Source organism: Bacteroidota bacterium (assembly GCA_016195025.1).
Lineage (GTDB): Bacteria > Bacteroidota > Bacteroidia > Palsa-948 > Palsa-948 > Palsa-948.
Genome location: JACQAL010000037.1, coordinates 1 through 57,671, shown reverse-complemented (window position 1 = coordinate 57,671; position 57,671 = coordinate 1). Strand labels below are relative to the sequence as shown.

General features: G+C 40.6%; 53 protein-coding genes (1 of these 53 running past the window's edge). 27 read left to right on the top strand and 26 right to left on the bottom strand.

Features of this window, described 5'->3' with window-relative positions:
- The 3 genes in view from HY063_07675 to rfbC are tightly spaced (at most 10 nt apart) and all read left to right on the top strand, a layout consistent with a single transcriptional unit that may run on beyond the window.
- Positions 1-625, top strand: the 3' portion of a protein-coding gene (locus HY063_07675; GenBank protein MBI3501658.1) for a polysaccharide biosynthesis/export family protein. It extends 164 nt beyond the left edge of the window; only the last 625 of its 789 coding nucleotides appear in the window; the start codon falls outside the window, past its left edge; its stop codon occupies positions 623-625.
- 10 nt (positions 626-635) lie between these two features.
- Positions 636-3,092 carry a polysaccharide biosynthesis tyrosine autokinase gene (locus tag HY063_07670; protein ID MBI3501657.1) on the top strand — a complete coding sequence of 819 codons (2,457 nt, stop codon included), beginning with the start codon at positions 636-638 and terminating at the stop codon, positions 3,090-3,092.
- 1 nt (position 3,093) lies between these two features.
- A complete protein-coding gene (gene rfbC / locus HY063_07665; protein ID MBI3501656.1) occupies positions 3,094-3,648 on the top strand; it encodes a dTDP-4-dehydrorhamnose 3,5-epimerase in 555 nt (184 codons plus the stop codon).
- Here the strand turns inward: rfbC and HY063_07660 are convergent.
- Complete coding sequence (locus tag HY063_07660; GenBank protein MBI3501655.1) at positions 3,636-4,022, bottom strand: hypothetical protein; 387 nt, start codon at positions 4,020-4,022, stop codon at positions 3,636-3,638. The genes rfbC and HY063_07660 overlap by 13 nt on opposite strands.
- 24 nt (positions 4,023-4,046) lie before the next feature.
- A complete protein-coding gene (locus tag HY063_07655) occupies positions 4,047-4,391 on the bottom strand; it encodes a hypothetical protein (protein MBI3501654.1) in 345 nt (114 codons plus the stop codon).
- A gap of 152 nt (positions 4,392-4,543) precedes the next feature.
- Between HY063_07655 and HY063_07650 the strand changes: the two genes are divergently transcribed.
- The 5 genes from HY063_07650 to HY063_07630 are packed head-to-tail and all read left to right on the top strand — an operon-like array spanning position 4,544 to position 9,131.
- Entirely contained in the window at positions 4,544-5,785 is a 1,242-nt protein-coding gene (locus HY063_07650) for an aminopeptidase P family protein (GenBank protein ID MBI3501653.1), read from the top strand.
- 3 nt (positions 5,786-5,788) lie between these two features.
- A complete protein-coding gene (locus HY063_07645) occupies positions 5,789-6,457 on the top strand; it encodes a hypothetical protein (protein MBI3501652.1) in 669 nt (222 codons plus the stop codon).
- A gap of 29 nt (positions 6,458-6,486) precedes the next feature.
- Entirely contained in the window at positions 6,487-8,526 is a 2,040-nt protein-coding gene (locus HY063_07640; protein ID MBI3501651.1) for a M13 family metallopeptidase, read from the top strand.
- A 5-nt stretch (positions 8,527-8,531) separates the two neighbouring features.
- Positions 8,532-8,726 carry a hypothetical protein gene (locus HY063_07635; protein ID MBI3501650.1) on the top strand — a complete coding sequence of 65 codons (195 nt, stop codon included), beginning with the start codon at positions 8,532-8,534 and terminating at the stop codon, positions 8,724-8,726.
- 36 nt (positions 8,727-8,762) lie between these two features.
- Positions 8,763-9,131, top strand: coding sequence for an outer membrane beta-barrel protein (locus tag HY063_07630; GenBank protein ID MBI3501649.1), 369 nt, complete (start codon positions 8,763-8,765; stop codon positions 9,129-9,131).
- 251 nt (positions 9,132-9,382) lie between these two features.
- Here the strand turns inward: HY063_07630 and HY063_07625 are convergent, their stop codons facing one another.
- The 3 genes from HY063_07625 to HY063_07615 form a co-directional block, all read right to left on the bottom strand.
- Positions 9,383-9,739, bottom strand: coding sequence for a hypothetical protein (locus HY063_07625; GenBank protein ID MBI3501648.1), 357 nt, complete (start codon positions 9,737-9,739; stop codon positions 9,383-9,385).
- An 11-nt stretch (positions 9,740-9,750) separates the two neighbouring features.
- Positions 9,751-10,314 (bottom strand): sigma-70 family RNA polymerase sigma factor, encoded by a 564-nt coding sequence (locus tag HY063_07620; protein ID MBI3501647.1) that lies wholly within the window; start codon positions 10,312-10,314, stop codon positions 9,751-9,753.
- 94 nt (positions 10,315-10,408) lie between these two features.
- Positions 10,409-10,612, bottom strand: a complete 204-nt coding sequence (locus HY063_07615; GenBank protein MBI3501646.1) for a helix-turn-helix transcriptional regulator — start codon at positions 10,610-10,612, stop codon at positions 10,409-10,411.
- A 218-nt stretch (positions 10,613-10,830) separates the two neighbouring features.
- Here HY063_07615 and ffh point away from each other — a divergent pair, with 218 nt between their 5' ends.
- From ffh to folD, 3 genes are read left to right on the top strand one after another with little or no spacing between them, the layout of a single operon-like run.
- Positions 10,831-12,162 carry a signal recognition particle protein gene (gene ffh, locus HY063_07610; GenBank protein ID MBI3501645.1) on the top strand — a complete coding sequence of 444 codons (1,332 nt, stop codon included), beginning with the start codon at positions 10,831-10,833 and terminating at the stop codon, positions 12,160-12,162.
- 53 nt (positions 12,163-12,215) lie between these two features.
- On the top strand, positions 12,216-12,599 hold the full coding sequence (locus tag HY063_07605) for an endonuclease domain-containing protein (GenBank protein ID MBI3501644.1): 384 nt from the start codon (positions 12,216-12,218) through the stop codon (positions 12,597-12,599).
- Positions 12,600-12,624: 25 nt separating this feature from the next.
- Positions 12,625-13,503 (top strand): bifunctional methylenetetrahydrofolate dehydrogenase/methenyltetrahydrofolate cyclohydrolase FolD, encoded by an 879-nt coding sequence (folD, locus tag HY063_07600; GenBank protein MBI3501643.1) that lies wholly within the window; start codon positions 12,625-12,627, stop codon positions 13,501-13,503.
- A 36-nt stretch (positions 13,504-13,539) separates the two neighbouring features.
- On the opposite strand, the gene HY063_07595 is transcribed toward folD, so the two are convergent.
- The 3 genes from HY063_07595 to HY063_07585 are packed head-to-tail and all read right to left on the bottom strand — an operon-like array spanning position 13,540 to position 16,315.
- Positions 13,540-14,844: a DUF5103 domain-containing protein gene (locus HY063_07595; protein MBI3501642.1), complete on the bottom strand. Its 1,305-nt coding sequence runs from the start codon at positions 14,842-14,844 to the stop codon at positions 13,540-13,542.
- A gap of 10 nt (positions 14,845-14,854) precedes the next feature.
- Positions 14,855-15,562 carry a hypothetical protein gene (locus HY063_07590; protein MBI3501641.1) on the bottom strand — a complete coding sequence of 236 codons (708 nt, stop codon included), beginning with the start codon at positions 15,560-15,562 and terminating at the stop codon, positions 14,855-14,857.
- Positions 15,563-16,315 carry a DUF2807 domain-containing protein gene (locus tag HY063_07585; protein ID MBI3501640.1) on the bottom strand — a complete coding sequence of 251 codons (753 nt, stop codon included), beginning with the start codon at positions 16,313-16,315 and terminating at the stop codon, positions 15,563-15,565.
- A gap of 53 nt (positions 16,316-16,368) precedes the next feature.
- Here HY063_07585 and HY063_07580 point away from each other — a divergent pair, with 53 nt between their 5' ends.
- Positions 16,369-18,426 (top strand): tetratricopeptide repeat protein, encoded by a 2,058-nt coding sequence (locus HY063_07580; GenBank protein ID MBI3501639.1) that lies wholly within the window; start codon positions 16,369-16,371, stop codon positions 18,424-18,426.
- A complete protein-coding gene (locus HY063_07575; GenBank protein ID MBI3501638.1) occupies positions 18,423-20,198 on the top strand; it encodes a glycosyltransferase family 39 protein in 1,776 nt (591 codons plus the stop codon). The genes HY063_07580 and HY063_07575 overlap by 4 nt, the downstream gene beginning before the upstream one ends.
- Here the strand turns inward: HY063_07575 and HY063_07570 are convergent.
- Positions 20,169-21,305 carry an acyloxyacyl hydrolase gene (locus HY063_07570; GenBank protein MBI3501637.1) on the bottom strand — a complete coding sequence of 379 codons (1,137 nt, stop codon included), beginning with the start codon at positions 21,303-21,305 and terminating at the stop codon, positions 20,169-20,171. The genes HY063_07575 and HY063_07570 overlap by 30 nt on opposite strands.
- Positions 21,306-21,375: 70 nt before the next feature.
- Here HY063_07570 and HY063_07565 point away from each other — a divergent pair, with 70 nt between their 5' ends.
- The 7 genes from HY063_07565 (at position 21,376) to HY063_07535 (ending at position 27,995) form a co-directional block, all read left to right on the top strand.
- Positions 21,376-23,091, top strand: a complete 1,716-nt coding sequence (locus HY063_07565; protein MBI3501636.1) for a glycosyltransferase family 39 protein — start codon at positions 21,376-21,378, stop codon at positions 23,089-23,091.
- Positions 23,088-23,732: an endonuclease III gene (nth, locus tag HY063_07560; GenBank protein MBI3501635.1), complete on the top strand. Its 645-nt coding sequence runs from the start codon at positions 23,088-23,090 to the stop codon at positions 23,730-23,732. Before HY063_07565 ends, nth begins: the two co-directional genes overlap by 4 nt.
- A gap of 183 nt (positions 23,733-23,915) precedes the next feature.
- Positions 23,916-24,398: a thioredoxin-dependent thiol peroxidase gene (gene bcp / locus HY063_07555; GenBank protein ID MBI3501634.1), complete on the top strand. Its 483-nt coding sequence runs from the start codon at positions 23,916-23,918 to the stop codon at positions 24,396-24,398.
- Between the two features lie 31 nt (positions 24,399-24,429).
- The gene (recA, locus tag HY063_07550; protein MBI3501633.1) at positions 24,430-25,503 is read left to right on the top strand and encodes a recombinase RecA; all 1,074 of its coding nucleotides are present in this window, start codon (positions 24,430-24,432) and stop codon (positions 25,501-25,503) included.
- 101 nt (positions 25,504-25,604) lie between these two features.
- Positions 25,605-26,270, top strand: a complete 666-nt coding sequence (locus tag HY063_07545; protein ID MBI3501632.1) for a DNA methyltransferase — start codon at positions 25,605-25,607, stop codon at positions 26,268-26,270.
- The gene (locus tag HY063_07540) at positions 26,263-26,910 is read left to right on the top strand and encodes a hypothetical protein (protein MBI3501631.1); all 648 of its coding nucleotides are present in this window, start codon (positions 26,263-26,265) and stop codon (positions 26,908-26,910) included. The genes HY063_07545 and HY063_07540 overlap by 8 nt, the downstream gene beginning before the upstream one ends.
- Before the next feature lie 32 nt (positions 26,911-26,942).
- Positions 26,943-27,995, top strand: a complete 1,053-nt coding sequence (locus HY063_07535) for a tetratricopeptide repeat protein (GenBank protein MBI3501630.1) — start codon at positions 26,943-26,945, stop codon at positions 27,993-27,995.
- A 349-nt stretch (positions 27,996-28,344) separates the two neighbouring features.
- On the opposite strand, the gene HY063_07530 is transcribed toward HY063_07535, so the two are convergent.
- Both HY063_07530 and HY063_07525 read right to left on the bottom strand, forming a co-directional pair.
- The gene (locus HY063_07530) at positions 28,345-29,166 is read right to left on the bottom strand and encodes a hypothetical protein (GenBank protein MBI3501629.1); all 822 of its coding nucleotides are present in this window, start codon (positions 29,164-29,166) and stop codon (positions 28,345-28,347) included.
- Between the two features lie 22 nt (positions 29,167-29,188).
- Positions 29,189-29,509 carry a helix-turn-helix transcriptional regulator gene (locus HY063_07525; GenBank protein ID MBI3501628.1) on the bottom strand — a complete coding sequence of 107 codons (321 nt, stop codon included), beginning with the start codon at positions 29,507-29,509 and terminating at the stop codon, positions 29,189-29,191.
- Between the two features lie 396 nt (positions 29,510-29,905).
- Between HY063_07525 and HY063_07520 the strand changes: the two genes are divergently transcribed.
- From HY063_07520 to HY063_07505, 4 genes are all read left to right on the top strand, one after another.
- On the top strand, positions 29,906-30,991 hold the full coding sequence (locus tag HY063_07520) for a hypothetical protein (GenBank protein ID MBI3501627.1): 1,086 nt from the start codon (positions 29,906-29,908) through the stop codon (positions 30,989-30,991).
- A gap of 7 nt (positions 30,992-30,998) precedes the next feature.
- Complete coding sequence (locus HY063_07515) at positions 30,999-31,601, top strand: hypothetical protein (GenBank protein ID MBI3501626.1); 603 nt, start codon at positions 30,999-31,001, stop codon at positions 31,599-31,601.
- 26 nt (positions 31,602-31,627) lie between these two features.
- Positions 31,628-32,029: a hypothetical protein gene (locus HY063_07510; protein MBI3501625.1), complete on the top strand. Its 402-nt coding sequence runs from the start codon at positions 31,628-31,630 to the stop codon at positions 32,027-32,029.
- A gap of 143 nt (positions 32,030-32,172) precedes the next feature.
- Positions 32,173-34,071 (top strand): T9SS type A sorting domain-containing protein, encoded by a 1,899-nt coding sequence (locus HY063_07505; GenBank protein ID MBI3501624.1) that lies wholly within the window; start codon positions 32,173-32,175, stop codon positions 34,069-34,071.
- Between the two features lie 69 nt (positions 34,072-34,140).
- On the opposite strand, the gene HY063_07500 is transcribed toward HY063_07505, so the two are convergent.
- The 4 genes from HY063_07500 to HY063_07485 are packed head-to-tail and all read right to left on the bottom strand — an operon-like array spanning position 34,141 to position 41,881.
- On the bottom strand, positions 34,141-36,282 hold the full coding sequence (locus HY063_07500; protein ID MBI3501623.1) for a PD40 domain-containing protein: 2,142 nt from the start codon (positions 36,280-36,282) through the stop codon (positions 34,141-34,143).
- Positions 36,283-36,285: 3 nt separating this feature from the next.
- Positions 36,286-38,253, bottom strand: coding sequence for a tetratricopeptide repeat protein (locus HY063_07495; protein MBI3501622.1), 1,968 nt, complete (start codon positions 38,251-38,253; stop codon positions 36,286-36,288).
- 33 nt (positions 38,254-38,286) lie between these two features.
- Complete coding sequence (locus HY063_07490) at positions 38,287-40,770, bottom strand: OmpA family protein (protein MBI3501621.1); 2,484 nt, start codon at positions 40,768-40,770, stop codon at positions 38,287-38,289.
- A gap of 58 nt (positions 40,771-40,828) precedes the next feature.
- Positions 40,829-41,881, bottom strand: coding sequence for a tetratricopeptide repeat protein (locus tag HY063_07485; GenBank protein ID MBI3501620.1), 1,053 nt, complete (start codon positions 41,879-41,881; stop codon positions 40,829-40,831).
- Positions 41,882-42,095: 214 nt separating this feature from the next.
- Here HY063_07485 and HY063_07480 point away from each other — a divergent pair, with 214 nt between their 5' ends.
- Both HY063_07480 and HY063_07475 read left to right on the top strand, forming a co-directional pair.
- Entirely contained in the window at positions 42,096-43,373 is a 1,278-nt protein-coding gene (locus HY063_07480) for a hypothetical protein (protein ID MBI3501619.1), read from the top strand.
- A gap of 81 nt (positions 43,374-43,454) precedes the next feature.
- On the top strand, positions 43,455-45,071 hold the full coding sequence (locus HY063_07475) for a PD40 domain-containing protein (GenBank protein MBI3501618.1): 1,617 nt from the start codon (positions 43,455-43,457) through the stop codon (positions 45,069-45,071).
- A gap of 4 nt (positions 45,072-45,075) precedes the next feature.
- Here HY063_07475 and HY063_07470 read toward each other — a convergent pair whose 3' ends face one another.
- Together HY063_07470 and HY063_07465 are read right to left on the bottom strand one after the other, a co-directional pair.
- Positions 45,076-45,306, bottom strand: coding sequence for a hypothetical protein (locus HY063_07470; GenBank protein ID MBI3501617.1), 231 nt, complete (start codon positions 45,304-45,306; stop codon positions 45,076-45,078).
- A gap of 98 nt (positions 45,307-45,404) precedes the next feature.
- Entirely contained in the window at positions 45,405-47,150 is a 1,746-nt protein-coding gene (locus HY063_07465) for a tetratricopeptide repeat protein (protein ID MBI3501616.1), read from the bottom strand.
- A gap of 70 nt (positions 47,151-47,220) precedes the next feature.
- Here HY063_07465 and HY063_07460 point away from each other — a divergent pair, with 70 nt between their 5' ends.
- The gene (locus HY063_07460; protein ID MBI3501615.1) at positions 47,221-47,502 is read left to right on the top strand and encodes a hypothetical protein; all 282 of its coding nucleotides are present in this window, start codon (positions 47,221-47,223) and stop codon (positions 47,500-47,502) included.
- 59 nt (positions 47,503-47,561) lie between these two features.
- Here the strand turns inward: HY063_07460 and HY063_07455 are convergent, their stop codons facing one another.
- From HY063_07455 to HY063_07415, 9 genes are all read right to left on the bottom strand, one after another.
- Complete coding sequence (locus HY063_07455; protein MBI3501614.1) at positions 47,562-48,860, bottom strand: T9SS type A sorting domain-containing protein; 1,299 nt, start codon at positions 48,858-48,860, stop codon at positions 47,562-47,564.
- 21 nt (positions 48,861-48,881) lie between these two features.
- Positions 48,882-49,892, bottom strand: coding sequence for a DUF1028 domain-containing protein (locus HY063_07450; protein MBI3501613.1), 1,011 nt, complete (start codon positions 49,890-49,892; stop codon positions 48,882-48,884).
- A gap of 6 nt (positions 49,893-49,898) precedes the next feature.
- The gene (locus HY063_07445) at positions 49,899-51,593 is read right to left on the bottom strand and encodes a T9SS type A sorting domain-containing protein (protein MBI3501612.1); all 1,695 of its coding nucleotides are present in this window, start codon (positions 51,591-51,593) and stop codon (positions 49,899-49,901) included.
- Between the two features lie 6 nt (positions 51,594-51,599).
- Positions 51,600-52,898 (bottom strand): T9SS type A sorting domain-containing protein, encoded by a 1,299-nt coding sequence (locus tag HY063_07440; protein ID MBI3501611.1) that lies wholly within the window; start codon positions 52,896-52,898, stop codon positions 51,600-51,602.
- 133 nt (positions 52,899-53,031) lie between these two features.
- Positions 53,032-53,478: a hypothetical protein gene (locus HY063_07435; protein ID MBI3501610.1), complete on the bottom strand. Its 447-nt coding sequence runs from the start codon at positions 53,476-53,478 to the stop codon at positions 53,032-53,034.
- A gap of 71 nt (positions 53,479-53,549) precedes the next feature.
- Positions 53,550-53,780 carry a hypothetical protein gene (locus tag HY063_07430; GenBank protein ID MBI3501609.1) on the bottom strand — a complete coding sequence of 77 codons (231 nt, stop codon included), beginning with the start codon at positions 53,778-53,780 and terminating at the stop codon, positions 53,550-53,552.
- Positions 53,781-53,842: 62 nt separating this feature from the next.
- Entirely contained in the window at positions 53,843-54,139 is a 297-nt protein-coding gene (locus HY063_07425) for a hypothetical protein (protein MBI3501608.1), read from the bottom strand.
- 112 nt (positions 54,140-54,251) lie between these two features.
- Positions 54,252-55,880, bottom strand: a complete 1,629-nt coding sequence (locus HY063_07420; GenBank protein MBI3501607.1) for a CotH kinase family protein — start codon at positions 55,878-55,880, stop codon at positions 54,252-54,254.
- A gap of 67 nt (positions 55,881-55,947) precedes the next feature.
- The gene (locus HY063_07415; protein MBI3501606.1) at positions 55,948-57,456 is read right to left on the bottom strand and encodes a T9SS type A sorting domain-containing protein; all 1,509 of its coding nucleotides are present in this window, start codon (positions 57,454-57,456) and stop codon (positions 55,948-55,950) included.
- Positions 57,457-57,671: the final 215 nt, after the last annotated feature.

The following is a 57,671-nucleotide window of genomic DNA, read 5'->3' as shown; positions in this document are numbered from 1 at the left end:
GAGTTTTAATATTTATACAAATGACGGGTTTAAATTAGTTGATTTGACAACTTTATTGGGTGAACAAAGCACAACAACAACTGGCGGAGGTGGGACTCGTACTGTAAAAAGTTCCCTCACCTATAAAGTTGAATTTGATGGTGCGGTAAAATTTCCCGTCTTAGGGAGAATTAATCTTCAGGGAATGACTGTGCGTGAAGCAGAATCTTTTCTGGAAGAAAAATATTCTGCATTCTATAATAAGCCGTTTGTACTTCTTGAAGTTACAAATCGCAGAGTAATTATTTTTCCGGGTGCGGCTGGTGCTGCCCTGGTAGTGCCTCTTCAAAATGAAAATACAACCTTAATGGAAGGGCTTGCTTCAGCAGGTGGAATTTCAGAAAATGGTAAAGCATATAAAGTGAAACTTATTCGTGGAAATCTGAAAGACCCGGAAGTTTATTTGATTGACCTTTCCACGCTCGATGGTGTAAAAAAAGCTAACCTTATTTTACAAGCAAATGATATTATTTATGTAGAACCGCACCTGAGAATTGGAAAAGAAGTCATGGCAAATATTCTTCCCTATCTTTCATTTATTACCACCACTATTCTGTTTATCGAGTTAATTAAGAAAACTCCGTAATCTTTTAATTATGTTATCCGACCAGTTCAGTAAAACTTCCGATTCTTTTTCACAATACAAAGAAAGAGTTTCAAAACTCAGCAGCGATTTTGAACTGGGGCTTTTCTTTTTTCTCCTGCGAAAAAATCTTTTCTGGATTTTTATTTTTTTTCTGTTTGCATCCGGCATCGCTTATCTTTATTTACGTTACACGCCTCAGGTATTTGAATCAAAAACAGTTTTACAGGTGAATTCTGAAAACGAAGCGAATAAAATCCTGAATGTGGAAAACATGTATGAAAATCAGAATGACATTGCCAAATCCATCGAACTCCTTCGCGCAAAAGTTTTTTTCCGAAGGGCTCTTTCTGCTTTGCCGCTCGGAGTTACTTATTTTGCCGAAGGAACTTTCAGAAGCAACGAACATTATCTTGTCAATTCCTACACTGCCGATGTAAATGTTAAATCACCTTCTATTAATGGAAGAAGAATTTATATTGATTTCGAAAATGCAGACGGTGGAGTTATTCATTATCCTGCAGATGGATTAACAGTTGAGCAAAAATTTAAATCACGAGAAAAATTTTATACAAAAGCTTTTGAATGCACTATTACGGTCAATAATTATTCTGAAATAAAAAATCAGGAAGGCGCTGTAAAAGAAAATAAATTTTATTTTACAATAAATGATTTTGATGCGCTTGCCAATGAATATTTTTCCCGACTCAATGTTCGCTTGCTAAACGATGCCGCCAAGACCATTGAAATTTCTTTTCAGGATAACAACGCAGCAAAAACTGCCGATGTGGTTTCCGCAATGGCAAATGAGTTCATCCGGTACGATGTAGAAAAAAAAGGCGAAAGCGCCCGTAAAATTGTGGCCTTTCTGGATGAGCAATTGAACATTGTCTATGAACGGCTTCGCAATGCGGAAACTTCCATTTACACATTCAAAAAAGATAACAAAGTGAACGATTCAAAAAATATGGGCGAAGCCGAAAGTTCGCGTTTGAGCACGCTGGAAGATGACCTCATCTCTCTTGAACTCAAAGAAAATGTTTTAACGGAAGTGGAAAAAAATATAGACGAAAAAAAGGACTTGGATTCGTATCAGTTAATTTCTCTTCTTACCGGAATCGAATATGAAACTGCGCTTACAAATCAGATAACTTCCTTGGAAACCCTTTTGAAAAACAGGGAAGAACTTTTATACCAGGTTACACCCACTAGTGAAAAAATAAAATCGGTTGACAGCCAGATAAATGTTCAGAAAAAGTTTTTACTCGAAAGCATCCGTTCCATTAAGGATAAATTAAAAATCCGAAAAGAAAATCTTGATATGAAAGTTAAAGAACTCGAAGCGAAATTTTACAGCATGCCCTCGGATGAAGTGGAATATTCCCGCCTTCAGCGGCTGTTTAGCATCAATGAAAAATTTTATAACCTTCTGCTCGAAAAGAAAACCGAATATTCAATTTCTCAGGCAGGAAATGTTTCGCAGCATCTCATTCTCGACAAAGCCATTGTTCCAAACACTCCGGTTTCTCCGCAAAAAACAACCGTAGCCGTTTCGGCAATTCTTGCCGCGCTGCTTGTTTCGTTGCTGCTTACTTTTTTCCGATACATTACGCACGATGAAATTAATTCGGTGAACGATATAAATAAAATAACCAGCGCTTCCATTTCCGTCCTCGGAATTGTTCCGAAGTATAAAAAAGATATTCCCGTTTCGCAGTTACTGGTGGATAAAAATCCCAAATCGCTTATTGCGGAAGCATTCCGTTCCATTCGAACCAATCTTCAGTTTATTTCGAATGAGCCGGGTTCTAAAATTCTTGCCGTAACTTCCACCGTTTCGGGCGAAGGAAAAACTTTTGTGGCAATTAATCTTGCCGGAATTATTGCCTATGCGGGAAAAAAAGTTATTGTCATTGACCTTGACATGCGCAAACCAAAAATTCATTTGGGCTTTGGCGCAGAAAATATAAAAGGAATGAGCACGCTGCTGATCGGAAGAGATTCATTTGAAGATTGTGTTCAGCATAGTTCATTTGAAAATCTTGACTTCATCACTGCCGGTCCCATTCCTCCCAATCCATCGGAGTTAATCATCAGCAGTAAAATGGATGATATGCTGAAATACCTCAGAACAAAATATGAATTTATAGTTCTTGACACTCCTCCGGTCGGGCTTGTTACCGATGGCGTTGCAATAATTCAGAAAGCGGATTATCCGGTTTATATTTTCCGTTCGGAATATTCCAAGCGTGCCTATGCACAGAATGTTGACCGGCTTTACAATGAAAACCGCATCAAAAAAATTTCCGCCATTCTCAATGGCGTTGACATTGACAGAAAATTCTACGGATATAATTATGGCTATGGCTATGGCTATGGATACGGCTATGGACAGGGCTATGGATATTACGAAGACCGTCCCGGCACGAAGCAAAATAAAAAATCCTTCTTCAAAAGATTTTTTTCCTGATATGCAGGTGATTCCCACTTCCCTCAGCGGATTGTTCATTATTCAGCCAAAAGTTTTTGAAGATGCGCGCGGATATTTTTTTGAATCCTATAATAAAGAATTTTATTACAAACAGGGAATAAAAACAGAATTTGTTCAGGATAACCAATCGCTTTCGCAGAAAGATGTTTTGCGCGGGCTGCATTTTCAAAATCCTCCGCATGCGCAGGCAAAACTTGTGCGGGTTATCACAGGAGCTGTGCTCGATGCGGCAGTTGACATACGAAAAAACTCTCCCACGTATGGAAAATACGTTGCCGAAATTCTTTCGGAAAAAAATAAAACTATGATGTTTATTCCCGAAGGTTTTGCCCACGGTTTTTTAGTGCTGGAAGACAACACCATTTTTTCGTATAAGTGTTCAGGAGTTTATAATACAGAATCGGAAGATGCAATTTTATGGAATGATGCTGCGATTGGAATAAACTGGGGAATAAAAAATCCCGTCCTTTCGGAAAAAGACAGGATTGCACAACAATTCAAAGATTTTGAAAGCAAATTTTCTTACTTGGGCTGAACCGTTTTTGTTTCGCTGCTCTTTGGTTCTCCCGATGATGTTCCTGTTCCCGATGCTTCTTTGTTTGTTTTAGTTCCTCCTTTAGGTCCTGTTGCGCCTTCATCTGAAACAGCAAGCCCGGCCGCGCCTGAACTTCCCGTAGCACCGCTATTTTTTTTAGCAGGGTTTTCGGTTTTCTTTTGCGGTGAGTTTTGTTTGCTTCCCGAAGCGCCTTCATCCGAAACAGCGAGATTGGATTGGCTTTCGCTTTTTGGTTTGGAGCCGTCCTGAAGAATAGTATTGAGTTCTTTTAATTTATCTGCCGCATTCTGGCTGAATGAAAACAGCGGTGCAAAAAGAAAAATAATAACAACCGCCTGAAAAATATTTTTCATGGAAATAGTTTGGTGTTTGAAAATTTATTTTGGAGAAACTCCGGTAGTCGGAGCCGATTTTTTCTCAGCCGGCTGAGAAGTTTTTTTGCTGTTGGCTTTGTCTCCGGGCGTTCCGGCATCGCTCACAGCAATTTTATTGTCAACGGCAGGAGCGGCTTCTTCTTTATCGGCTTTTTTCACTTCGGTTTTTTTCGAAGGAGCCGGTGAAGCGGTGCTCTGCGAATTTTGCTGAGGTGCCGGTTGAGAGTTTTGAAATTTAACCGGAGCCGACATCTGCATCGGCTGAGGAGTTGAGGTTCTTTGCTGGGCATAAGCCGTCATGCAAAAAGTTGCCATGGCAACTGCGAAAATTAATGTAAGAGTTTTCATTGTAAATGATTTTTTGTTTTGCTCCGTTTTTACAAAAGTAATGCCAATTTTTTAATTACAAAATTATTTATGACATTCTTTTGAACGTCTGACGTAAAAAAGTGCAGAAAAGTTACATCAGTTAGAAGAAATTTGATTTAATTCGTTCATTAATGAATCGCAGAAACTTTATTAAAACCACCGGCACTGCCGCAACACTCGGAATAATTGTTCCATCTGTTTCGTTTTCTCTGCCGGAAATTTCTTCTGCAACACTAAAATCTATTACAGACAGAATAAAACCAATTACAGCAGAAGAAAGATTGCAGCGGATTGAAAACGCACGCAAACTTATGTTCGAAAATAAAATGGACGCACTGCTCATGGAAGGCGGAACTTCGCTGAATTATTTTACGGGAGCGAAGTGGGGGAGAAGCGAGCGCTTGTTTGCCATGATTCTTCCGCAGAAAGGCGAACCGTTTTTTATTTCTCCGAAGTTTGAAGAAAGCAGGGCGAAGGAACAAGCCGGCAGCGCAAAAATTTTTACATGGGAAGAAAATGAAAGCCCGTATGAACTCCTGAAAAAAGTTTTAACGGAAAATAATTTGCTCAGCGGAAATTTAGGCATGGAAGAAACCACACGGTTTGTTATAACTGAAAATATAAGCAAGGCAATTTCTTCTTTGCGTTTGCAAAGCGCAACTACTGTTACTGCCGGCTGCCGCAGCGTAAAATCTGCGCATGAAATAGAACTCATGCAAATTGCCAATGACATCACCGCTGAAGTTTATAAAACTGCCGTAACAAAACTGACAGAAGGAATGAGCGAGCGCAAGTTCGGAGAAATAGTTTCAAAACTATTTTCAGAATTCGGAGTTGAAGGAGGTGCGCTGGTTTTATTCGGAGAAGCATCGGCTTATCCTCACGGAACTGTTAAAGAAAATAAATTGAAGCAAGGCGATATTGTTCTGATTGATGGCGGCTGTTCTGTGGAGGGATATGAATCAGACATCACGCGCACCACCGTTTTCGGAAAACCAACTGAGAAAATGAAAACTGTTTTTTCGATTGTTCGCAAGGCGCAGGACGAAGCATTGAAAACTGCCAAGCCGGGAATTGAAGCAGAGAATGTAGATGCTGCTGCGCGGAAAATAATTTCTGAAGGCGGCTACGGAAACGGCTATACTTATTTCACTCACCGCCTCGGTCACGGAATTGGAATGGACGGGCATGAATGGTATTATCTTGTCGGAGGAAATAAAAAATTGTTGCAGGCGGGAAATATGTTCAGCAACGAGCCGGGCATTTATATTCCGGGAGAATTCGGAATACGCATTGAAGATGAAATGCTGATTACAGAAAACGGAGCGAAACTTTTATTGCCGCAGGCGGAAAGTTTGGAAAAAATATTTTAACCGATGAATACATCCGACATCATTGCACAATTAATTGAAGGGAATGAAATCTTTACAGGTGCGCATCAGGAAAACTATTTTGACTCTTTCAAAAAGCAGCAAACGCCTTTCATCACGCTGGTAACCTGTTCGGATTCACGCGTGCCGCTCAACGCGCTTCTTCCCGATACTGCGAATAAAATTTTTTCCATTCAGAATATCGGCAACCAGATTTTATCCACCGAAGGTTCGGTTGATTATGGAATTTACCACCTGAAAACTCCCGTGCTTCTTTTCATGGGGCATTCCGATTGCGGAGCCATTAAAGCATACCTCAAAGGGTTTTCAGAAGAAACATTTAACATTCAGCACGAACTTGATTTCTTAAAACCGCTGATTCACGAACACGCGCATACTTCTGATTTTGAAAAACTGCACGCACAGGTAATTGAAAAAAATCTGGATTACCAGGTGAATATCGCCTGCAAAAAATACAAGCAGTTGATTGCTGATGGAAAACTTACCGTGATAGCAGCGTATTATGATTTCACAGGAATATTCCGCAAGAAACAGGGGCAAATTGTGATTGTGAATGTGAACAAGCATAAAGCAGAACCAGAACTGCGCAACTTGCCGCTATTCGAAAAGTTAAACCAACTTCAGAAAGAAAATTATATCGGTCGGCTGGAGTAGCCGCAACTCTTTTTATTTAATTTCGGAATATGAAAAACATTACACTCGCATTATTTGCAGGAATTATTTTTTCTTCCTGTCAGAATAATAATTCCTCCTCAGAAAAAAAATCAAAGGACCCGCTCGTTGAGCATATTGATTCGAGCGTTCGCGCGGCAGATGATTTTTATTTGTATGCAAACGGAAAATGGTTTAAGCAAAATCCCATTCCTTCTTCCGAAACAGGCAATGGGATTTTTCTCATAGTGAGAGACAGCGTGAACAATTCAATCAAACTGATTTGCGAATCAAACGCGAAAGAAAAAAATCTTACGAAGGGAAGCAACAAACAAAAGATTGGCGATTTCTTTTTCTCCGGCATGGATACAACAACCATTGAAAAACTTGGAATGACTCCGCTTGAGGAAGAATTGAAAAAGATTGACGCAGTGAAAACAAAAGACGATGTGCTTTCTTCCATTGCCCGCCTCCATTCAATGTCGGTTCATCCTTTGTTCGGCTTCACGGTTACGCGCGATGATAAATTAGCGTCTAAGTATGCGGTGTTCATCCGCCAGGGCGGAATTGGTTTGCCGGAGCGTGATTATTATTTCAACAACGATGCGCGCACAAAAAATATTCGCGAAGAATATGTAAAGCACATTATAAAAATGTTTCAGGTAATGGGAAATAATTTCACGGAAGCAGAAAAGAACAGCACAAGCATAATGACTATTGAAACTTCTCTGGCAAAAGCGAGCCGCACCATTGAAGCGCTGCGCGACCCCTACAAAAACTACAACAAGATGACCATTGCCGAGATAAATAAAATTTCTCCTGCTGTGGATTGGAAAAAAATGCTCGCGCTCTTCGGCATTCCCAACAGCGATACGCTCATTGTTATGCAACCGGAGTTTTTCAAACAGGTGGATGCTTCGCTGAAAACAGTTTCCATTGCCGACTGGAAAATTTATTTAAAGTGGAATCTTATCCGAAACTATTCTCCGTATCTCAGTAAAAGTTTTGAAGGCGAAAGTTTTAATTTCTATGACCGAATTCTTTCCGGGCAGAAAGAACAAAAGCCAAGATGGAAAAGAGTAGTGGAGGAAACCGAAAGCAATTTAGAACAGATTGTGAGCCGGGAGTATGTTGCGAATTACTTGCCGAAGGAAACGAAAGATAAATTCATTCAACTCGCGACTAATTTAATGGAAGTGTATGCAGAGCACATAAAAAAACTGGACTGGATGAGCGACACCACAAAGAAGAAAGCGCTTAACAAATTGAGCAAAGTAACTATGAAACTCGGCTGGCCTGATACGTGGAAAGATTTTTCTTCGCTGGAGATTGAACGAAACACGTATTGCGCAAACGTAATGCGCGCGGCAAAATGGCATTACGATTACATGATTAATCACTGGGGAAAGCCGGTTGACCGCACCGAATGGGGAATGACTCCTGAAACGTACAACGCCTACTACGAGCCAACGCTCAATGAGATTTGCATTCCTGGCTGCAACATAATTGTCCCGGGCTTTGACGGAATTCCCGATGATGCGGTGATTTACGGAGTGATTGCCGGCTCTACCTTCGGGCATGAAATCACGCATGGCTTTGACGATGAAGGAAGGCAATACGATGCCGAAGGAAACCTGAAAGGATGGTGGACGAAAGATGACAGCGTGAAATTTTCTCAGCGCGCAAAACTTTTAGCGGAGCAATACAACGCTTACACGGTGCTGGATAGTTTGCACGTGCGCGGGTATGCAACGCTCGGAGAAAACATTGCCGACCTTGGCGGTGCGGTGATGGGTTTTGAGGCGTTTAAGAAAACAGAACAGTACAAGCAAAATAAAATCATCAACGGGCTCACGCCTGCGCAGAGATATTTTCTTTCGTTTGCGTATTCATGGATGTTTCAGCGAACCGATGCCGCGCTGGCAAATCAAATCATGACCAATGTTCATTCGCCTTCGCAGTTTCGCGTGGATGGACCGCTGAGCAATATGAAAGATTTTTACGAGGCATTCAATATTAAATCAGGAGATAAAATGTTCCGTGCCGATTCAGTAAGGGTGGTGATTTGGTAACAGCCATGAAATATTTTTTTGCAGCAGCGGGTTTGTCTTTATTTATTTCTTTTTCTTCTGCACAAACTATTTTCGGATTTAAGGCGGGCGCGGGCGTGAGCAGAATCAGCACTTCTTCTCTTCCCAGTTTCACCGTTCATAAAGATTTACTGCGCCCTTGCGTAGCAGCAGGAATGTTTTATCAAAAGAGGTTCAGGTGAAAATCATTTCTCGGTGCAGAAGTAGATATTGTAATTGTGCGCGGAAAAGAGCATTGGGAGATACGTGATTCAACCGGCAATTTCAGAAGCGAAGATGATAAGCGATACATCGGTTATCTTGGAATTCCCGTTTACTATGGCTATACATATAAAAAAGTAAACATTAATCTTGGCGTTCAAACGCTGTTTGCGTTGCAGAGCGTTGGAAAAATAAACGGAACATTCAGTCAGAATTCTGTTTCCGCTTCTTATTCTTCCAAGATGGATAAATTGGATATTGCCGATTATGATTTTGAACCGCGAATAGGAATCTCCTTTCGCATCAACAAACTTTTTTCTGCCGAAGCTGTTTTCTGCTATGGCATCAGTAACCTTTTAAAGAGCAATGCGCTGAATGACCAATGACGAATTCAGCAGTTGACGATTGGCATCCGCTATAAGTTTTACGAAATAGAAGCCGATAATAAAAAAATAAATTCGGTATTGGATTAATATTGCCTTCTCATTTATAACCTCACTAACATTAAAACACGGGAATTGACGGAAAGATTTCTTTTTTGCGGGAGATAATGTGTTCAGCAGGCAACATGAGATAAAAAACCCTGTCAGGATTTAAACGCCTGACAGAGTTAGAAGCACTCCTTATTCCATATGCATTATAGCATTTCTTTTTTTTCCTCCTGTTCACAGCAATCGGGGTCACAGCACTTGCGGAACTTTGCACGCTCTTCTTCGCTCATGCCTTCCCATTTTTGTTTCCAGCGTGAGTGCCAGCCGCCTCGCCAGTGCCCACCGTATCCGCATCCGCATCCGTGTCTTCCTCTGAATCCTCCGAAAAGAATTTTCGCAAGCACCAGAATTCCGAATGCTTTCCAGTAAGTAATCATGCCGAGTCCGAAAAGTTCAGGCATCAGCCAGTTCCATAATGCCATTACCACATAGCCGAGCAGGAACGCGCCTGCCACACATGCTATGCCGATGCCGATGCATCTTTTAATCCAATGGTTTCTCATAGTTTTTTGTTTTAGTTGTTTAGTAGTTCTTTGTATAATTCTTTTAATCGTTCTCTTAAAAATAATACCGCATATCTTTTTCTCGAAAGCAATGTATTCACGCTTTCTCCTGTGAGTTCAGAAATTTCCCTGAAACTCTTCCCGTCAATTTCGTGAAGCATGAAAACCTCGCGCTGTTCTTTCGGTAATTCGTCCAGCGCATCTTCCAGTTCTTCGGTCACAGCCGAACGAAGCATTTTATTTTCCGGTGAATCATTTTTAGCGGGAAGAATATCCGAGAGGTTAAGCATTTCGCCTTCCTCTTCGTGCGAATGAATCATTTGCTTTTCCAGCGACTCAGGTTTTTTCTTGCGAAACAAATCGGTAATTTTGTTGCGGGTGACTGTGAAAAGCCATGCGCCAACATCTTCAATGGGTTTCATCAACCGCGTGTTTTCCACCAATTGATAAAAGACATCCTGCAGAATGTCTTCGGCATCATCGGCATTGGGAATGCGCCTGCGTATAAAATCCAGCAAGCGCGGGCTTTCCTTTTTCACCGTCTCCTGAATGGATTGGTTCTGGGTCTGCGTCATTACTGAATCAAAGGTAAGCGAAAGGGCTTTCATACCTATGAAGACGAATGAAGGGAAAATATATTTTAGAGAAAAAGAAAAAAAATTCCGGGGACTATTTTAATTTCAAAATATCCTTGTGGTCGGCACCGATGGCAAGAAGAATTAATTCGAGTTGCTCAATGGTGATATTTTTTCGCCCGTTCTCAACGTTTGAAATATATTGCTTGTCGGTGTTGAGTTTATCTGCAATTTCTTCCTGGGAAAGTTTGCGCTTCTTGCGTTCGCGTTTTAATATTTGCCCGAGCGTTTTTTTCATGTCCTGATTTTGATTTTCTGAATTGACTGCAAAGTAAATCCCTTTTATGTTTAAGTCAGTAAATCTGATAGGTTTACTTCGTTGAAGGTCAAAATGTTTCAAAAGAAACGAAATATTCTTTCCTCAGCATATAATAAGGTATAAAACATGACAGGAATTATATCTCTTAAATTTCCGCCAGATAAAATTCCTAAATTCGCCTTTCATTTTTTGAAACCATGTTTGAAAATTTATCCGACAAAATAGAACGCGCCTTTAAAATTCTGAAAGGGCAGGGAAAGATTACGGAAGTAAACGTGAGCGAAACGCTCAAAGAAATCCGTAAAGCGCTGCTCGATGCGGATGTGAATTATAAAGTAGCAAAAACTTTTACCGATAACGTAAGGGAGAAAGCGCTCGGTCAAAATGTTCTCACTTCAATTTCTCCCGGACAATTGATGACGAAAATCACCCGCGATGAGTTAGCGGAACTGATGGGCGGGAAGAACGAAGAAATCAAACTCACGGGAAATCCTACTGTGATTTTAATGAGCGGACTTCAAGGTTCGGGCAAAACAACTTTCTCCGGAAAACTTGCAAACTATTTAAAGAACAAGCGCGGAAAAAATCCATTGCTTGTTGCCTGCGATATTTACCGCCCTGCTGCGATTGACCAGTTGAAAATTTTAGGAGAGCAGATTGGAGTTTCTGTTTTTGCCGAACCGGAAAATAAAAATGCAGTTGACATTGCGAAGAAAGCAATTCAGTTTGCAAAAAATAATAACCACACGGTTGTAATCATTGACACTGCCGGCCGCCTTGCGATTGACGAACAGATGATGAATGAAATTTCCGCAGTGAAAAAAGCCGTTGACCCGCAGGAAATTTTATTTGTGGTGGATGCAATGACGGGACAGGATGCAGTGAATACTGCAAAAGCTTTCAATGATAAATTAAATTTCGATGGAGTGGTGCTTACAAAATTAGATGGCGATACGCGTGGTGGTGCTGCGCTTTCGATAAAATCTGTCGTGAACAAGCCAATCAAGTTTGTTGGAACGGGCGAAAAGATGGATGCGATTGATGTTTTTCATCCGGATAGAATGGCGGATAGAATTTTGGGAATGGGAGATATTGTTACGCTCGTTGAAAAAGCGCAGGAGCAGTTCAATGTAGAAGAAGCAAAAAAACTTCAGAAGAAACTCGCGCAGAATAAATTTGACTTCGATGATTTTCTCGGGCAGCTTCAGCAAATAAAAAAGATGGGCAATATGAAAGATTTAATCGGAATGATTCCCGGAGTTGGAAAAGCGATGAAAGATATTGATATCAACGATGACGCGTTCAAAGGAATTGAAGCCATCATTCAATCAATGACTCCGAAAGAAAGAAACAATCCCGACATAATCAACGGAAGCCGCAGGCAAAGAATTTCAAAAGGCAGCGGGCGACCCATTCAAGATGTGAACCGGCTGATGAAACAATTTGAAGACATGCGCAAGATGATGCGGATGATGGGCAACAAAGACCAGATGAGAAAGATGATGCAAAATATGCCGAAACCAAGATGATGTATTATCCCCCTTACCAAAGGGGGATAAAGGGGGTTGTGGGAAAATATAAAATGAAAATCTATTACAATTCAAATCTAAAGCAACTCTCTCGTGATTTACGAAACAACAGCACGCTTTCAGAAGTTTTATTATGGAAACAATTGAAAGGAAGAAAAATCAAAGGATATCAATTTATGCGTCAGAAGCCGATTAAAAAATATATTGTTGATTTTTATTGCAGCAAATTAAAACTTGCAATCGAAGTAGATGGAAGTAGCCATAATGAAAAAGCTGAAGAGGATTTGAAAAGACAGAATGAACTTGAGAAATTAGGAATTACTTTTTTAAGATTGGATGATAAATCAATTAAAATCCAGATTCATCATATTATAAGAGTAGTCGAAGATTTTATTGAAGAATTGGAAATCAAAAATAAATTGCAGACAACCCCCTAACCCCCTTTATTAAGGGGGAAATCAAATGCATATAATTGACGGTAAAAAAATATCAGAACAAATCCAAAGCGAAATTGCTGAGGAAGTAAAGAAGATAAAATCTTCCGGAGAAAAAATTCCCCACCTCGCAGCAATACTTGTCGGCAATGATGGCGCGAGCGAAACGTATGTTGGCGGAAAAGTGAAAGCGTGCGAGCGTGTTGGATTCAAATCAACGCTCGTAAGATTGCCCGATACAACTTCTGAAAATGATTTGCTGAAAAAGATTTCCGAATTAAATAATGACAAAGACATTGACGGATTTATTGTTCAGCTTCCTCTTCCCTCAACTATTTCTGAACGAAAAGTTATTGAAGCCATCGCTCCCGAAAAAGATGTGGATGGATTTCATCCTGCAAACGTGGGACGAATGGCTTTGAATCTTCCAACTTATCTTCCCGCAACTCCTTTTGGGATTTTGCAACTCATCGAACGATATAAAATTCCTACCGAAGGAAAAAACTGCGTAGTGATTGGAAGAAGCCACATCGTTGGTTCTCCTATGAGCATTCTTCTTGCGAGAAATTCTTATCCCGGAAATTGTACGGTTACACTCACACACAGCAAAACAAAAAACCTGAAAGAAATTTGTCAAAGTGCAGATATTATTATTGCCGCTCTCGGCAAGGCAGAATTTCTCACAGCAGATTATGTGAAAGAAGGCGCGGTGGTGATTGATGTGGGAATTACACGAGTGAAATCTGACCAAACAAAATCCGGCTGGAAACTTTTAGGCGATGTGAAGTTTGATGAAGTGGCTCCGAAATGTTCTTTCATCACTCCTGTGCCTGGCGGAGTGGGGCCAATGACGATTGCTTCTCTTCTGATGAATACGCTGAAGGCAAGCAGGAAGGAAATATATTAAATGAATTTCCACGTTGAATTTTTTTTCTTATACTTTTTAATATTTCCATGAGTTAAACCGTTTCATTCCTATCAGCATATCGTAATTGCTCGTCATCGGTTTGTAGTAAACATAAATTTCATAATCATTTTCGGTTTCAAAGTGGGTGCCTTCCACAAAAGTTTCATCGCCTGTTTTTTCGCCATCGTTTAAGTAAACGTATTCGTAGTTGTAATAACCCTGTTTGAGATACAGCGTGGCTTCATACTGCTTCAGCGTTTTATTGTAAAACATTTTGTATTCGTTGGAATATTTCCAGCCGGTGAGAGCGCCAAAAACATAAATGCTTCCGTCAGTTACCGGGTTATCCATAAGCAGCGTGAAATGCACGTAAATATATTCAGCTTCCGATTCGCTGGCATTGGGCGAACTTTCCTGCCTCACAATTTTATATTTCCCATTCAAATCGCGGTCGGAAAAATAGCCGAGATAATTTCTGCGTTTGCCGGGAAAAAGTTGCACGTGGTAATTGCGCGCAGAATCCTGCCAAACATTTTTTACATACTCCGAGCGCCAGCGAATACTTTTTATATCGAAGTTCCGGAATTCATTTCCTCCGGCAAAAACATTATCCTGCTCGTTGTGATACGTGAGTTCGTTGTCTTTTACAAAAAGCGGTTTGAGTTTGGTAATGGCATTGTCCCAGCGATCATTCTGCATGAGCATTACTTTTAAATCCTGGTAAGGATTTACAATTTGGTAATTGGAAGTTTGAATGGTGAAATCAATTTCCTGTTTGTAATTATAATTGTCCGTGATGGAAGGATGATGTACCTCGGGAATAATATTCAGCCGGTCATCGAGCACCATGAATCGTTTTGTGAGCACAACATCGTTCGGGTCGTAATTGAGAAAAACTTTCAGAATGTAATTTCCCGATTTTGCCGGCTTGAGATTTTCCGTTGGAAAAACCAATTCGTAGTGAACATATTTCTGCAACGTGTTTTTAGAATATTGATAATCGAGAATTCCATCGTCAAAAAATCCGGTGATGTATTCCGATTGAAGCAGGCGGTCGGTGGGATTCCAGTTGGCATCGCAGTGAACAATGGTGAATCGGTAGGTTTTGGTATCGTTATCCAGGTCATCGAACAGCAGTTTGAGTTTATCATTCGAGCCGAGTTTTAGTATGGGTGCGGTGAATTCATAATCATCACGCTCGAGCCGCACGGTGCGGATATTTTTTTTATACACAAAATCATCGTAGCGAAGAAAATTTGAAACGTAATAAGAAGAATCCTGTGCGTTAACAAAATGAAAGAATAAAAACAGTGGAACATAAGTGAAAATATTTTTTTTCATAATTCTCCCTTTAGGGTTGGGGCTTTTTTTCTTCTTCCACTCCTAAAAATGCCGTGCGCCCCAAATGCCAAACCGGATTAATGCTCACGTGGTCAATAAATAAATTTTCAGAATAGCAGGCAAACGATTCGTTGATGGGCGTTTGCTGTGTGCCTCCGCGCATTACCAAAAAAATAACAGGCGCGGCAATGGAAATAACAATGACTTTGCGTGATGGTTTCGAAGTGGAGTAGGGAAGCACCATCAATATCATTACGCGGAAGAGCAAAACAAAAACAGCAATGACAATCACTACTCCGATGAGGGCGGCAACCATTTGCCATGTGTTTAAATAAGGAAACATTTTTGCGGGCGCTAAAAGGTAATGCAGCGTGTTGTAATTAATCAGCGCGTTCCATTCGCTGTACATGGCAATGTTTGAAATGCACACAATGGTAACCAGCGCAATCAGCAGCAAGTTATAATAATGATTCACTAAGTTCAGAAAATTATTTTTCAGAAATTGCTGAATGCTCCAGAGTATGAGCGGCACACTGATGAGATACGCAATTGCAGAAGCATCGAGCCGCAGTCCATATAAAAATGTCATAAGCGCCTCATAAAATTTTCCTTTCGGAATGCGTGAAAGAAAAACCAAAATAAAAATCAGCCGGTACAGCGCGAAAAAAAGCCACCAGTAGAACGAGAGTTTCAGAAAAAAAAATAAACTTCTGAGCATTTAGTTAACAGCAATTGCTTTTCCCTTTCCGGTAATTTTTACTTCTACCGATGGAGGACTGCCTTTGTAATAAATATTTCCCGCCCATTCAATTTTTGCCCAAAGTGATTTCCGAACATTCAGGTATTCATTGCCCGATGCCTGTGATGTTCCCCACGCATAATCGGTTTCAAAATCCTCGTTGTGCAAAAATCCTTCACCAATATGAAAAAATCCCATGAGCGGGGTTTTTCCGTGAAGTGTTATATCTCCGGTTCCATTCATCTCTACAAAAACTACTTTCGTTGAGTTTACCGTAAGTTCTACATCTCCCGATTCTGCAGTGCGGATGTCCAACGAATCGCAGGCGATGGTGCCGGTGCTTTTAATTATTCCGCTGCCGTAATTCCAAATGCTTTCAATGCGCGGCAGGGTAAGATACACGTTGATGACTCCTTTTTTATAACTGCGCGCCCATTTGCAGCGGTTGGCATTTTTCAGGTAAAGTTCTCCGCCAATGATTTCTGTTTTTACAAGCGGCAGAAGTTTTTTTCCTCCTTCCACAGTTACTTCCTGCTCATTTCCCTGCTGAATGAAAAGGTTTATATCATCTGTCAAATAAATTTTTGTGAAGGAAGGAAGCGCGCGCGTTTCGGTAATCCGCTCGCCCGTACCTTTTAACATATCCCATCTGTTTTCTTTTGTGCAGGATAAAAAAGTTCCAATGAAAAGAAAAAAAGCTGCGGCTGAAATAATTTTTTTTCTGTATTTCATAGCGGAGAAACGAATATACAAACATTCATGCATATCTGTACCTTTGCCCGTAAATGAATAAGAAACTGCATCCGCTGTTTATCATTTCTATAGTTGGAATTTTGCTTTATGCCCGGACTTTTTCATTTGAGTATACCAACTTTGATGACAACACGCTCATTCTGGAAAATCAGAATTACATCAGCCATCTTTCAAACATTTCAGATGCTTTTAAGAAAACCGTCTTCATCAACGGCTCCGATGTTTTTTACCGCCCGATGGAAACAGTTTGGTTTATTCTGAATGCGCAAATCGGAAAAGAAAATCTTTTTGTCTATCATTTTTCTTCACTGCTTTTGCATTTGCTTGCGGCTTACCTGATTTTTATTTTGCTTGTACGGTTAAATAGTGCCACGAAAACTTCTTTGCTTCTGTCTTTATTTTTTTTAGTTCATCCTTTATTTGCGCAGGCGGTTGCGTGGGTGCCGGGTGTTGTAGATATTTTAGTAACTATTTTTTCAATCGGCTCGTTTCTTTTTTTTCGTGATTTTATAGAAAGTCAGCAGCGCAAGCATTATGTGCTGAGTATTTTCTTTTTTGCGCTGGCTCTTTACACAAAAGAAATTGCCGTGGGATTAATTGCCGTTTGCCTTTACTATCTTCATTTCATCCGAAAAGAAAAATTTATTTCGTACAATAAAAAGATTTTTCTCATAGGATGGTTTTCTGTATCTGCACTTTGGTTTGTCATGCGCCATGCGGCTCTCAAAGGCCAGCCGCATAAAGATTTTTCAGGAATGATTTCGAGTATGGCGGAAAACTTTCCGGCAATTGTTCAGTACATAGGAAAAATTCTGCTTCCGTTCAATCTCTCCGTCATGCCGGTGATGAAGGATACTTCTTTCTTATTCGGAATTTTTGCGCTTGTATTATTTTCTGTTTTATTTTTTCTTTCAAAGAAGAAAAGAAAAGATTGGATTTTGTTTGGAATAATTTGGTTTGTAATTTTTCTTCTTCCGACTTTTATTCGCACGAGCGAATTCCGAATTCAGCAGTTTTACGAGCATCGAATGTATCTCCCTATGGTTGGGATTTTATTTTTCCTTTCCGAAATGGATTGGATTAAAAATTTCTCTTTTGATAAAATTCAATACAAAGTGTCTGCTATAATTTTTCTGCTCTTTTTCTTTGGCTTGACTTTTCAGCATGAAAAAACTTTCAGCGATACAAAAAATTTTCTGGACAATGCCGTAAACAATTCTCCTTCCTCTTCGCTTGCGCACCGTAACCTTGGAATTTATTTTCAGGACAAGGCGGCACAGGATAAAAACCTTCTGAAGAATGCAGCAGGAGAATATTTGAAAGCGCTCGAACTCAATCCGCATGAAAAGGATTTGCACAATAATCTCGGAGTGATTTACGATACGTGGGGAAAAAAAGATTCTGCCGAGAAAGAATACCTTACCGAAATAAATTTAAATCCCTCGAACGCGCAGGCATTTCATAATCTCGGGGTGATTTGCATGGGAAGAAATGAAAATGAAAAGGCAGAAACGTATTTCAAAAAAGCAATTGATATAAATGCAAATCCTGCTACGCTGGAACAACTCGCCTTGCTATATAAAAAAACCGGAAAGCAGCAGGAGTTTGAAAAGATTTCAGGAATGCTTACGAGAAAACCGCCAACAGAAGTTTCGCAGCCAATGAAAATTTCTGCTGAAGATGCCGAGAAATCTTTGCTTGAAAAATTTAAAAAAGATTCTTCCGACAAACAAGTGCTCTACAATCTTGGTTTGCTTTATTATCAGACCGGAAGAAAATCCGAAGCGGAAAAAATGTGGCGCAAAACGGTTCAGGCAGATTCAACTTTTATTGATGCGTATAATAATCTTGCCATTGTTCTTGCGCTGCAGGGAAAAAACTCAGAAGCGGAAAGCACTATGAAAAAAGTAATCCACATGAAGCCCGATTATGTGGAAGGATATTTCAATCTCGCAAACTTTTATTCGAAAAACGGAAATGAAAAGGAAGCCGTTAAATATGTAAATGAATTAAAGAAGCGGGGAGTTGGCAAAGAAAGATTCCGCAACATTACTCCTGAACTGGAAAAACTTTTTGACAGACAGCAATGAAGAAAAAATTTTCGCTTCTTGCTTGTATCCTTGCAAGCGCTGTATTATTTACTTATCGTGTTTCTTATTTCAAACTTGATACTCCAAAACCATTTGTGTGCACCACATGGGATGCATTGGGATATTATTTTTATCTGCCATCAACATTTATTTACAAAGATGTTTCCGAATTAAAATGGTTTCCTAAGATAGACAGCGTTTATTCCGTATCAGGCGGAAAATTTTATCAGGCGGATAAAAGTGATAATGGAAATTATGTATTCAATTATTTTGGCGGAGTTGCGCTGCTTCAAAGTCCTTTCTTTTTACTTGGACATCTATCTGCAAAAATATTTGGATATAAACAAGACGGCTTTTCTCCACCATACCAATATGCTATTGCCATTGCCGCAGTAGTTTACTGTATTTTGGCGATGTTTCTTCTGCGAAAAGTTTTGCTGCGCTTCTTTGATGACGCAACCGTTGCGGTTACATTGCTGCTGCTTCTGCTGGCGAGCAATTTTATTCAATATGTTTCTGTAGATGGCGCTATGAGTCATAGTTTTATTTTTCCACTTTATGTTCTTGTAATCTATTGCACCATAAAATGGCATGAGAAGCCAAAAATATTTTGGGCGTGCGTTACGGGATTTACGATAGGGCTTGCAACTATCTGCCGCCCAACAGAAATAATTATTTTTTTCATTCCATTGCTCTGGAACACGCACAAAAATGAAATGTCAAAAGCAAAATGGAAATTAGTGCGCGAAAATAAATTACATGTAGTTTACGTTGCGATTGCCGGATTTATTGGCGTTCTTCCGCAATTGCTCTACTGGAAAATTACTTCGGGTTCTTTTATTTATGATGTGGGCAGCAAGTGGGTGTTTCTGAATCCGTTTTTCCGCGTGCTGTTCGGATGGGAAAAAGGTTGGTTTATTTATACTCCTGTTGCGATTTTGTTTGTTGCAGGATTATTCTTTGTAAAAAAATTTCCGTTCAAAAATTCTGTGATTACTTTTTCAATGCTGAACATCTGGATAATTATTTCATGGTATGACTGGAGATACGGTGCGAGTTATTCCTGCCGCGCATTGGTGCAGAGTTATCCTGTTTTCGCTCTGGCGCTCGGTGCCCTCATTCAGAAAATAAATTTCACCAGATGGAAATATTTTTTGTATGGCGCAGGAGGATATTTGATTTTTGTAAACCTGTTTCAAATAGTGCAATACAATAAAACAATTCTTCATTATAATGACATGAACCGGAAATATTACGAGGGCATTTATCTGAATTTCCATCCTTCACCACTTGATATGAGTTTGCTTGACACCGATGAACGGCTTTATGACGAAACGAATTATCAGAAAAAGCTTCTTGCGCAAGTTGACAGCGTTCACAGCATTTCTTTTCCGGAATATTCATCTGCAATATTGTTTCAAATAAAATTAGATTCCGCTTCAGAAAAGACAAACAATTCGGATGCTTGGCTGAAAGTAGAATCTTCCATCAGAATTGAAAAAGGAACGTGGGGAGGATTTCTTGTTTCGGAATTGCAAGCGGGTGATTCTGTCAAGCAGAATAAAATCCGTCTTCTGAATGCAATTTCTCCTTTCGGTGAGAATAATGAGTATACTTTTTATGTTCGTGTTCCCGAATATTTCAATCGCGCTTCTTTCAAATTATCTTTGAGTTCACAGCCGGAATTTTTGGGAAAAGTTTCTCGTTTAAAGGTTTTGTATCTGACAGGGGGTAGAAAAAAATTAAAACCTGTAACCAATTCCGAACTCTAGATTTTCTGCAGTTGCCCATTGAGTTTTCAGCGTATAGTTGATGATGAGATGTTTGTTTATGTGATATCTGATTCCGATTCTGTGATAAATGCGTCCGTCAAGGGTTGTCTTTGAAAATAAATACACGCCTTGCTCCAGCGGCAGAGAAATTTTTCCAATCACTAATTCATAGCCGAACTTTAAACCGACTTGCAGGTTATTCAGCGGCTTGCTTGTGTCGAAAGAAGTATCGCGCTTTGCATCTTCAATATTTGAAAACTCATAAAATGCTTCAAGCCCGATTCCGAATTTGCTTTTCGCGGAACTCTGTTTCCATCCGCTTGCGGAAAACATATAGCCCGCATATTTGTTTCCGTTTGGCGGACTGGTTTCATTTGGTCCTGCTGCTGCTATGAGCGTGAGTGTATATTTTTTATAAGCGGAAGTATCGGAAAATTTTTTCCGGGCACTGATTTCCTGTTTCTGAAAACTGATTCCCAAACTCACAGTAGCAAGATTGATTCCAAGATTTGGTTTTGCATACGAGCCGTTGGAAAAATGCGTGAGCCCGATTCCGGTTTCCATCCGTATTTTTTTTGCAGGATAAAAAACCGTGTTCAACCGCAGATTAACAAACGCATTTACATGCGAGCCAATAATATTGTTCTTGTGATTTTCAATTCTGTTATAAGGTTTCGTAATGTAGCCGATTCCATCGCTCGAGCGGATGTATAATTTGAATTTTCTATTCGGATTCAGAGGAAAATTAATGAAAGGAAAAATTGAAACGCCCTGCCCGAGTTGTTCAGGATTTCCGAAATCAGCAAAGAAAACTCCAAAACCTTTTTCTGGGTTCTTGTATGTGCGCTCCCATTTTTTTTCTCCGTTCGTTTGTACAATAAAATCCATTTCTCCTGCGGCAATGTGTTGTTTTATCAAATATTCCATGTTCGGATTATGCGCGATGATGAACCCGTAATGTCCTGTTACGTTGATAAAAAGTTTTTGCCCTTTCCCTGAAGGGAGAATGGAATCCTGGCCGAAGGCAAGAAGTTGCCCCAGCCCTAAAGGGAGCAATAAAAAAAACCTTATGGCATTTTTCAGGATGGGAAACATTATACTATTCATGCAAAATTAAAAATAGCACTAAGAATTGAATTAGTGGCTAAAATATCTCTTAAGTTTGCACCGCAATTGTATGAGCAAAAATAAAAAGAAAAAATTTCAGCCGATTTCTCTTTCGGCTTCACCCAAGAAGAAAACCGAAACTTCTTCGCCCATTTCAAATTTTCTTGAGAGCAATAATTTTTATTTGCTGCTTCTTGGCATTGTTGTTCTTTGGGTAAGCATTATTCGCTGGCGCTTTGTTGGTATGCCGCTCGAGAGAGACGAAGGCGAGTATGCCTACATGGGGCAACTGATTCTTAAAGGCATTACTCCTTACACCGAAGCATACAACATGAAACTTCCCGGCATTTATTATATGTATGCGCTCATCATGGCAATTTTCGGAGAATCGTACAGGGGAATTCACATTGGATTTTTATTTATGAATGCAGGCACAATGATTTTACTTTTCTTCTCTCTGAAAAGGTTTTTCAATCCGCTCACTGGAATTCTCACTGCCGGATTTTACGGCTTAATGGCAATGAGCATGAATGTTCTTGGCTTTGCCGCGCATGCCACGCACTTTGCCGTGTTTTTTATTTCGCTTGCTTTATTTTTCTTTTCAAAGTTTGAAGAGAGTAAAAAAATACTATTTGCATTTCTTACAGGCACAATGCTCGGCATGGCTTTCCTGATGAAACAGCAGGCGGTTTATTTTATTCTCTTCGGTGGAATTGTGTTTGTGGTTTTTCAAATGCTTGATGCTGGTCGGGATTTCAAATCCCGACCAACTATTTTTCAAATTATAAAAGGCACAAGTATTTTTTCTCTCGGAGTTTTTATTCCTTATATAATTGTGTTGCTCATCATGCTTGCCACCGGAACATTCGACAAGTTCTGGTTCTGGACGGTGCAATATGCCGGCAAATACGCTTCGGGTTTGCCGTGGGAATCGGGAAAAGATTTGCTGAACATGACCTTTTCTCCTATATGGGAAGAGAATAAATGGATTTGGATTCTCGCACTAATTGGAATCGTCCTTACTTTATTCACCAGGTTCTCTTTGAAGCAAAAAATTCTTGCAATAAGTTTTGCCGTGTTCGGATGCATGGCAACCACTCCGGGATTTTATTTCCGCCAGCATTATTTTGTGGTGGCATTGCCTGCTGTTGCTTTGCTTGCAGGAATCACGCTTGATTTTGCCGGAAGATTTATTTCAGAGAAAATAAAAATGAAAGCAATTGGAATTGCATTGCCTCTTGTAATTTTATTTTTCCTGTTCAACATAACCCTTTCCAAAAGCAAAGGATATTATTCCACTGATAATCCAATAATGCTTTGCAAAGCCATTTACGGAACCAACCCGTTTATTGAATCGGTGGATATTGCGAAATACATAAAAGAAAATTCTTCCGACACCGATAAAATTGCCGTGCTCGGCTCAGAGCCGCAGATTCCTTTTTACGCAGGAAGAAAATCTGCAACCGGACATATTTACACCTATGGCTTGATGGAAATTCATGACTACAATCTGAAGATGCAGGAAGAAATGATTTCAGAAATTGAAAAAGCAAAACCATTGTATTTAGTTTTTGTGAATGTTCCTTTTTCATGGCTCAGCAAGCCCGATTCGCCAAAACGGATTTTTGAATGGTACAACAAATACGCAACAGAGAATTATACCATCGTTGGATTGGTGGATATTCCCGACCAAGGTCTCAGCAGTTTTTACTGGAATGCCGATGCGCAGCGACAGCCGAAAAATCAAAACTCAGTTTGGATTTTTAAGAGGAAAGATAAATCATGAACAGAAAAGAACGCTTCGAAAAAGTCCTCGCTTATTTCGCCAAGCATAATCCCGATGCCGAAACAGAATTGGAATATTACGACCCGTATGAATTAATTGTATCAGTGATTCTTTCCGCGCAATGCACCGATGTGCGCGTGAACATGACTACGCCCGCGCTTTTCAAAAAATATCCGAATGCTCAAGCGCTTTCCAAAGCAACTCCCGAAGAAGTTTTCCCCTATATAAAAAGTATTTCCTATCCGAACAATAAAGCGAAACATTTGGTGGGCATGGCAAAAATGCTCGTGAATGATTTTGGCGGAACGATTCCTTCCGATGTGAATGAATTGGTAAAACTTCCCGGTGTGGGAAGAAAAACAGCGAACGTAGTTGCTTCGGTGATTTATGATAAACCAACCATGGCGGTGGATACGCACGTGTTCAGAGTTTCCGCGAGAATCGGTTTGACTGTGAACGCAAAAAATCCATATCAAACCGAAATGCAACTCTTGAAATATATTCCCGAAGATAAAGTTGCTATTGCGCATCACTGGCTTATTCTTCACGGCAGATATATTTGTGTGGCAAGAAATCCGAAATGCGCTGAGTGCGGGATAAAAATGTGGTGCAAATACTACGGGAAATTAAAAAAAATGTAATGCTAATCCGCGAACACATGCGAACACCGCGAATTGTTTTGGCTGTTTGTTCGCAGCGTTCGCATAAATTCGTGTTGTTCGTATGATTTTATCTTCAAGAAAAATTATTAACAACACTCGCTTCTCGGCATCCTTTTCGTAAGTTCGCCATCCTTGTTTGAGAAAGTTTTAAAAATATTTATCGTGAATCATCACACCACCAAACTGCAAGAAGGAGACAAAGCGCCTGAGTTTTCATTTGTAAATTCAGAAGGGAAAACTATTTCTTTAAAAGAGTTGAGAGGAAAAAAAGTGATTCTGTATTTCTATCCGAAGGATAACACTCCCGGATGCACAAAAGAATCGTGCAACCTGCGCGATAATTATTCTTCGCTGAAAAGAAAAGGATACGAGGTGTTTGGAGTAAGCAAGGACGATTCAACATCTCACATCAGGTTCAAAAAGAAATTCAAACTTCCGTTTCAATTAATTCCCGATACGGAAAAAGAAATCATTAAGGACTACGATGTATGGGGAAAGAAAACTTTTATGGGAAGAACGTTCGATGGAATCATCCGCACTACTTTTAGTATTGATGAAAAAGGAAAGATTGAAAAAATAATCCGCGATGTGGATACAGAAAATCACACGGAACAAATTTTAGAAACCAATTCAGTAAATTCATAATCTATAATTCATAATTTTAAATTTCAAAATCATGGCAACCAAAGAAGCAGTAAAAGAAAAAGAATCCGTAAAGGAAACCAAAACCTCCCATAGGGATGGAAACCCGGAAGTGAACAAAGAAAAACTCAAAGCGCTTCAACTCACCATAGATAAGTTAGAAAAAACCTATGGCAAAGGCACCATCATGAAAATGCAAACCGGTGCTGTGATAGAAAAAGTTGACGCTATTCCCACCGGCTCGCTTGGTCTGGATGTGGCGCTTGGCATTGGCGGATTGCCGCGCGGAAGAGTGGTGGAAATTTACGGACCTGAATCATCCGGCAAAACCACGCTCACGCTTCACGCCATTGTGGAAGCGCAGAAAAAAGGAGGCATTGCCGCGTTCATTGATGCAGAACATGCTTTTGACAGAACGTATGCGAAAAAACTCGGAGTGAATCTCGAAGACCTTCTCATCTCACAGCCCGATAACGGTGAGCAGGCAATGGAGATTACAGAAAATTTAATTCGTTCAGGCGCCATTGATATTATCGTGATTGACTCGGTGGCTGCGCTCACACCCAAAGCCGAAATTGAAGGAGAGATGGGCGATTCAAAAATGGGATTGCATGCGCGGCTGATGTCGCAAGCCATGCGAAAACTCACCGGCACAATTTCCAAAACAAAATGCTGTGTGATTTTTATTAATCAACTCAGAGAAAAAATAGGAGTGATGTTCGGAAATCCGGAAACCACCACCGGAGGCAACGCGCTGAAGTTTTATGCATCGGTTCGTCTGGACATACGCAGAATAGGGCAAATCAAAGAAGAAGAAGCAGTAATCGGCAACCGCGCGCGCGTGAAAGTGGTGAAGAACAAAGTGGCGCCACCCTTCCGCATGGCGGAATTTGATATTCTCTTCGGGAAAGGAATTTCAAAAGTGGGAGAAATAATTGACCTTGGCGCACTGCATAACGTTATTCAGAAAAGCGGCTCGTGGTTTTCGTATGACGGAACAAAGTTAGGGCAGGGGAGAGATGCGGTGAAGCAGGTGTTCGATGATAATCATGAACTGGCTGAAGAAATAGAAAACAAAATAAAGGATGCGCTCTTAAAAGCAGAATGAGTTCAATTTATTCGTAGCGTGAAATACTGTAGTGACAATAATATCTACAAGTAAGAATACGGAGTGCAACTGGGAAACCATACTTAATAAAACAAACAAAGATGAAATATAAAATCATTTATGCTGACCCAGCGTGGAAATATAAATGGGGTGAGGGAAAAGACGGTGGAAACTTTGCACCCGAAAAACATTACGAGACAATGAGCACCGACCAAATCTGCTCATTGAATGTGAAAGAACTTCGGGATAAAAATTGTGCTTTGTTTTTGTGGGCGACAATGCCAGCATTGCCAGAAGCTTTTAAAGTGCTTGACGCTTGGGGTTTCAAATATAAAACTTGTGCGTTCTCTTGGGTGAAAATAAAAAAAGACGGAAAGCCATTGCGCGGAATGGGAAGTTACACAAAATCAAACATTGAAATTTGTTTGCTTGGTATGCGTGGACACATAAAATCTGTTGATAAAACAGTTCCTCAAATTTTAATGCACCAACGGATAGGGCACTCTGTAAAACCTCCTATTGTGCGGGAAAGGATTGTTCAATTGTTTGGTGATTTGCCGAGAGTAGAATTGTTCGCACGGCAAAAAGTTGATGGATGGGATTCTATTGGTTACGGCATTGACGGAATTAGTATTGAAGATAAAATAAAAATGATGACTGACAAAAATTATCATTACAAATTTACCCCTCGTATCAATCACAATCATATAGCCAAGAAAAATAAAAATTCGTTAGACCTTTTTGAACCCTCTGAACAGTATGCCTGAAAAGATTTATCAGGAAATAGCTAAGCGTTTTAGAAAAATTCAAAAGGTTTGGAATGGGAAAGATTCGATAATTGAAATGAGAGACAGTGAGTTTTCTCATTGGAAGCAAATGGAATGGATTGGGTTTTATTTTCAGTATCTCTGCGAAAAACATTTGAATGATATTTTTGAATTTCAAACTCCACGCTACAACAATGTTTCGTTTGACGGACTTTTCAAAATTCCATTTGACTTCAAAGCACATGCAATGAATACAAGCAGTCATCAGATTATCGTGAATGACAGCGAAGCAATTGCAAATGCAATAAAAGAATACGGAAAAGTCGGACTATTACTCGCTCTCGGAAAAGTTGAATACAATGACGAAAAAAGAATTTTTCAAAAGTGGCATGAAAAAGTAAAAGGCGGACTATCAGAGTATACAAAAAAAAGAATTTCGAGAGGAGCGTGGTCGCGCCTACGTAAAGTAGAATTTGATTTGCAACAAATTTCATTTATTGAAATTAGTGACAAGACACTTATTAAATGTGGTTCGTTTCAAGAAAATTTCAGAAACTCTGACGGTTCGCCAAGACGAAAAAAAGTGTTACTTGACTTAGAAAAAATAGAAAATGAATTAATTTATAAGTTAGAGTTTTAACTCTCCTCCCCGTTGGGGAGGACTTCAAATTGGTGAGAAAAATCTTTTCTAAATATAATTTACCTGCTAACTCCCTTCCTAATGGGAAGGGTTGGGGATGGGCTTTTATCCTGGCGCTTTCTTCCTGCGGCAATTCAACATCAACCATTAACCCTCCACCATCAACCGATTCCATTGCTGCTGACCTTGCCTCCATTAATTCGGCAATTGAAAAAGACCGCAGCAATCCCGATTTATATTTCAGGCGCGCGCATTATTATTTCGAACATAAAAATTATGCCGATGCCATCACCGACATGCAGATTGTGCTGAAGTTCGACAGCGCCAGCGCGAAGAATTATATTTTCCTTTCCGATTTATACCTCACGCAGAACAAAACCAAAGACACGCGCAATATGCTGCGCAAGGCGATGAAATGCGATTCCGCCAGCACCGAAGCGCTGCTCAAGTACAGCGAACTTTTTTTTCTTGCGCGCAAATATGATACGGCAATGTTTTACATCAACCGCAGTTTGCATTTTGACCGCACCCGGGCATCGGCTCATTTTCAAAAGGGAATGATACTGAAAGAAACAGGCGACACCGCGCGGGCAATTTCTTCTTTCCAGGATGCCATTCGTGCGGACCAGAATTATTACAACGCCTACATGCAATTGGGTGTTTTGTATGCGCGCAAAAAAAATCCGCTCGCACTTGAATACCTGGATGGCGCGCTGCGCATTGAACCTAAAAGCGCGGAAGCGTTTTATAACAAAGGATATTTTTTGCAAAACACAGGCGCGTATGAAAAAGCGCTGAGCGTGTATGATTCTCTTCTCGTCCTTGCGCCACAGCACTTCGATGCCCTCTTCAACCAGGGAGCCATTTTATTTGAGCAGAAAAAACCGGATGAAGCATTGCAGAAATTCAATTCCATTCTGGCGAAGGATGCCAATTTTTTCCGCGCCTATTACGGCAGGGGCAGGTGCTATGAAGCCAAAGGTTTAACTCAAAAAGCCATGAATGATTACAAACGCTGCCTTGCCCTTAATCCCGATTATGATTTAGCGGCTTTTCAATTAGACAGGTTGGAAAAGAAGAAATAGAGCATTCAATACTGCGAGCATCTGCTTCAATACCCTTAAAGGAGGATTCAATACTACGAGCGTCAGCTTTAATGCTCTTAAAGGAGGATTCAATACTACGAGCATCTGCTTTAATGCTCTTAAAGGAGGATTCAATATTGCGAGCGTATGCTTTAATGCTACTAAAGGAGGATTCAATACTGCGAGCGTATGCTTTACTACTACTAAAGGAGGATTCAATACTACGAGCGTCTGCTTTAATGCTCTTAAAGGAGGATTCAATACTGCGAGCGTATGCTTTAATGCTACTAAAGGAGGATTCAATACTGCGAACGGAGCATTAAAGGGTTTATACCGAATCCTGCGGGGCTTACGGGATTCTTACATAAAGTATGTTGCTGAAGTTGTATAAATCTGAGCCATGCGTAACCGTAACCTTCCGGGCTTTATTGATGGTCAACTTGGTGGCATTCATGGAAGCGGTTTCAGATATTTTTGCGCTGGTTTTTTTGGTGTGCGCTGGCGGCAGTATAACCGTATAGTGAACGCCCACAATGGTTCCGCTGGCAAATCCCTTTACAATAAGTTCTGTTACAGGTAATGCAACGGGCTTTTCCCACACCGGGGGCATTACATTTTCGGCAGTGGTGATTCCGTATTCATATAGATAGACCATGTGCCCCGCTCCTGTCGATTTCACGCGCGCGTGAAAACTGCCCTTATCCGAAGGCAGAAATTCAAAGTCGCGCGGGTGGGGCTGTCCTTTCTTTTTCAGCCCGAAGCCGGTGCGCTGCGCCACCGTTTCGCCTGCCGTAACATCTCCGTTCGCCACCGCCACATCGTTGCACACGCCCTGCACATAGAGCGCCATTTTTTTATAGGTGCGGTTCACAATGTTGCGCTGTTTTATTTCATCATCGGCAGTTTTGGTGGGCGGCTTGGTTTGGCGCGCGGTGTGAATGTTCAGGAGCGTGTCGGCTTGCGCATGCAGCGTGCCGTCTGTGGGAGTTACTCCGCCCGCATCGGGGTCGCCTGTGGTAACAATGCCTTTGCAGGTGCTCACGGCTACGGTTACTTCTAATTTTCCGATGTCGGTAATCAGTAAGATTTTCGGGAGGTTCTTTTTGCTTGCAGCCGCCAGCAGGATGATGAAGCGCGCATAATCGCTGGCTTTGAGGATGATTTTTTTCATTTGTGTTGTTGGTTTTTATGGTTTAGAAACTATTTTTATTTTTCTGTTTGGTTGGGTTGTATTCGGGTTCAAAAGTTATTTTCACTTTGCGTTTAAAGCCGTTCGCAAGTTCGACTAACGATTCTAATTTAGGGTTCCTGCATTTTTTATTTTTGAATTGGCTGATATAACCCGGTGTGAATTTTGTATTTGCCGCTAAACCGTCCTGATTTATTTTTTCTTCTTCCATAAGTTTAGTGAGCATTTCCGATAATTCTTCCAGTATCCTTTCCATTTCTTTTTTCCCGCTCAGCGGCTTCCATGATAGTGCGAATAATTTTTCGGCAAGTGTCTGCAATCTCATGGATTTAACTCTTTCACTGCAGAGTAAGTGCGATTTTTTTCTTTCTAAGAACCTGAAATTCATATAAGAAAAATGTTTGCCAAGCGATAAATTTCGCCCGTTCGTCTACAAATTCACTGCATTCGTCTAAAACTTGCCTGCCGGGTATTGACTTTTATTGTAAAGCACATACATTTGAGCCGGTAATTTTTTCTTCTCACCTTAAAAACAAACAGCACGAAAAAACTTCTCCTCCCTTCCGCACTCATTATTTTTTCTCTCACCGCATTTGCGCAAACCCAAAGCCAGCAAAGCCCCTGGCTGAGAACGGGGAACATTTCCACTTCGCAAAGTTCGAGCACAGATTTTATCGGCTACAGCAATACAACCGTGCAGGCGCCATTGATTTTTAAAACCATGGGAATTGAGCGCATGCGCATTTCTCCGGCAGGCGATTTGAGCGTAGGCGGCATTGGAGGCATTACGCATATCGGTCCTCCCTTTCCTGTTCCTATGCCGATTATGCCTCCTGTGCCGGGCGGACCTCCCGTGCTTGAGGTGCACGGAAACACATCCATTCTCGGCAACCTTGCGAGCAACGGAGTGCTTGCCGCCACCGATGTGCAGACCAATACGCTTACGGTGAAAACAACGGGGAGCATAAATAATCTTACCGTAAATAATCTGGCTGGGAGCGGGGATAGGTTTACAGTAGTGGATGCAAACGGAAATTTGAAAACGGGAGGACCTGTGCCCGTGCCTTTACCGCCTTTTCCTCAATGCGTTGTTCCGAATAAACCTACGACCAATACACAAGGATTATATCGCTCGTGGGATTATAACGGCAGCAGCCAAATTGTAAGTGTAATGACAACAGGTTTTGACGGAGCAAACGGAATTATTGAAGTGGAAGGACCTCCGAGCAACGGCTTGCTTATTAATTATTGGTGCGGTAAAAATGTGGCTATGTGCACAGGCAGCAATGGAGGCAATGTTACCATGTGCACCTCCACAACAGGAATGGTGGGAATTGGAACAAACAGCCCGCAGTCAAAACTTGCTGTAGCAGGTGAAATTGAAATTTCAGGTTCCCGCTTGCATGTGGATGGAACAACGGGATTGGTGGGAATTGGAACTTCTTTGCTGCAGGGTAATCCGAATAATTATAAACTTGCCGTGAACGGAAAAATAGGAGCGAAAGAAGATATATGGATTGAAAGCACAACCAGGCAGTGGTACGACTTTGTTTTTGAACCGAACTATAAAAGAATGAACTTTGCCGAAAAAGAAATGTATCTAAAAACGAACAAACACCTGCCGGCAATTGATTCTGAAAAAGAAATAAAAAAGAACGGCTTGCGCATGGCAAAAACAATGGCGGGAATAACTAAGAATGTGGAAGAAAACACGCTTGACATTATAGATTTGCAGAAGGAAAATGATATGCTTAGAATGAAGAATACAGAATTAGAAAAAAGGATTGAACAACTGGAAAAAAAATAGAGAAGAAATGAAAGAGATATTATTAACAGTTTATTGTTTTGCTGTTGCAGTTGTAGTAAAATCCCAGCAAACAGATATGGCAGATACTACAAAACCAAAAATTGTTTATAAAGCATTATATCCTGAATTTTTGGGTAATAGTCAGGTGCTATCTTTTATTAATTATGACCGGACGGTTAAAAAAGGAAAGCGGGGAATATCCATGAGAGCAGGTGCGGGCATTTTTAGTTTTAGTAATGCATCGTTTTTTCTTTTTCCACCATGGAATTTTCGAGATGGTTCGTTTCAATTTGGACGACCCTATACTTTTACTATTCCTTTTGAAATCACTTTTATGCATGGAAGAAAATGGAACATTGAAACCGGAATGGGCATTACTACGGAACTGTTAGTTGCCAATAAGAATTGGTGGGGCTCTGATTTCTGGTTATGTTACCGGATAGGCCTAAGGTATCAACCGCTTACTCAGGGTTTTTTTTTCAGAACAGGGCTTACTCCTATGTGGAGATTTATGGGATACAAGAATGAATTTTTATTTTACGATGTTACTAAAGGAAAAAATTTTGGTATTGTTTTTTTTCCGTCAATCAGTATGGGATTTTCATTCTAGTGATTATAAAAAATAAAAATGGAATTATGAAAAAGCAATTGAACAATGCGATGATTTTAATTTTATCTGCATTGCTTGTTTTATCTGTTTCTGGGTGCAAAAAAGATTACCCAAAAGATATTCCTAAATGGGTAAAGAAAAAGATTAGGGAATTTAAAGAAAAAGAAGACCCTATAAATGACAACAATTATTTTCATTACGAAGTTGAAGAGTTAAGTAATGATACAGTGAGTATTTTTGTTTTAAAATCAATTCGAAGTATCTACGATGCTGTAGAATGGACATATTGTGATTACAGAGGAAACACTATTGGTGGTTGGTCGCATGATAGTTTTACACAAGAACCACGTCCATTTTCATGGTATCATTCAGTGAGAATAATTTGGGAACTAACAGATGACAAGTATCCTCATTATTACACAAGATAATTATGAAGACAATTTTTATTCTAGTAATGCTATGTTTAATCTCTCTTGGTAATTATTCTCAAAATTATCAGGCGTTTATAATTAAAGAACAATACGATAAGTTACTGCCACTTTTCCAATCTAATTACTATCCAACATATCCATTGCCTACATTGAATGCGAGTGATGCTTCTGCTATTGGAGATTATTATGCTCTTATTTTACTCACCTATTTAAACCTATATAAAACAACTGGCGACAAAGCATACCTTATAAAATTTATAAACGATTGTATAGAGATTCAACAACTCCGGTATGATGAATCAAATCAAATGACAGGGCAGAATGTTCCATATTGGACATGTTATTGCATTTTAGATAACAATGGAGATAACTGGGCAGCCGCCCGATATATTGATGGCAGGGTGATTTACCCGATGGCGGAATTTGTTTATATGGTTAATTATCCTTCTTCGCCTTATTATCAGGAATTACATAATACAATAGTGCCGGCTGCAACTGCTTTAATTAGTAACAATAATTTCGGCATTAATTTTTCCAACTATTCATTTTCTGTTTTTGCCTCCTGGCTGGATTTTAAAGTCCGCGAAACAATCAACCTTATTAACGCTGAAGAATGGGGTGATGGAGGCATACAGAAAATAAACGGTGACAGGCCTCTCCCTGCCAATATGCAATCAACCTATGCCGCTGCTCTGCTGCTGATTGGCTTGGTGGAGAACATACAGGACTATCAGGACAAAGCGTTTCACATTTCTCAAGAATATAAAAGCAGCATTGACTATTTCAGAGATGATAATTGCGAATTTGGTCCCAGCAAATGTTTTTCATCAGATTTTTTAGAAGTTAATGCTGCATCCAATTCATATTACTGGAGCGATGCCGGATGGAGTTGCAATCAACACAACCATTGCTCCACAAAAAGATGTTCCGATTGCGATTGGCATGTAAAAGAAGACATCAATCATGCAGTTTTCACCCTGATTTTTCCCAGAGCAGTATATAATACAGGTCAGGTATGGGGATTCAGCAGCGATGATATGGTCAGGTTTCACAATACGCTTACGAGGAATATTTATGTGGGCTCCAATAGTTCACAAACCGGATTTTTTTGGGCAAATGTACAGGGAGGAAATGACTTAACTTCAGACGGCATTGACCAAACACTTGACCATACAGCGTTTGCCTACATGCCCTTTTATAAATTTGATGGCTTGTACGGCAGCCAGCAAAGTGTGTATGATATACTGATGCCTTTTTATTCCTATTTGCTCAGCGGTTATTCTTCCGCTTCTTCTCCCAATCATAATTTTTTTATGCACCATGCACCCGGCACATTATTCTATGGTCTTTCGGAAATAGTTTCCGCCCAATGGAATAAAGAAAATCCCAACCTTACTTTATATAATAGGGATGTTGTATATGACCAGGATTTTTTTGCGAAGGATAAATTAATAGTTGCGCCTGCTGAAACTACTGATACTTATTATACCGCTTCTGCTTTTGCAGAGCCGAAAATCACTACTCCTGATTTTATTGTTGAGTCAAACATTGCTGTTGAAATGACAGCCCGCAATCAAATCATTCTTAAGAAAGGGTTTCACGCAAAAGGCGGCTGCACTTTTCATGCTCACCTTGACCCCAATGCAGGAAACCGAATGAACACAAACGCTGGCAATAATGAAATTGTGGATGTTCCTCTTCCGGCAGTTGCTGAAACTACCACTGCTTATGGAAAAAATTCTGCCAATGAAAATAAACAGCAGGATACAACTGCCGCTGCAAACAATAATCATTTAATTTCTCCCAATCCCACCACCGGCATATTTCAAATACAAGTCGGCAACGGGCAGTTGGCAGCAGGCAAAGAATATAAAATAGAAATTTACAATGTGTTTGGAGAAAAAGTGACACAAAGTAACATTCCGAGCGGAGCGAGGAATCTCACGATTGATTTATCTTCCCAGCCCAAAGGAATTTATTTGCTGAAGATAATCGCTGATAGGGGAGAAGTGAATAAGAAAATAATTATTAATAAATAAAATATCAATTGCAGTTTGCATTGTTACCTACTGTCTGTTGCCAACAGCTATGAGCGAAACCCATGTTAACTACTTGCTCAAAATCTCAAACTCAGTTCTGCGGTTGAGTTGCCTGCCTTCATCGGTATCGTTGGTGGCAATGGGTTTGGTTTCGCCATAGCCCTTGGCGGTGAGGCGGCTTTTATCAATGCCGTGCGATGCCAGGTAATCCACCACCGATTGCGCGCGGTTCTGCGAAAGTTTCATGTTGTAATCATCCGCGCCTTTGCTGTCGGTATGCCCGGAGATTTCAATTTTCATAGAGGGAATATCGGTGAGGAACTTCATCAGGCGTTCCAACTCGGCAGTGGATTCGGGGCGCAATGTTGCTTTGTCGAAATCGAAGAAAATATTTTTCAAAACAATTTTGCTTCCCACGGCAATGTTTTTCATCGGAATATCTTTCACAAATTCCTGCGAAGAGGCGCTGGCGGGAATGTCGAAGTTTTCGGAGTGAAATAAATATCCTTCCTTTTTCACCGCAATGCCGTAATTTTTTCCTGCCGGAAGCGACACCAGGTATTTTCCCGTTGCGCTGTTCGACTTGAACGTGGCGATTACCTGGTTGAGTTGGTTGTCCACCAGTTCAATATCGGCTTCTAATTCTTTTTTGGTGAGTTCGTCATAGATAGTTCCCTTCAGAAGCGAGACGGCAGCGGTGGGCACTGCCACTTCTTTTGCAATCACGGTTTCTTTAATGGGCTCGGTCAAACTTGCGAGCAGATTATCTTCGGTGTTCAGCACGGGATTTTTTGGAGTAATAAATGTTACCATGTAAATATCTTTTTCTCCGTAGCCATCGGCTTTGTACGAAGCGTAGTAACCGTGCTTTCCGTTTGCGGAGAGAACAAAATCCACATCGTCATCGGCAGTGTTAATGGGGTAGCCGATGTTTTCGGGCACGCTCCATTTTTTCTTCTTGTCATCCCAAATGGTTTTAAACACATCGAACCCTCCCATGGTTTTATGCCCCTGCGAAGAGAAGAACAACGTTTTTCCGTCAGGATGCATGAACACGCTGTATTCTTCATAGGGAGTGTTTACAATGGGTCCGAGATTTTCCGCTTCTCCCCATTTTTCTTTTTTCTCATCCCATCTCGCTTTATAAATATCATGCCCTCCGAAACCCCCATCGCGGTTGCTTACGAAGTACAATGTTTTTCCATCGGCAGAAAGAGAAGCGGATGACTCGTGGTATTTGGTGTTTACATTGTCATTCAACCGCTCGGGTCTTGACCACGAAGCGCCTTTCAAATCACATTCGTAAATATTTCCGCTGCCGCGCGTCATGTCATCGAGGTAGATGAACATTTTTTGCCCGTCTGCCGAAATAGCAACGGTGGCATCGTGGCGGTTGTCGGTATTCACGGGCTTGCCCATGTTTTTTGCGGGAGTCCATTTTCCGTTTTCTCCGGTGGAAATGTAAATGTCTTCGTAATACTGCTGGTCGTTCTGGTCAATTCCTCCTCCGCTGGTGTTGCTTCTGCGCGAAGTGAACATCATCACCGATTCATCGGCAGAAATTACGGGACCGTAATCGGGAAATGCGGAATTGATTTCAGGTCCGGCATTGTCAATGAAAACCATCACGGGATTTTTTACGAGTTCAATTCCGTTGCGGCATTCGGTAATTTTTTTCTCTGCATCAGCAAGCCCGTCTTTGTCATCGGGCTTGATTTGCATTTTATATTCCTGGTATTTCGAAATGGCTTTATCCCAATCCATGTTCATCTGGTAGGCCTGCCCCATGTAATATTTTATGTTTGCTCCTGCCGTGGGATTTAACTTGTATGCTTTTTCGAGGAAGGCGAGGGCTTTCTGCTTGTAAGCCGAATTCAGATAGCACACTCCGATTTTATAATTCAGCAATCCGTTGTTCGGATTGAAATCATTTGCTTTTAAATAAAGCGGCAGCGCAAAACCATAGAGGTGATAGCCCTCTTTCATTGATTTATCAAAGTAGCCATCGGCTTCGTCAATATTTCTTTTTGCTTCTTTGAGCGCGCTCCGGTCGCTGAAATTTGATTTGTCGAATTCCACATTCTGAGAAATCAACGAAAAGCGAAACGATACGAAAAATACGAAAAGCAACAGTATGTTTTTATTTAGTATTGTTCGTACAAATTCTTTTTTCGAAGATTTAATTACACCGATAACTGTTTTTGATTTCATATTCTAAATTTTTAATCCGATAATAAGTATGTCATCTATTTGTTCGGTGGTGCCGCGCCATTCGTTATGCTTTTTTTTAAGTTCGGCTTTTTGTTTTTCGGGTTCAAGCGAATGAATTTGCTGGAGGAATTCCCGCAAATGAAAGGCAAGAAACTTTTTTCTTTTCTCTCCGCCAATCTGGTCCTGGAATCCGTCTGAATAAATATACACCATATCTCCTTCCCGCACCTGCAAAAAATTATTTTCAAATGTGCAATGGGGATTGTTGCCGATGGAAATTTTATTTGCCTTCACTTCATTCATTTGCCCGTTGCTGAGGTGAATGAGCGGGTTGTGCGCGCCCGCAAACACAATTTCTTTTTTTTCTTTATCGTATTTGAGAAGCGCAATGTCCATTCCGAATTTGCCGGTGGTGTTTTCATTGTTCTGGTGAAGCATTTCCATGAGTTGCGAATTTACTTCTTTCAGAATTTCTGCCGGAGTAAGATGCACCGTGCGCACAATTTCATCGAGCATGATGAATCCGAGCAAACTCATGAAGGCGCCCGGAACTCCGTGCCCGGTGCAGTCGGCAGCGGCAATGTAAAAACTTCCGTTTGTTTTTTCTTCGTGCATCCAGTAAAAATCTCCGCTCACAATATCTTTCGGCTTGTAAAGAATGAAGGACTGCGGAAAATATTTTTTCAGCATGCCGGCAGGAGGAAGAATAGCTTCCTGAATATTTTTGGCGTAATCAATGCTGTCGGTAATCAGAATATTTTTTTGTTCTATCTGTTCTTTTTGTTTGTAGATGATGTCATTTTTCTGGCGCAGCACTTCGTTCGCTTTCTTTTTATTCCGATAGGCATTAAAAACAAAGAGGGTGAGCAAAAGCCCCAGCGCTGAAAAACCGATTCCTCCCCATATAATTAATTTTTGCTGCTTCACCTGCGCATCAATAAGTTCTCTTTCTTTCAGCAGGTTTTCATTTTTTCTGGATTCGATTTCGGCTTCGAGTTTTTTATTTTTTAACTCGTCTCCCTGCGCTTTTATTTTTAACGCGGATGCCTGTTGTTCGTAACTGAGTTTTTCAATTTCTTCCAGCGTTTTTGCATTTTGCGCTGCAAGCGAATTGATTTGCTGCTTTGTTTCCTGTTCCTGCTTTGTGGCGAAAGCGGATTTATTTTGTTCATACTTGCTTCGATTGTTCTTTGCCTTTTCCAGGTTGGGCTCTATGCGGCTGGCAATGGAAGCGAGATTATTTTTCTTCGCAAGTTCATAGGCGCGGTTGAGAAAAAGATAACCTTCATCGTAATTTCCCCAGTTGTTGTAAGTGGTTCCTATTTTTTCAAGAATGGTTGCCTGCCCGCGCGCGTCATTTGAATTTTCATACGTGCTCAGCGCCTGCTTGTAGTACGGAAGCGCGTTCTCATATTTTTTCTGCCTGAAATAAATATCTCCGATTTCAATATTCATATTCACCATTCCTTCTTTTCCTTCTTTGGTTTTTACTTTGTTGAACAGTTCGAGCGCTTTTGCATCGGCAGCGAGCGCGTCATCGTAACTTTGCCCGCTCACATATACATCGGCAATTTTATTCCAGAGATAGGCGGAAGATACGGGCGTGTTGTACTGGTCAAAAATTTTTATTGCTTCTTTGTAATTCTGAATGGCTTTCTTTGAATTATTTTTTGAGGTGTAGGCATCCCCGAGATTAATCAGTGCGCCTGTTTCTCCATCGGCATCGTCTAATTTGCGCGCGGCTTTCAGCGCCTGCTCGGCATAATCAATGCTTTTGTCCGTGTTGGTTTTCTGATACGCTTCCGAAAGTTGGTTGAGAATTCCCGGTTTGTCTTCGGCAGAAGCGGATTTTAATTTTGCTTCCAGTTCTTCAATGGACTGAGAAAAAGAGTTGGCAGTAGGCAGTAAGCAGCAGGCAAGGAAAAGCAAACTGCAAAAATTCAGAGAAGCTGTTTTTTTAAAAATCCACATTTCGTATATCCGTACAGATTCGTTTTTCGCAGATTATTGTTCAAAGAAATAATCAATCAGCCGGTGAACTTTTTCAGTGGTGTAATCATTGGTGCCGTCAAAGAAGCCGTCAATCACCGCCACAATTTCATCGGCAGAAATTTTTCCGTCACTGTTTTTATCCGCCACTTTAAATTCAGCGGGCACTTTCGATTCCATGGTTTGCTGTGTTGTAGTATTTGTTTGTGCAGTGGTTTCCGTTCCCGTTGCGGAAGTTGAAACAGAAGTTTCGTCAATGGCGGTTACTTTAAATTCTGTTCTGCGGTTTTGCTGCCTTCCTTCTTCCGTATCGTTCGATGCGATTGGTTTTAAAAATCCATATCCTTTGTACGACAACCTGTTTTTGCTCACGCCTGTTGAAATCAGGTAATCAATCACCGACTTTGCGCGCGCTTCGGAAAGTTTCAGGTTGTAGGTGGCGGAACCTTTGTTATCGGTGTGGCCGGAGATTTCAATTTTCATGGAAGGATTATCATTCAGAACTCCGCCCACGCGCTGCAATTCCGGTTTTGAATCGGGGCGAAGCGATGCTTTATCGTAATCAAAGAAAATATTATTCAAAACGATATTTGCATTCGCATGAATTTTTTTCAGCACGATGGAAGGAATTTTTATTTTGTCTTTGTCAGGAGGAATATCAAGATTGATGGACTGGAACAAATATCCGTCTGCGGAAACGGTCATACCATAATTTTTTCCGCCCTTGAGTTTGGAAAGATATTTTCCGAGTTTATCGGCAGTGGTTTTCACAATCACTTCACCGGTTGCGTTGTTCACAATTTCAACTTTTGCTTTCAGCGCATTTCCTTTTTCATCTTTCACTTCGCCTTCAATATCCACAATCTGTTCCCTGCGCTTGAGTTTTATGTTCACGTCCATCTCCTTGAACTTTTCTCCTTTGGGAATATTAAAGTCCTGCGTGTAATCTTCGTATCCTTTTGCGGTTACTTTCATCTTGTAATTTTTTCCCGAAGGAAGCGATACCAGAAATTTTCCGGTGGCGCTGTTTGATTCCTGAGTTGAAATTAATTTTCCGGTTTTGTTGTCGTAAATTTCCACCTTCGAGCCAACGGGATTATTGCTTTCATCGGTAACATTTCCTTTTACAAGCGTGAGGTAAACGGTGGTATCGGCAGGAAGCGTGATTTTATAAATATCCTGCTCGCCATAGCCATCGGGACGAATGGTAGAGTAGTAAGCATGTTTTCCGCTGGCGGAAACCACGAAGAACACATCGTTGTCGGGAGAGTTTACCGGGTAGCCGAGATTCATGGGCTTTGACCATTGCCTGGCGGAATCGTTGTAAACCGATTTGAACAAATCGTATCCGCCCATGGTGGTGTGCCCGTTCGAACTGAAGTAAAGCGTTTTTCCATCGGGATGAATGAACACGGTGCGCTCATCGTATTCGGTATTCACCACCGCTCCTAAATTTTCGGCTTCGCTCCATTCGCCTTTTTCATTTTTCACCGACTTGAAAATATCGTGCGAGCCAAGCCCTTTGTTGTCTTTCGTATTTTGCGAGCAGAAGTAAAGTGTTTTTCCATCGGGCGCCAAACTTGCCGATGATTCGTGGTAGCGCGAATTGATTGCCGAAGGAAGTTTTTTAGGTTCAGTCCATTCGTTTCCGTTCAGAGCGGCTTCATAAATATTTCCGCTGCCGCTGTAGGTATCGTCAATGTAGAGATATAATTTTTGTCCGTCAACAGAAAGCCCGCAGGTGGCATCGTGCGCGTTGTAGCGGTTAATCGGGTCGCCAGCATTTTTCGCTTCGGTCCATTTTCCGTTTTCGAAATGAGAAATGTAAACATCTTCGTAGTATTTTCCGTTGTCGGGGTCAATTCCTCCGCCTGTGGTGCTGGCTCTTTTGGAAGTGAACAGCAGCACCGATTCATCGGCTGAAATCACCGGAGCATAATCCTGGTATTCGGAATTTATTTCGGGACCCATATTTTCCACATGATACTTGAGCGAGTCGGGAAGTTTTTTAAAGCGCAGCGTGTCTTTCATCAGTTCAATGCCGCTGTTGCATTCCTGAATTTTTTTATCGGGGTCGAGTGTTTTTACATCTTCGGTTCCTTCCGCGCGCTTTTTAAAATCGGAATAATAGTCAATGGCTTTGCTCCATTGCATGCTCAGGTGATACGCATAGCCGAGATAGTAATATAATTTATCATTCACCGCAGGATTGGCTTGTTTGGCTTTTTCAAGATAGGGAATTGATTTTAGTTTGAAAGAAGAATAAAGATAGCATACTCCGATTTTATAATTCAACTCTGCATTGTCGGGGTCTGACTCACTTGCTTTCAGATAATAATCGAGCGCCTTTGCATACCATAGCGTGCCCGCTTTGAACAGTTCATCGCCTTTTTTCTGAACATCTTTCTGGCAGAATGCAGATTCAAATGGATAAAAGAATAATGCGAACAGAAAAAGAAAAGTGATTTTTAAAAATCCTTTCGCTGCAATTTGTTTCATTTCGATTTCTTCTTTTTTACTTTTTGCCAACTGCCTGCTGCTTATTGCCTGCTGCCTGCTATTTTTTACAATCCTGCAAATAATTTTTTCCCTGCTCCACGCCAAGATTCACGGCTGCTTCCCAGTCCTTGCACGCTCCGTTCTGGTCGCGGATTAATTCTTTCGCCATTCCGCGGTTCAGAAATGCATAGGCATATTTGCTGTTGTACTGAATGGCTTTATCGTAATCGTCAATCGCTCCTTTGAAATCTTTTTGCCTGAACTTTGCCGCTCCGCGGTTGTTGTATGCCAGCGCGTAATCGGTTTTCAGTTTAATTGCTTTTGAAAAATCTTCAATGGCGCCCGGATAATCTTCGGCATCGTATTTTGCGCTGCCGCGGTTGTTGTAAACGAGATAACTTTCTTTTACTTTTATTGCATTATCATACGCAGCAACCGCTCCTTTGAAATCGCCTTTCTTTCTCAACATGCTTCCAAGATTTGAATAGGCAAATGCCATGTCGGGTTTGTGTTCGGTTGCTTTTTTATAATCGGCAGCCGCGCCTGTGTAATCTTCCAGTTCGCGCTTGGCGCTGCCCCGGTCATTGTAAGCGTAGGCGTAATCGGGTTTGAGTTTGATTGCCTGGTCAAAGTCCTCGCTCGCGCTTTTATATTCTTTGATTTCAAATAAAATTCCTCCGCGGTAATAATATGCCTGCGCATTGTTCGGATTCATCTTTATATTTTTTCCGTAGTCCTCTGCCGCTTCGGTTTTGCTTCCCTGTGAATATTTTGCCTGCGCGCGGCTGAAATAACAATCGGCACAGGAATCGTGCGAGAGCGTGATTGCCTGCGTGAAATCGGCAATGCCGCCCTGCACATCTTTGAGTTCAATGCGCGCAACCCCGCGGTTGTAATATGCTTTGTAAAAATTCGGATTCACGGAAATGGACTGCGTGAAATCATTGATGGCTCCGTTGTAATCCTTCGCAGAAAATTTGCTGATGCCGCTGTTGTATAATTTTTCAGCAGTAACATCCAGCCCCGCCAGCGTGGAAACTCTCACCGTGTCCTGCGCGGAAAGAATATAAGAATAGAAGGATAGAAGGAAATAGGGAAACAGCCGTTTCATATATGCGATTTTTGAATTCGTACAAATGTAAATAGTTTTTGAAAATACGCGGAAGTAAAGTTGTGATTGTATGAAGCAATAATGATTGACCCGTTCCGTGGAGATTGTATCTTCGCTTCAATATGAATGTAGGTTAAACCTGCAAAAAATAATCGGACGAAGGTGAACCTTCAACTAACGGAAGCACTGTCATTAAAAAACGAATTAAAATCACATGCGGTTTAGTGTTAAACAAATACTTGAAAAAAGCCGGTTGCTTTTAGCACTAAGTGCAATTGCAACTATATTTTATTTTTATATTCTCTATGAACTTGGAGGGATTGACTTTATAAAAAACTCACTTTTCTCTACGGGAGATTCTTTAGAATATAAAGAGTATGCCGACTGGCTGTCAGGTAAAATTGATTATTGCAACCCATACAGAACATTTTTTTACCCTCTGATTATTTTGATATCAACCAAATTGCTTGGCTTTTATGGAACATGGATTTTTCAGTTTTTATTTTGGATTTCAGGAAGTATTTTTATTTTTAAAACAGCTTTGAGAATAACAGGGCGGAAAGATTTGGCTACGGTTTCCTTTTTGTTTGCAGTTTCAAACATTTCACTGATTGTGTATACTGCACATGCACTTACTGAAGTTGCTGCTTTTTTCTTTCTAACACTTTTTATGTATTTATTGTCAATGGCTCACAAGAAAAATCAAAAACCTGTTCTTTGCCTGAGTTTGACAATTATAATTTCTGTGTTAGCAACTATAAGACCGGTATTTCAGATATGCTGGTATTTTTGGTTGATAGCTTTTTTTATCATCAATTATAAATCAATCATACGTCATCCTCTGCAAATTTTCTTAATCATAATTGCAAGTTCCCCGGTAATTATTCAAAAAGCGATTAATAAAACTAAACACAATACATTTTCAAGTACAGAAATTGGAGATTATAATTTACGTTACTATTTTTATAAAAAGGTAAATTTTTTTGTAACTGATACTTTTAATCAAAGTTACAATGAGTTGCCAGATAGCATACATGCCGGTTTAAAAGAAAAAGCATCGCAACTTAGTAATGCGGAAATCGTCAGTTATCTGTTTTTTCATCCTTGTGAAACAATAGAAGTTTATTGGGATAATATCACGGAGAACCTCAAGCAAGGGAATCCTTACATAGACCGTAAAACAAATTACTCCTTGTCAAAATGGACAGAAAATACTAACCACAATTTTATTTTTTATATTCATCTCATCATGACATTTTTATGGATTTATTATTTAATAAAAAATTTCAGCAAGAGTAATTTGGAATCACATTTTATTTTTTTAAGCGGACTCATGCTGTTTTATATTCTGTATTCATCAGGAATAACTTACTGGGCAGGAGACAGATTGGTGGTTTATGTAGCAGCAGTATGGAGCGTTCTTTATCCGTTTTTAATTTTTCAATTGGCTTTAAAGAACAAACAGCTGAAAAAGGTTACACCCGAAAAGTGATAATGCGGCAGGCAGCACCGGCATAGTAATTTTCTTTCGTGAATTCTTTTTTAATTTATATTTGCTTTCTATTCAATTGTCATGCGTTTTATTATAATCAGTTTATTAGTCATTAGTCACTTGTCATTGGTTGTTGCGCAGAATGCCCAGCCGAAAAAACCCAAAGCCACCGGAGACCCGAAGGCGGCAGAAGAATATTTCAAGAGCGGAAATTTTGAATACGCGCTCGATGAATATCTCATTCTCATAAAAAAAGAACCGGAGAACGAAAAATACAATTACCGCATAGGAGTTTGCTACATCAATACCGACATAGATAAAACAAAAGCCATTTCCTATCTTGAGAAAATAAAAGATAAAACTTCCGAGCCCGAAACAAAATATTTGCTCGGGCGCGCGTATCTCTACGCTTATAAGTTTGACGATGCCATTAAAATGCTGAATGAATATAAAAAGGAAGGCAAAGGCAGCGCGGAGAATATGAAAGATTTGGAACTGGAAGCGCAGTATTGCCTGAACGCAAAAGAACTGATGAAATACCCGGTGAATGTAAACTTTGAAAACCTCGGGAAGAACATCAATTCGGAATATCCCGATTATTTTCCCTTCGTTCCTGCCGATGAATCGTTCATCATTTTCAACAGCAAGCGCCCCGAATCGGGCTCGTGGCAAAATCCGGATGGCTCGTGGACGTCCAACATTTATATTTCGCGGGTGAAGGACGGACAATTCACCAAAACAAAACTTTTGGGAAGAGTGGTGAACACCATGGATGGAGAAGAAGAAGCGGTGGGGCTTTCCGCCAGCGGTGATTACTTGCTCATCTACTATGATAATTTCCAGGGAAGCGGAGATATTTATATTTCAAAATGCGACAAGGCAAAAAATTTCAAAGAGCCCATCCTGCTTGATGAACAAATTAATTCGCAGCGCGGGCAGGAAATTGCCGCTTCGATTACGGCAGACGGCAACGCCATTTATTTTGCGAGCACGCGCCCGGGAGGTTTTGGCGGTTCCGATATTTATGTGTGCCGCAGATTGCCTACCGGAAAGTGGGGTCCTGCGCAAAATCTCGGAGAAGAAATCAACACGCCTTACAACGAGGACTTCCCGAATATTTCTCCCGATGGAAAAACGCTTTACTTTTCTTCCATGGGGCACACGAGCATGGGCGGCTATGATATTTTTTTCGCAAAGTACGATGACAAAAAAAATCTTTTCAACGATGCAAAAAATCTTGGCTATCCCATCAACAGCACGCAGGATGATATGAACTTCCGCGTTTCGGCAAACGGAAAATACGGATACATTTCCATTCGCAGAAAAGACGGCTTGGGCGATTTGGATATTTACCGCCTGGATTTTATAGATGTTGACCCAGATTATACGGTGGTTACCGGAAAAGTGCGAAGCGCTGATGTTTCCAAGCCGGTTGATTCCACGCACGTTTTTATTTCTGTTGCCGATTTGAATTCAGGTGATGATTTCGGAAGTTACATGCCGAATCCCAATTCAGGAAAATATGTAATCATTCTTCCGCCCGGAAAATTTTCTATCAACACCGAAATTCCCGGCTATCTTCCTTACAGCGAAAAAATAGAAATACTCGGAAAAAGTTCCTTCAAATCGCAGGTTGAAAAAAATATCATGCTCACTCCCGAAGGCGGCAGCAGTTCAAAGCCGAATAATAAAAAGTAGGGAATTATTTTTTTTCTATTGGATGCAGCGGCTCACCGTTTTGGTATTCTCCGAGAATAATCACAAGTTTTGTTTTGCGGTATTCCTGAGCTGCCTGCAGCATTTCTTCTTTGGTGGCTTTCCATATTTTTACTCCCATCCCGGGGTCGGTGCCGCGGTTGCGCACTTCAATATAAAATCCATCTTTTAATACAGCCGGCTTTGTGGGCGGACGCCCTCCTTTTTTTTCCCGCATCGACATAAAAAAAATTTAAGCGCGGTGAAGATAATTAAATATCAATGCGCGGATAAAAAAAGATTTCTACGGTGATTCTCCGAATGAAAATAAAAAACTCAGCCATTTTTTTCCGGATTGTTTTCGTTTGCTTTCGCCATCCGTTCCTGCATGCGTTTCAGTTTTAATTCTTCCATTCGTCTTCGCTCTTCATCTTCTTTCTGTTTGACTTTCTGCATTCGCTTATGGCTGATGGTATGCGAAACTTTTACCAAACTTTTTTCAAGCAAATGATGAATGGGTTTTAAACCCGAAGCGAGCGCAATGTTGATGCAGATAAAAATAATCGGCAGCCCGTGCACATATTTTATGATGTAGGGATGAAGCAGCACTTCGATGAACTGAAAAAATAAAAGCACGCCTACGAACGCGGCAAAGTCAATGGTTCGGACCGAGAGTTGAAGGTGGCTTGCAATGACAATGAACAGGGCGAGCAGAATGATGATGGAAAAAATAACGAGGTACTGCGCCTGCTCTTTGCGCTCCAGTTCCGCTTCTTGCTGTTCTTTGGCGCGCTCTTCTTCCACTTGTTCTTTTTCCGATTCGTATTTCTGTTGAACATTTGCCATTTGCTTTGCGTTCTCCGCATTGAGTAAACTATCGCGGTAGGTTACGTAAAGTTTATAATGAAAAACAGATTTGTCGAATTGTTTCAGTGAATCGTAATTAGTGCTGAGCATGAGATGTGAATTTTTTATTTCTTCCAGAATGCGCAAACTATCCGCCAGCGCGAGCGCTTTGTTTGCGTACTCGATGGATTTATTGATTTCATTTTTTTCATGATACACATCGGCAATGCTTCCGAGCGAAATGGCTTCGGTTGATTTATCGCCAATCTCTCCGCTGAGTTGAAGGGCGGCAAAACTTTCCTGCAGCGCTCTGTCGTAATTTCCTTCGTGCATGTAAATTATTCCGAGATTATTTAACGCGATTGCCATGTTTGTTTTGTCTTCAATTTTTTCCTGAATGGCAATGGCTTTGGTAAAATATTCTTTGGCGCTGGAATAATCCTGTCCGGCAAACGTGGAATTTTTTTGCTGCACGGCTGAAGCGAGATAAAGTGCCGCCAGGGCATTGTAAGAAACTTCAACACCCTGCTCGTCTTCCATATCTTCGCGCATCTTCAACCCTTTTTCGTAATATGCAAGTGCGTTCTTTATGTCTTTCTGTTCTTTGTAAACATTCCCGATGTTGTGCAGCACATTGGCGTGCGCCACCGACAGTTCTTCCTGCTCTTCGTAAATTTGCAGCGCGTCAAAAAAATAAGCCAGCGCTTTGTAATAATTTCCCTGCGAATAATACAGGTTGCCGATGTTGTTCGAAATGTTTGCAATTCCTTTCTTGTCATCAATTTCTTTTTTCAGGTGCAGCGCCTGTTTGAAAAAGTCAAGGGCGTGCAGGTAATCGCTCATGCCATCGTAGGCGTTGCCGATATTGTTCAGCGAAGAAGAAATATCTTTTTTATCTCCGAGCGTTTTGCGGATTGCGAGCGCTTTGAAATGTTCATCGAGTGCTTTGTCGTACTCGCTGAAGTTGTAATAACTCACTCCCAGATTATTCAGCGCCTGCGCTTCGCCTTTCTTATAATTTATTTTTTGCGCGAGCGCAAGCGCGCGGTTGCCGTAGCCGAGCGCTTTTTCTTCTTCGCTGCTCCAGTTTTTTTTGCAGAGAAGATTGAGCGCGTTCACTGTGCCAGTATCCTGCACGCCAGCGTTTGCACTTTTTTCAAGCGAATCGGTTTCTGATTCTGCAAGTGCAAAAGAAAACAGAAGAACGAGCGGGGAAAATAAAATTAACTTCTTCATAGAAAATTTTTTTATAAAGGTAAGGGATTAATGGCGTGATAATTGTAATGAATATGAAAAACTTACAGCAATGAAAAAAAATATACTCCTAATAATAGCTGCTGCGTCTGCTGCCTCTTTATTTGCGCAAACAATGACAACCAGCGAATACAATAAACTTCAGGAGCAGGAGCGGGCATTCAAACTCAATGGCGGAATGAATACACTTTTGCGTTACGAACAGGAAGCACAGTATCCGAACACATACAGGGAGGAATCAGCCATAAAAAAACTAAAGCAGGAAAATTTACAATTGAAGGCAGAACTTAAATTATTGAAAGAAGAAATAGAAACCCTAAAGAAAAAACAATGAAACGAAGATGATTGTAAATACAAGGAGAAATAAAAATTCCATCTATTGTTTGCAATCAGTTATTTATTAATGATTATTTTCTTATTTACGATTCCATTTTCTGTTTTCAGTTGAAGAAAATAAATTCCGTTCGATGCGCTCAGGTTTACAGTTTCCTGTTTCCTGTTTACGGTTGATGAATACACTTTTTCTTCCTGCACATTATAAATTGTTATTTCTCCTTTTGTTATTTCAGAAGTCAAAATGAAATTTCCGTTTGAGGGATTTGGAAAAACAGATATTGAGTTTTCAATTTCCGTTTCATTCACTCCGCCCAGCGAGGAAAACTTCCACACCCAGTTGGTGTCATTCGCAAAAGCAAAAGGACCGGCATAGAGGGTGTTGTTAAAAATTTCAAGTGCGTTTACCATGTTGGGCACTCCGCTTCCGAGAGCCGACCACGAAGAACCATTCCATGCCGCCACATTTTGCACCGTTACGTTTCCTGCTTTTGTAAAATCTCCGCCCACATAAATATAATTATTGTAAGATAAAATTGAGCGCACCCCGTTGAGAACATTTGTTATGCCTCCTCCCACATCTGACCATGCGGTGCCATTCCATTTTGCAATATTGTTTACCGCCACAGAACCCGCCTGCGTGAAAGAACCGATAACATATAAATCAGTTCCCATCACTGCCATGCCTTTAACTGTTCCGTTCACTCCTGTTCCGAGCGGCTGCCAGGAACTGCCGTTCCATTTTGCAATATGATTTACAGCGGTTGCACCTGAATTTGTAAATCCTCCGCCTGCATAAAGCGAACCATTATATACCGTCAGTGCAAATACCGAAGCATCAAATCCGCTGCCCACCGTAGAATAACCCGAACCGTTATTCACGGCAATATGATTATAGTTGGTTGAATTATAGGTAGTGAAATATCCGCCTGCATATAAATTTCCTCCGAATGACTGCAAGGCATATACGTTCGAGTTTAATGCATAAGCGCCTGTGGGGTCATCCCACGCAGTGCCTGTCCATTCCGCTACTTCCGATGCGCCAAACGAACCGATTTGAAAAGCGCCTCCGGTAAAAAGAGTTGAGTTGTGAACGGCAAAGCAGGAGAAATCAAGCCCGCCAAGATTTGAGTCGTAGTAGGGAGATAAGGTGGTGCCATCCCACATGGCGCTGAAGCTGCAATTCCACGACATAGTGCCCACGCCCGTAAAGTTACCGCCCACATATAAAGTTCCGTTGTAGGATTTCAGGCATTCAATAGAACTGTTTACCCAGGTTCCTGCATGAGACCATGATTGCGCCTGTGAAGAAAAAGTAAAAGATAATAAAATTGCTGCGAGTAAAGATGTTCTTTTCATAAAAAAATGATTTGATTGTTTTTATTTATTGATGATTATTTTTGTGTTCACTATTCCTTCGCTTGTTTTAACTTGCAGAAAATAAATTCCGCTGGGAGCATCAAGACGGATGACGGATGACTGACGACCGATGACAGATTCTGAATACACCCGCTCTCCTATTACATTATAGATTTCTATTTGCACTCCGTCAGCTGACGGACCACTCATTTGCACATTAACTACTCCACTGGCTGGATTAGGAAATATCTTTATGCCTCCCTGTTGTGTAAGAGAAGAAACATAAAAAGCGCTGCATCCTCCCCAATTATTAAAAAGTTTCTGCAGCGAATCTATCGGCTCAGTGTAAGCCGGTGCATTAGGAGGATAGGTATTTACGGTCTTGTCAAGAAAATACGGACCTGCGGCACTATCACTTGAATTTGCTACGCGGATAAAAGCAGAAAAAGTGGAAACACCGTAGGATATGCAACGGTTATCCGCTCCAATTACTTTGGCTCCCTGCAAAGCCGCCATCAGCCGGCAGGCAAGAGTTCCCTGTGTGTTTAAAAACCGCGATTGCATCGAATCAAGTATTTGCTGTCCGAGCAAAGTATTGCCTTGTATTGAATAATAAGGTCCATGAATATGATTCTTGAAAGTATCGCAATTGGCGCCTGTGAATTGAGCGGTAAGTTTATGCACCATGTCCACTATTCCATACTGACGTCTTGTAGAATCATTGAGAACATCATGCTTCTTTAGGGAATCAATAATTTGTTGCGGCATCAATCCCATGTTCATAAGGGATTTGGCGTAATTCTGATTCTGGGAATAATAATATGCCTGCGTATGAACCACTCCAATACCGGGATGAACATCGCTGATTATAATAGCGCTTACTGTAGGACTTTTGATGCAGGTGGCGCCCGCACTTCCAACCTGCCCGGTTGCAGAATCGAAAGCGCAGATTGAAAAAGTATCCTGCGCATAAGATTGCTTCGCTGCGCTCACAATGACAGCAATCAAAATAATTGCGTAAAGTTTTTTCATTGTATTTTATTTATTAATGATAAGTTTTTTGTTCACGATTCCATTTTCTGTTTTCAGTTGAAGAAAATAAATTCCGTTCGATGCGCTCAGGTTTACAGTTTCCTGTTTCCTGTTTACAGTTGATGAATACATTTTTTCTCCCATCACATTATATATTTCAATATTTCTCACTTCTAACTTCTCACTTCTCACTTCAAAATTTCCGCTTGTTGGATTGGGATACACAGTGATTTCATTCTCAAAATTATTTTCCTCCACAGCCGAAATGCCGCTCAACTTCGCAGTGAAAACATCTTCGCCTCCGGCATTGGTCAATGTGGTGCTCCCGAAAGCAAGGGAAGGGCTTCTGAAATCTCCTGTAATAAAAAGATTGGAACTGTTTATGCTTACACTGTAAGAAAAATCATCGTTCGTTCCGCCAGCACCTTTTGCCCAAACAACATTTCCGGAAGCATCGTACTTAGCAACAAAAATATCGTAACTGCCTGCATTGGTTAACGAAGTGCTTCCAAAAGTAATAGTGGTGCTTCCGAAAACTCCGGTAATGAAAGCATTGCCGCTTGCATCAGCCATTATTCCCAATCCATCATCTACAGAAGAGCCCCCTGCTTTTTTCGCCCAAAGCACATTGCCCGATGCATCGTACTTCGCGATGAATATATCTTCACCCCCGGCATTGGTCAGCGAAGTGCTGCCGAAAGTTACGGTTGAACTGCTGAAATATCCGGTGATGTAAACATTTCCTGCGGCTGCGCTTATGGCTGTTCCGAAATCGCTTATATTTCCTCCGGCTGATTTTGCCCAGAGCGCATTACCCGAAGCATCGTATTTAGCAATGAAAATATTTTGACTTCCTGCGTTTGTTATGCTGTTGCTTCCAAAACTAAGTGTTGAACTTGAGTAGGCGCCTGTGATATAAATGTTGCTTCCATCGGTACTGATTCCGTATTCATCATCGTTTCCTGAACCTGCTGCCGATTTTGCCCAAAGCACATTGCCCGAAGCATCGTACTTAGCAAGAAAAATTTCTCCGCTGCCTGCAGAACCGGTGTTAGTCAATGTAGTGCTTCCAAAAGTAATGGATGTACTGGAAAAATCTCCCGCCACATATACGTTGCCGCTCGCATCGGTGCAAACCGCAAGCCCATCATCATAATCAGTTCCTCCCGCTCTTTTTGCCCAAAGCACATTACCTGATGAGGCATCGTATTTGACGAGAAAAAAATCAGGAGTGCCGCTGGTGGAAGCATTTATCAGGGTAGTGCTGCCAAAAGTGATGGATGAACTGCTGAAGTTTCCGGTAACATACACATTTCCGCTTGCATCGGGAAAAACAGAAAACCCATTATCATTATTAAGTCCGCCAGCCGATTGCGCCCATAGTGCATTGCCTGAAGCATCGTATTTCACTACGAAAACATCGGGAGTGTTGCCGGCATTGTCAGCATTGTTCAGAGTAAAACTTCCGAAAGTAATGGAAGGGGAATAGAACATGCCCGTAACATAGGAGTTCCCGCTTGCGTCATTGCGTATGCTGAATCCTCTCTCGTTAAGAATATCTCCGGCTCCCTGCGCCCATTGCCAGGTTTGCGCAGTTGCGGCTATGCTGGTAGTTGCAATAAAAATAATTGAGTAAAGTTTTTTCCCCGATACAAATCGGGATTTCACTCTTTCTTTTTTATTGTTAGTTGAGTTCAACATTGTGATTTATTTATTAATGATAAGTTTCTTGTTCACGATTCCTTCTGTTGTTTTTACTTGAAGAAAATAAATTCCGCTGGGCTTGTCAGAAAGGTTTACAGTTTCCTGTTTTCGGTTTACGGTTGTTGAACTGGAAACTGGAAACTGCAGACCGTAAACTTTTTCTCCCTGCACATTATATATGTCAATACTTCTCACTTCTAACTTCTCACTTCTCACTTGAAAAGTTCCGCTCGTGGGATTGGGGGAAACAGATATGGTATTTTCATTATCTATCTCTGAAACGGCATTTCCATCGGTAGTGAAATATGCCCAAAAGTCATTATAATAAGTTCCCATGTAATATCCGGTTCCCACGTATCCTGTATTTCCGATTGAAAATCCTACTGCATCAATCCTTGCTTGTCCGGGAAAACTTGTAACCGAACTCCAACTATCAGTAGTAGGATTATATTTCCAGAAGTCATTGTAATAATTACTTCCGTCATATCCAAGTCCGCAATACCCATAGGGACCGGTGGAAAGACAAATTGCACCTTGGCGGGCGTTTCCAGGAAAATTTGCTTTTGATACCCAACTATTTGATGCCGGAGTGTACATCCACAAATCATTGTAACTAGTACTTCCGTCATATCCTAATCCAATGTACACATTGCCGTTCATAGAAAATTTAATGGATTTATATCTTGCAGCGCCACCAAAATTTGTTTTCGAAGTCCAGCTGTTCGCTCCAGGGTCATACTGCCAAAAGTCGTTATAGAAAGAACTTCCATCTGAGCCCGCTCCCACATAACCATAGGTTCCGTTCGATAATCCGGCTGCATATTTTCTTGCTGTTCCACTGAAGGTTGCTTTTTGTGTCCACGAATCAGAAGAGGGGTCGTATCTCCAGAAATCAGAATAATAATTTGAATTATCCCAGCCCAATCCTACATATCCGTAATTGCCGATGCTAAATCCCACAGCGCCTTTCCTTGCCGCTGCAGCAAAGTTTGCTTTTTGTGTCCAGCTATTAGCAGACGGGTCGTATTGCCAGAAGTCATTGAAATTATTATTGCCGCTATTATTGTCACCCGTTCCAAGGTAGCCATAGCTACCAATTGAAAATGCAATGGGCGAACTTCTTACCTGACCGCCAACATTTGTTTTTTGCACCCACCCGATTTGTGCATTTGCACCTCCGCAAACTGCAATAAATAAAATGGAGAGCGCAAGGAACTCACCCTGTCCTGCGGACATCCCTCTCTTTCTGAAAGAGAGGGAAAGAGGGAGAGTTTTTAAAAGAAAGCGTAAAACTTTTTTCATGGGTAATAAATTAATGAATGAACTGAATACAACTGCGCAATACTACGCAATAAAAATAAGAAAGTTGCAGGAAAGTTGGTGAAATTTTTTAAAGGAGCACTTGAACTTGCAATGCTGTCTGCGTGTAAAGTTGTCATTTATGTTCAACTGTTGTCTTAATATCATTCAGGTCTTGCAGGATTGCCTTTTTCAACATTCCTCTGAAAAAAATCATTGGGAGAGATTTTATCTTTGCAATGATACCTTGCGATTGGGTTTCATGAGAACTCGTTAATCTCATGCTGTTGCCACTCCCGGAAATAGTCATGGTAGTTAAGAATATAAATCCATCCATTTCCGCTCTTGTTTTGTAGAATTTATTTTCAACAGCATCAGTAATCCATTTGTCTATAGCAGCGGGCTTTCCGAAATACATTCGGGTCTCCCGCCATTTTAGCCCTGCAAGTCCGCTTGCAGGTTCGTTGAGTATCTCAATCTTTTCTACTCCACTTATGATTTCCGGAGCGCTTCGGATGTCAGTGATGACTGTCCACACCGCTGCGTTTGTTCCGTTTATGGTTATCTCTGCTTCAACTATCATAGTTTAGTATGATGAACAAACACAACTGTCAGCGAGAAAAAGTTGTCGAGCCGAAACTGTCTGCTGTCAAGTTATACGGTTGCTTTTTCTGTCTCTGATTTTTTTCTGTGCATTAAAATATAAACGATTGGTAAAATTCCGATTGTGTTGATAAGTGCAATGCAAATAAACCAAGCAAGATGATTGTTCCGTCCCGCTTTCCACATTGCAATTAATTTCCAAACTCCTTCCCAAAGAGCAACGATGATAATTACGGGCATAAGCCACGCTAATGTTTCTTGTAAGTGTTGAAATTTGTCCATTGTATTTAAGTTTTAATTGTTAGTGTTTCTTTTTCTGTCTGCCGAGCGAAACGGTACCGATGTTATTTTTTAGGCATATAAGTTGTCGGACTGCACTGTGCGAATTTTATTTTTGCTGTCAGCGGAAATTTGTAGTCCTTAATAAAAAGGTTTAATAGTCGCTGAAATTCTTTTTGTTTTTCTTCAGATGGTTTGTCCTCTGCTGTCTTGCCTAGAAAGTTGAATAGAAAATAATCTATTGTTCCGTCAGAGTTAAAGTAAATTCTGTTGAAGCACCGTGTCGGTTTGTCCCATGTGAAATTATTTGTTGAAAGAAATTTTCCAAAGCCCTGTAAAAGTTGGATGTATTCCTTTTGCATATTTTCTTGTTCTTTGTCTGTCTTGAAAACTGCTTGTGAAGTATCAACATGTATTGCACTTTTATAAACGCTGTCTAAATGTTGAATTGATATTGCTTGTTTTTTTGCGTCTTCAAATGTCAAGCCCAGATGTTGTCCGAATGTGTGAGCGGTCAAGCCGATAACTGTTGTTGAGATGAGTAAAAGTTTTTGTGATTACTAATTTGTCTACTGCGATGGTTTTGTTTTCTTCTGTCAGCCGAACGAAATACAGTCCGCTTGCGAGATTGTCGCGGGAGAAAACAACTGTCCGCCCGTTGATATTTTTTATTTGTTTAACTGTCTGCCCGAAACAGTTGTCCACCGTGAGAGTTGCATTATGAAAAGGATTGTTTGTTTGCAAAGTTGTCTGTGTTGAAAAGGGATTGGGATAAATCGCGATATTAATATTAATACCAGACAAATCATTTACTCCATTCGTACAGATAAAAGGAAGCAAAGCAAGTTGGCTGATGACATTCGCTCTTCTATTAATGATAAATTTTTTTAAACCGGGAATATCAGCATTATTCATGGGAGGAGGTAATGGTAAATGATACGTGGAAGTATCAATTCCACCCTCAAAAATATTTTCCTGAAACATTTGGTTAGAATCCGGCTCTGCATAAATGCTCGGGCGTATTACATTTGCAATACTGTCAATGATAGGAGACATTACAGTAGTGTCGAGGTAATCCAAGTAATCACAAATTGTATTCAGGTAAGTTGTTTTGTAGGTGTTGTTGGCAAGCATTCTGGTTGTTAAAGGAGGTCCGTTGGACATCAAAATACTTACCTTCTCAACTGAATCTTCGGGCCAAAAATAAAATCCGAACGACACGCTTACATCCCATGTGTTCCATTCAAACTTATTTGTAACGGTGTTGTGGTACAAATAATAATTGTGCGGAGAATGAAAGTAAGAATCCAAATCAACAAAAAGGTTTCGTGCAGCCCATTGTTTAATGATAGGCGTTGTATTCAGATTTGTTTCCAGCGTATCGTAAAAATTTGCAGCGGGCGTGTTGTTGATGTTGTCAATCAGATTTACAAAATCGCTCCAGTTGTTTGCTGTCGTGTTAGAGTGCAATTCATAATCAGGATAATAACTCGCAGGATTGCTTCCCATCCAACCGAGCGTTCCCATTGGGTCTCCTTTGAAAAGATTTCCTCCCCAGTTGTGGTAGTGCGTGCTGATAAATTGCTTATCCACCTGCTCAATCATTTTGTACAAACCCACATATTGCCCGTTGAAACTTACTTTTGCATAAGTGCAGCGCGGAGCAGGCAATCCTTTTTTGTTCATAAAATCCAGCATGAGTTTTTCGCGCATATAGGAAGGGTCAAGCACCATGTTGTTGAGTTCAAAAATAGTCAGCCCGTCAAATTTTTTCCCCGTTGCATATTCGTTAAATGTAAGCCGTATCGGTCTTTTTCTGCCGCAGCAGCCAAAAGTGGAGTTGCCTTTAAACTTTACTCCGATGGAATCAATCGGTGTTCCGTCAATGGTAACGCCCGCCATCATATTCTGAGTGCTTAGATTAAATGAATCAGCATGTTGCTTGTAATACATCAGCGAGTCAAAGAAATTCGGTTGAGAGAAAGTGAAATTGATGTTGTGAATGACGGAGGAATTAAATGTGCTGTCGCCCGGGTTCTGAGCAACTGTTGTCTGAATACCAGAAATCAGTAAACAGATGATTATGTAAAAGCGATTTTTCATTGTCTTTTATTTTTGGTTTTGTTTGTCTGTCGTTGTCAATGTTATGACAGAATTGTCTGTCGAAAAGTTACACGCGGGTTCGTTTTTTTTGCATTGTGGGGTAACGTTTTCCAGGTTGGAGAAGTGGCGGTGTTCGGAGCACTTCACTGTCCCACAGCACAAAGATATTGTTTTCTTCTGTCAGCCGAACGAAATACAGTCCGCTTGCGAGATTGTCACGGGAGAAAGTAACTGTCCGCCCGTTGATGTTTTTTATTTGCGCAACTGTCTGACCGAAACAATTGTCCACCGTGAGAGTTGCGTTATGTAAAAGATTGTCTGTCCGCAAAGTTGTCTGCGTGGAAAAAGGATTTGGGAAAATACGAAGAGAATATGTTTGCGTAATTTCATTTATAGAAGTTGGATTACTGGGTGCGCATACAGAATCATTAGGCATAAAGAAAACTAAACCATAATTTACGTCATCATATCCATCATAAATTACGGCTTCTGTTGAAGCAGAATCAGGAGTGCACCAGTAATTATTATGAACAGCAGTTGTATTGTTGGTTGTTGTATAGGTTAAATCATACAAAGTATTATTGCAAATTCTATTACAAAATATCTTATCTCCATCACTCCCCAATCTGATTCCAATATTATTATTTTCAATATAATTTTTTGTAGTGGTGGCTGAATTTGCAATATCATATGATGAATCTATTATCCCAATTCCATTATGCCCTATATAATTATTTTCAACGCAGTCCCAACCTCCATAAATCTCAACACCTGTTACAACATTTGAATCAATAATGCTATTCCTTATTGTGTCCATTAGTGCATTCATTACCATGCCCCTAGTATTATTTTTTATAATACAATTGTTCGCATTAGTATAATGGATACATTCTATTCCGACTTGATTGTATTTAATAATACAGTTTACCACAGGTCCGGAAATAAACTTTAGACCGGTTTGATTAGAATCAACAATGCAATTTGTAATTTTTGAAAATGGAATCCCAGATGAAGCATACATCCCAATTTGATTATTGGAAATAATGCAATTATTTACAGGGCCATTTCCAACAATTGCATTTGAATTATTCCTGAAATTACATGTATCTATACTAAGGGTATCGCTATTTAATCCAGTTTGGTTAAAAATAAAATTTGAGTTTTTGATAGTTACAGGACTCTGAGTATTATTATTAATTCCAGAACTAGCATATTTAATATTGCAGTAATTAAATGCTGGTATTAAAGTATCTCCATTCAAATATATTCCCGTATAAATTCCTGCTGTCGGAGATACAGCATTGCTTGTAAAGGTTATAGAATCAGTTGCTGTGCCGATAGCAATAAGTTTCGCTTGCCGAATTTCCAATTGCTGGTTATTTGCAAACTTTACTGTTACTCCCGGTTGAATTGTAAGTATAATTCCAGGGAAAACGACCACAGTGCTTGTAACAATATATGGACTGTTTACTTTTGTCCAAGTAGTGTTAGAAAAAATCCCACCACTTACGTTTGTCTGTCCGTTCGCGACTGTCAAACCGAGAACCGCTGTCGAGATGAGTAAAAGTTTTTTCATTGTCTTTTGAATTAGTTACTGTAAAGATACAAAGTTGCTGTCAAACGTTGCATTGTCTTTTTTGTTGTTTGGGTGTTTTTGCTAACGCTCCTCAGGTTTGCGATGTGCGGGATTTTGGAATACAAAATTGTCCGCTACTACAAACACAAAACGAAGATACAAATTTCAAATTAAAACGTCAGCCCGCATAGCGCAAACCTGATGTTGGCAGTTCG

What these genes read in the sequence shown, in the direction of transcription:
- rfbC (MBI3501656.1), top strand. Translation starts at nt 3,094, where the DNA reads ATGCAGGTGATTCCCACTTCCCTCAGCGGATTGTTCATTATTCAGCCA.
- HY063_07595 (MBI3501642.1), bottom strand. Translation starts at nt 14,844, where the DNA reads ATGAAAAAAAATATTTTCACTTATGTTCCACTGTTTTTATTCTTTCAT.
- HY063_07520 (MBI3501627.1), top strand. Translation starts at nt 29,906, where the DNA reads ATGGGAATTGAGCGCATGCGCATTTCTCCGGCAGGCGATTTGAGCGTA.
- HY063_07570 (MBI3501637.1), bottom strand. Translation starts at nt 21,305, where the DNA reads ATGAATAGTATAATGTTTCCCATCCTGAAAAATGCCATAAGGTTTTTT.
- HY063_07530 (MBI3501629.1), bottom strand. Translation starts at nt 29,166, where the DNA reads ATGAAAAAAATCATCCTCAAAGCCAGCGATTATGCGCGCTTCATCATC.
- nth (MBI3501635.1), top strand. Translation starts at nt 23,088, where the DNA reads ATGAACAGAAAAGAACGCTTCGAAAAAGTCCTCGCTTATTTCGCCAAG.
- HY063_07575 (MBI3501638.1), top strand. Translation starts at nt 18,423, where the DNA reads ATGAAGAAAAAATTTTCGCTTCTTGCTTGTATCCTTGCAAGCGCTGTA.
- HY063_07490 (MBI3501621.1), bottom strand. Translation starts at nt 40,770, where the DNA reads ATGAAACAAATTGCAGCGAAAGGATTTTTAAAAATCACTTTTCTTTTT.
- ffh (MBI3501645.1), top strand. Translation starts at nt 10,831, where the DNA reads ATGTTTGAAAATTTATCCGACAAAATAGAACGCGCCTTTAAAATTCTG.
- HY063_07660 (MBI3501655.1), bottom strand. Translation starts at nt 4,022, where the DNA reads ATGAAAAATATTTTTCAGGCGGTTGTTATTATTTTTCTTTTTGCACCG.
- HY063_07565 (MBI3501636.1), top strand. Translation starts at nt 21,376, where the DNA reads ATGAGCAAAAATAAAAAGAAAAAATTTCAGCCGATTTCTCTTTCGGCT.
- HY063_07540 (MBI3501631.1), top strand. Translation starts at nt 26,263, where the DNA reads ATGCCTGAAAAGATTTATCAGGAAATAGCTAAGCGTTTTAGAAAAATT.
- HY063_07605 (MBI3501644.1), top strand. Translation starts at nt 12,216, where the DNA reads ATGAAAATCTATTACAATTCAAATCTAAAGCAACTCTCTCGTGATTTA.
- HY063_07640 (MBI3501651.1), top strand. Translation starts at nt 6,487, where the DNA reads ATGAAAAACATTACACTCGCATTATTTGCAGGAATTATTTTTTCTTCC.
- HY063_07590 (MBI3501641.1), bottom strand. Translation starts at nt 15,562, where the DNA reads ATGCTCAGAAGTTTATTTTTTTTTCTGAAACTCTCGTTCTACTGGTGG.
- HY063_07465 (MBI3501616.1), bottom strand. Translation starts at nt 47,150, where the DNA reads ATGAAGAAGTTAATTTTATTTTCCCCGCTCGTTCTTCTGTTTTCTTTT.
- HY063_07645 (MBI3501652.1), top strand. Translation starts at nt 5,789, where the DNA reads ATGAATACATCCGACATCATTGCACAATTAATTGAAGGGAATGAAATC.
- HY063_07655 (MBI3501654.1), bottom strand. Translation starts at nt 4,391, where the DNA reads ATGAAAACTCTTACATTAATTTTCGCAGTTGCCATGGCAACTTTTTGC.
- HY063_07525 (MBI3501628.1), bottom strand. Translation starts at nt 29,509, where the DNA reads ATGAGATTGCAGACACTTGCCGAAAAATTATTCGCACTATCATGGAAG.
- HY063_07515 (MBI3501626.1), top strand. Translation starts at nt 30,999, where the DNA reads ATGAAAGAGATATTATTAACAGTTTATTGTTTTGCTGTTGCAGTTGTA.
- HY063_07510 (MBI3501625.1), top strand. Translation starts at nt 31,628, where the DNA reads ATGAAAAAGCAATTGAACAATGCGATGATTTTAATTTTATCTGCATTG.
- recA (MBI3501633.1), top strand. Translation starts at nt 24,430, where the DNA reads ATGGCAACCAAAGAAGCAGTAAAAGAAAAAGAATCCGTAAAGGAAACC.
- HY063_07650 (MBI3501653.1), top strand. Translation starts at nt 4,544, where the DNA reads ATGAATCGCAGAAACTTTATTAAAACCACCGGCACTGCCGCAACACTC.
- HY063_07415 (MBI3501606.1), bottom strand. Translation starts at nt 57,456, where the DNA reads ATGAAAAAACTTTTACTCATCTCGACAGCGGTTCTCGGTTTGACAGTC.
- HY063_07580 (MBI3501639.1), top strand. Translation starts at nt 16,369, where the DNA reads ATGAATAAGAAACTGCATCCGCTGTTTATCATTTCTATAGTTGGAATT.
- HY063_07485 (MBI3501620.1), bottom strand. Translation starts at nt 41,881, where the DNA reads ATGAAACGGCTGTTTCCCTATTTCCTTCTATCCTTCTATTCTTATATT.
- HY063_07635 (MBI3501650.1), top strand. Translation starts at nt 8,532, where the DNA reads ATGAAATATTTTTTTGCAGCAGCGGGTTTGTCTTTATTTATTTCTTTT.
- HY063_07440 (MBI3501611.1), bottom strand. Translation starts at nt 52,898, where the DNA reads ATGAAAAAAGTTTTACGCTTTCTTTTAAAAACTCTCCCTCTTTCCCTC.
- HY063_07450 (MBI3501613.1), bottom strand. Translation starts at nt 49,892, where the DNA reads ATGAAAAAACTTTACGCAATTATTTTGATTGCTGTCATTGTGAGCGCA.
- HY063_07470 (MBI3501617.1), bottom strand. Translation starts at nt 45,306, where the DNA reads ATGCGGGAAAAAAAAGGAGGGCGTCCGCCCACAAAGCCGGCTGTATTA.
- HY063_07455 (MBI3501614.1), bottom strand. Translation starts at nt 48,860, where the DNA reads ATGAAAAGAACATCTTTACTCGCAGCAATTTTATTATCTTTTACTTTT.
- HY063_07420 (MBI3501607.1), bottom strand. Translation starts at nt 55,880, where the DNA reads ATGAAAAATCGCTTTTACATAATCATCTGTTTACTGATTTCTGGTATT.
- HY063_07425 (MBI3501608.1), bottom strand. Translation starts at nt 54,139, where the DNA reads ATGCAAAAGGAATACATCCAACTTTTACAGGGCTTTGGAAAATTTCTT.
- HY063_07495 (MBI3501622.1), bottom strand. Translation starts at nt 38,253, where the DNA reads ATGTGGATTTTTAAAAAAACAGCTTCTCTGAATTTTTGCAGTTTGCTT.
- HY063_07430 (MBI3501609.1), bottom strand. Translation starts at nt 53,780, where the DNA reads ATGGACAAATTTCAACACTTACAAGAAACATTAGCGTGGCTTATGCCC.
- HY063_07670 (MBI3501657.1), top strand. Translation starts at nt 636, where the DNA reads ATGTTATCCGACCAGTTCAGTAAAACTTCCGATTCTTTTTCACAATAC.
- HY063_07475 (MBI3501618.1), top strand. Translation starts at nt 43,455, where the DNA reads ATGCGTTTTATTATAATCAGTTTATTAGTCATTAGTCACTTGTCATTG.
- folD (MBI3501643.1), top strand. Translation starts at nt 12,625, where the DNA reads ATGCATATAATTGACGGTAAAAAAATATCAGAACAAATCCAAAGCGAA.
- HY063_07460 (MBI3501615.1), top strand. Translation starts at nt 47,221, where the DNA reads ATGAAAAAAAATATACTCCTAATAATAGCTGCTGCGTCTGCTGCCTCT.
- HY063_07585 (MBI3501640.1), bottom strand. Translation starts at nt 16,315, where the DNA reads ATGAAATACAGAAAAAAAATTATTTCAGCCGCAGCTTTTTTTCTTTTC.
- HY063_07545 (MBI3501632.1), top strand. Translation starts at nt 25,605, where the DNA reads ATGAAATATAAAATCATTTATGCTGACCCAGCGTGGAAATATAAATGG.
- HY063_07435 (MBI3501610.1), bottom strand. Translation starts at nt 53,478, where the DNA reads ATGATAGTTGAAGCAGAGATAACCATAAACGGAACAAACGCAGCGGTG.
- HY063_07500 (MBI3501623.1), bottom strand. Translation starts at nt 36,282, where the DNA reads ATGAAATCAAAAACAGTTATCGGTGTAATTAAATCTTCGAAAAAAGAA.
- HY063_07445 (MBI3501612.1), bottom strand. Translation starts at nt 51,593, where the DNA reads ATGTTGAACTCAACTAACAATAAAAAAGAAAGAGTGAAATCCCGATTT.
- HY063_07625 (MBI3501648.1), bottom strand. Translation starts at nt 9,739, where the DNA reads ATGAGAAACCATTGGATTAAAAGATGCATCGGCATCGGCATAGCATGT.
- HY063_07615 (MBI3501646.1), bottom strand. Translation starts at nt 10,612, where the DNA reads ATGAAAAAAACGCTCGGGCAAATATTAAAACGCGAACGCAAGAAGCGC.
- HY063_07620 (MBI3501647.1), bottom strand. Translation starts at nt 10,314, where the DNA reads ATGACGCAGACCCAGAACCAATCCATTCAGGAGACGGTGAAAAAGGAA.
- HY063_07480 (MBI3501619.1), top strand. Translation starts at nt 42,096, where the DNA reads ATGCGGTTTAGTGTTAAACAAATACTTGAAAAAAGCCGGTTGCTTTTA.